Source organism: Candidatus Omnitrophota bacterium (genome assembly GCA_028715965.1).
In the GTDB taxonomy this organism is placed as follows: Bacteria; Omnitrophota; Gorgyraeia; order Tantalellales; family Tantalellaceae; genus JAQUQS01.
Window position 1 is genome coordinate 115,344 of the sequence record JAQUQS010000003.1, and the last position, 44,619, is coordinate 159,962.

Here is a 44,619-nt window from a genome sequence, read left to right on the forward strand (position 1 = left end):
ACATAGCTAATATAACTAACCACCACACATAGTGGGCTATAACCCGAAGGGTTATTGAAAGGCCGGATATACACCGGAGATACGACAACCTTACCATGTCCTGTTTTTTCGTCGTATGATGAGCGATGTGGCGTGAGCGAGTTCCGCAGACCAAGGGCTGACCGAAAGTCGAGGACTGTTTGAGCTGTAGCCACATCCCGGATCATACTTCTTATCTATAATAGATAAGATCTTTTACAGGTTTAGCTGGGGCTGAACCTGCCCTCTTAAAACAAAAAACCTTCGGCGGATCGCTAACCCGCCGAAGGTTTTACTTTTTTACCGTCCAGGTTCCCCCTTCGAACTCAGGACCTTCCAGCAATGTCTATCAAAGTTTACCCCTGAACAGCTCCTTTGTCAAATACCGTTGCCATGCCAGTGAGTTACTTTACGGAAACTATCTTTACCTCGAACAAGAGGTCTTTACCCGCCAACGGATGGTTAAAATCTATGACCACGACATCATCCCTGACCTCCGATATCCTTACGGGCACCACCCCGCCATCCTGCTGCTCGGCCTGGAGCATTATACCGGCCGCGGGTTCCATGCCCTCGGGAAGCCTCGAACGCGGTATTTCCCGGAAAGCCTCGCCCCTGATCTCCCCATACGCTTCCGCCGAAGGGACCGTAATCTTTCTCTCTTCGCCCGTCCTCATACCTTCCATCCTTTTGGTAAGCCCCGGGATAAGCCCGCTTTCCCCCTGAACATACTCAAGCGGCTCCTTGCCCCTGGAAGTATCGACCACCTCTCCATCAACAGTCAAGGTATAATCGAACGTTACCGTTCTCCCTTTTTCCACCGTCATATCTCCCCCTTCCGCGTTGGCGCATCCATAGATGCTGCTTATAGTGATAACTACCGATAGCAGGCGTATCAAGCGCCCCATACATATCCTCCACTCATCGACAAAAAAAAAGACCGCAAGTCCAGATGTCTCGAACCTGCGGTCCTGTGTATCCAAGCTTTCCTGCCGGCGCCCGCTAACACCGCGCCACGTCCTTTATTCCATGCTACACCCGGCCGTAACGATTGTCAAACGTTTTGCGGCCGCGTACCGGTATCAGAACAGGAACACCGCGGCGGCAAGCACCGTAGTAAAACTCCCGTCGCTGTTTATTACAGCCGTTTGCGTTATACTGTTCGCCCGGACTATCTTATCGCTCAGCTGGTAGATCTTCTTATTCTCGTCCCACGATTTCTCCTCGTCGAACTCAAGCCCCAGGGTGGAAGCAAGCATGGCCGTCGCGAGATCCTCCGCGTAATCACCAGCCGTCTTTTCGTTCTGTCCATACGAATGATGTTCACTCAGGTATCCATAAGCGTTGGCGTCGGCGGGGACCGCGCACCCTACACTCGCGGCTACGAGCCTGTGTGGCTCGTTCGAAGAACATCTGGCCATGACCGTGAACGTTATCATCCCTGCCTGAAGCTCTTTTATCCCTTCGTTCCTGGAAACCACCTGGCACGACGGTGGAAGTATGCTGGATACCGTTACGAGGTTACATCTTTCTATCCCCGCGTCACGGAGCGCCAGCTCAAAACTCCTGAGTTCCGCCTTATGCGTACCTACACCTTTGGTAAAGAAAACCCTTTTTGGAACAAACTCATCTTTTCTGGTTAAGATGGACATTTTCCTCCTTAAGATTTAATGATACGCTCATCGTCAGCTCACATTGTGCATATTTTACAACAAAAGACGCGTAGGGGAAGTATTTTTATCGTTTTTTTTCATTTCGCGATCTTATCGTGGGTCCGCGCGCCTCCCGTTCCGCTCATACTACCGTCAAGAACGACCATATTCGCCGATCAGGCTTCCGGCAAGAACAGCCACACACCCGGGATGAAGAGATGGCATGTCCGGCGCCTTTCCTCCTCAAGATAAATGTTCCCTCTATAGGCTATCCCTGCTATAATGATTAATGTTATCACGGCCACTATCCATGTCCACACGGACTTTTCCGCAACATGCTTGTGATAATGACCTTAAAACCCACACACAGAAAAGGCGGTGTTCGATATGAGGACCGGAGAACTTGCTGAACTTATCGGAGGGGTCGTTGACGGGGATGGCCAGATCGACATAACGGGCTTGGGCGGCATCGATAAGGCACGCGAAGGTGACCTTACTTTCGCCATGAACGAGACTCTTCTTTCTAAGGCCGAAAAGAGCGGGGCATCATGCGTCCTGACCGGGAAGGACATGCGCAGGTCTTCTAAAACCCTTATTCGCGTAAGCAATCCAAAACTTTCGTTCCTTATCATCTACAACACGTTCAACACTCCTAAGGACAGAGAATCGTTCATACACCCTCTCGCGAATGTAGCCAAATCGGCCGAGCTTGGCAAGAACGTCTGGATCGATTCCGGAGCGTCAGTGGGAGAAAAGGTCAAGATAGGCGATCATGTGATAATCGAAAGTAACGCCAGTATAAAAAAGAATTGTGAAATAGGTTCGTTCTGCCACATCCACCCGAATGTCTCTATTTATGAGAATTCCGTACTAGGCAAGAACGTAACACTGCATAGTGGCGCCACTATAGGCGCGGACGGGTTCGGCTATGTAAAAGATAACGGCAAGATATACAAATTCCCGCAACTTGGGGCCGTTATCATAGAGGATAATGTCGAGATAGGCGCGGGCACGACCGTGGACAGGGGCTCACTGGGTGACACCGTGATAGGCGCGAACTCTAAGATCGACAACCTCTGCCAGATAGCCCACAACGTCAGGATCGGCAGGAACTTCCTCATGGCCGCCCAATGCGGTATATCCGGCAGCACCGTTATAGGGGACGATGTGACCATCGGCGGACAGGTCGGGCTGTCCGACAACATAGTCATAGGGAACAATGTTACTGTCGGGGCCAAAAGCGCCGTTATAAAGGATGTCCCCGACGATTCAATAGTATGGGGCATCCCGGCAAGGCCGATAAGCCAGACAAAACGCCAAATGGCAGTCCTGTCGTGGCTATCCAAGAATTTCAAGCTTCTGAAGAAAATGTCGGACTGACCCTGTTCCTCAAAGAAAAGGATTATCCCCGAGTAACCTGGTGAGCTTCCATTCCCCTTTTTCTTTCTTAAAAACAAAAGTAGAAACGCCCTCGGTCATTACTGAATTCCCGGCATCCTTGTCCTGAACGGTCTTCTGCCACTTGAACCCTAAGGCGATCGTATCCCCTTCACGAGAAACTTTGTCCATGAAATGATCCATTCCAAGCACTATGGAATCATAATATGACTCCGCGACGCTATTGGCCAATTGCATACGGTCCGGGGCATAATCATTGGAAACGACAGCAAGGAACCCGGAAATGGTAAAATTTTCGTAGGCATCGATGACTCTGGACACAAGCTCCTCTCCGAGCTCTCTGTCGACGGCGCTTATGTCCTTCCCCTCAACGGGCGCGCCCATGCTCATGGCCGTAACGGAGAACATGATCAGCGTAACGATAGACATGGCAAGTACTTTTGTCCTGGTCATAAAGCGCCTCCTAAAAGTTGGTGGCAATCTTGATTATATATCTGTCTTCGGTATAACTCTGCGTGCCGTCCTCGTGGCGGTACATGTTATCCTCGAACCTGAACGTTAATCTTGTAGCGCGTTTTTTGTCTATAGTAAAGACGAGTTCAGCATAATTCCTTGTGTTCGTAAGATTACTGGCCGGGCCCGACCCGTCGAACTCGTGAACATTATTGGACGCCCGGAACACACATCTATCGCTTATATCGTAGTTCACGCTAAAAGCGTTATTGAAGGTGACATCCGGGTTGCTATCGGTCTTGACCGACCTGAAATCGGTGGAAATATCATCGGACACATATAACCGTCTTCCGAAAAGCTTGAACTCTACGCCAAAGTTGACAAGTATGCGGTTGAACAGTTCCGTCCCCGAACCGTTATTGGCTATATCCAGGTATTCTCTGTATTCATATCCGAACCCATAGTTCATCTTGCCGCCATCGAGCGTATCGTTCACCGCGAAACCAAAAGTGTTCGTCTGGGATTCCAATGTATTATACCTGTCATCCGAGTCCCGGTTAAGCAGGTTGACATAGGGTCTTATTGAGAATTCGGGCTTCCCCTTCAACGGCCTTATATGCGCCGACATATATTTCTCGTCGTTCGTGGTCCTTTTCGCCTGTTTGCTCCCGGGAAGATGGTCCCAGTAATAGTTCTGGACCAGTGAAATGCTCAGGCCCGGCAATATCTTCCAATCAAAACTTACCTGGTGTTGCTCTTTATCCGGCATGGCCGATCCCGCGTCCGTATAGAATTTAGGGGTTACGTAATAGTACAGGTATTTTACGCGTGCGTCCTTAATCTTGAGTTCGGGTTGCAGCCTGAACGCGGAACCGTACTGCGTATCACATAAAGGATCCCTTTCGTTGTACCTGTACGCACTCTGCGCGACCTCATAGGCCACCTTGAAGTCTTTTACCGGGGACATCTCCCCGTCGATACTCCCGACGGTATTGTTCATATCGATCGCGGACGTATCCTGGTCTATGCTGCCCTTATCGTCCTGGGAGGTGACCGCCTGTACTCCTAGGCTGAAAAAAGGGAAACCGTAATTATTGCGGAACACATACTCGGCCATGCCGCCTACAACATTCCTCTGGTACATGTTACTGGAAGGATCCGCCTGGCTCTTTCTGCCGGCCACGAACCTGTATGTTTGTCCTTTTTCATGTGCTATCTTTACATTGAGGCCCTCCAGGCTCTGTCCCAGGACGAATTGGCTGAAATCGCCATAGAAGTCGCCGAACTGCACCATGTTGTCCTTATTAAATACCCGCAGGTCCAGCTGTTTAAGCCTTACGTCTTTCCGGCTTTCTATGCGGTGGTCGTCCGTTTTTCTGAAGAATGTCTGCCCTTCGAAACTATAATCATCCCATAGCTTTTCCTGGATGTTCAGGTTAAGCTCCGTCACGGAAAACCCTCCCTCTTTGAGGAAAGACTTGTCTTTGTTCCCATAAACGTTATTGGCGTTAAACTCCTGGGATATGGTCCCGCTTATGCGCCCCGACCTGTCCGGCCCGTATTCTCCGTATGATCCAAAGTCAAAAAGGTCCTTGACCCGATCCTGTACGGTGAATGACGCGTTCTTGGCGTCACCGTTCCCTCCCTGGTTCCCTCCAAGATAATAAACCTCCGCGGCATATGACCACGGTACCGCTAACATCAAAGATAACCCAAAGGAAACCGCGCTTATCTTGCTTATACCCTTCAACTTCACACCTCTTTCTTATGTTAAATACCCGCCCCTGCCTGAATATGCCTGTATCGCGGATACATATCCTTTAATTTGTGGCTATGTTCCTGCTGCCATCCGTCTGGATGGCATAATCAAAAGTAACGGTCGAGCTCACGCCCACGTTGTCCGTATAATTCGTTATACGCACCTTGCCGTAATATCCCTCCGACGTACGTATAAGGTACACTTTCCCCGGCAAGGGATTGACCGTTCCGGCATCTACCACATCCGGGGCCGTCGTAAGCTCTCCGTAGGTATATGTGGCGGTAACGTCCTGTATCCTTGCCCCGTTCTGTGACCAGAACTGGTCCGCGTATTCGAGATCTATGTCGGCGTTGGGGTTCCCACCCTGGCCGGGCGCTACGTCGGGATTACCGGCGGTGAAGTCAAAACCCCTCGCCCCGGCCGGCCCGCCGGGAACACAAGTGACAGTACCCTGCCGCGTGCTTATAGGCGCGCCTCCAGAGGATAATCCGCCGTTTTCTTCGGTATCACCCGCGCCAGGCTGCACCGGGTTGCGTGAGTTCCTGGCTTCCGTTATCTGCTCTACCACGCTCTGGCTGAGCCCGCTGGCCTCGGCTATTTCGGGCGAAAGCGTGGCGTAAATAAGGTTCCCCCGCAAGTTATACAGTTTCATTTTCCCGTCCTCGAACACGAACACCATTACGGTATTCCCGGACGTCCTCTGCTGCTGGCCCGTTTTATATACTACTTGGGACTTGTTCCATTTCGTCTCGACCGAGAAATAATCCCTTCCTTTCTCTATGCGATTGATGAAGATGCTGAGGCGTATATCATTGAACATATCGAAATCGAACCTTAGCCCCTCCTCGAGGAAAGTCTTGTTACCGAGAAAATCTTTCGATATATACGGCGCGAAGATAGCCAGGCTTTCCCGCTCATAAGCCTCGGCAAGTTTTGTAACGGTTTCCACTATGAGCTGGGTATAATCCATGTCCTTGTAAACAAGTGTCTGCCCCGGCGCCAGGAGGTCGAGGGTTATATCGTCTGACGAATTCATTTTAAGCCTTATGACCGGAGAATACGGCCTGTTCGCGAACGGCCTGAACCTGTACTTGAAATGTCCCTCGAGCGGGAGTTCTCTCCATGCCTCACCGTCTTCCGCCGCGAGTATCACGCGTACATCATGGAGGTTATCAATATATCCCTCAACCTCTATTTCGCCGTCCATGAGGTCGTTGTTCATAAGCGTCACCTCGCCGGAAGTCCTCGGCAGAACAACCGTATTCACCCGTACACCGCCCACATTATAGCCCAGGGACTTGTAATAATCGTCTTCTTCCTTTTTGCGTCTCTCTTCTTCCTGCCTTGCCAGCTCTTCCATCTTTTTTTTGTTCTCTTGACTCTGGGCTTCCTCCAACTTCTTTTTGGCAGTCTCCATGGCCTTCTGGCCCTGGACAGAAACAACCTTGTATATACCGTGTTTCCCCGGGGCCGGGGAAGCGTAGAAAGAAAGCCACTTGTCGAATATCGGGCTATCCTTGGCAAGTTCCTCCATTATCACATTATACTCGTATACGGCTTTATTGTACTCACCCTCGCTGAACGCTTTTTCTATCCTGTCATTTGCGTCTTTTATTTTCGGCAGGAGTACAAGGAAATCGTTTATCGTGTCCGTCATCTTATAAGTCGTGTTCTCTATGAACCTGTTGATGGACTGGTTATCGGTCCCCGTCCAGTACATATAGCTCATCCATTCGGTACCGAATTTATCGACCTCATTCTTGATACCTTCATCCGGAAAGTTGTTGGCAAAATCGTACATGAACGCTATCCCCGGTTTTCCCGCGTATTCGGTCAGTACTTTTCTCCTCATTTTTTCGGCTAGTGCCTCCAATCTGGCTGATTTGGCGGCTTTGTCATACAGGCTGATCAATGCGTCCCTTTTCTCCCCCAAATAAGCCCCGACTTCATCGGCCGTCCTGCCTTCGGCGAACATCTTTTTTGTCTCGCCCTGCAGTCTCCAGACCATATCACCGGAACTATATTCGTCCCTCGATATCTTCATCCCCACGCCCTTACACTCGTCAATGACCTGCTTCCTTAACCCCTGCGCCTCACGAAGCGAATTGAGCGCCCCCTGAGAATCAGTAACAAAGGACTTGGCGGCATCAAGAGCGAGTGACTTCTTCCGATTGAACTCATTCTCAAGATTATTCACGTTCTTCTCCGCGTTCTCTATGCTCACGTTCATCATGCCGATCATCTTTGGGTTTTTGACCTCCACCGACGCGATACGTTTCATAAGCGGTGCCGCGATACCTTCTCCATTCCCGCCGAGGCTCGCGATCTGCCCCAACAGGCTTCCTATATCGTTCCTGGCGCTTTCCCCCAGGTCGGAATACTCGCTCATGGAACGGTCTAATATGCTTATCGTGAACTCGCAATATTTCGCGATCCTGCCCAGGATCTTCGCTTCGTTCCTGAGTTTGGTCACATCCATACCCATTATCTCGCTCTCGGTATAAACGCTCACCGAGGGATAGTTCGGACTGGGGGACAGCATCCTGAGCCCGCTAGTATCACTCGTCGCCATTTCCTCCATTCTGCGGTCTATCTCATTACACCGCTGCGAGTATGACTGTACGGTCGAGGAAAGCTGGGCCAAAAGCTGTCTTTTTATCCGTTCGGCCTCTTCAGCGCTGCTTACAATTATCGGGGCAACCGACTTAACCGGCACTTGTGCCATGTTCTGTATTTCCGACCTAAGCGCTTTTTCTTTCTCCTCGGCCTCTTCCTGCGAGGCCTTATTGATACGCTCCTGGAGTTCTTTTATGCGATCGCTGAGCCTCTGGACCTCGGCATTAAGTTCGGGGAAGACATTCTCGACCTCGTTGTTGGCTTGGTCGAGCTTCTTGCGCAACGCTATCATTTTATCCTGCGCCTTCTTTATCTCCTCGAGCACCATTTGGAATTTACGGTATATGGCCCCCGTATCCCCCAGCTTGTCCCCCTGTTTCAGGGCCTCGTCCTTTACCTCATCCAGATCCATTCCAAGCGTTTCGTTTATTTTTTCAAGTTCCGGCAGCGTTCTCACAGCTTCATCGCTCAGACCTTTTATGGCCACGTCATAAGGCGTGCTGTATTCTTTCTGCAAACTGTCAGAGTGCAGCTCCAACCGGCAGGAAAGCAGTATCATCATGACGGCTTTACGATAAAAACCCATCACGAGGTTTATCTTGCCGTATGTCTCGATACCCAGCGCTATGGTCGACTTGACAAGATTCTTCTGCAGGATATCCCTCATCTTCGCGTCAAGCTGTCTTAATTCCACCGCGGCCTTTGATATCTCCTCCACTGTCTTGGGATAATCTTCCAGGAACTTTTTAGCGCGCGCGTGATCTTCGCCTATTACGTCAAGATGCCTCTGGGCCTCTCTTATCTCATCCTTGAGGAAATCCATATTCTCGGCATGAACGTTCCAGACAAGAATACTGGAGATCATAATGGATAAAGTAACCACTTTTTTGAACATGTGATTCTCCTTCATGTAAGGTATGTTCTTGATACGTTGTATTCCCTGATCCACACGGTTAAATGACACCAGGATTATACAATATTGGTTTGATTTTTTGAAGCGTTTTGTTAAGAAATAATTAAGATTTAAGAATTTAGACGTTGATGGATACTTTTCGTGATACGATCAGAGCAAACCGACTACGCCCATGTTTTGCTTGTATATTTAGGGCGGGATCAACACTTACCTGTGGTGGGTTCTCTTCCTGGCCTCGCCGGTCTTCACATGCGTATCCCTGTATCTTTTCTGGCAGGTATCTATCTCTTTGCTAACATCAATATCGTACTGCATGCCAAGCTCTTTGTACTTGAATTCCGCGGTACGAAAATAATCCTCGGCGTGTTCATACATCCTCTGTGCCTTCCCGGCTCGGCCGTGGTATGCCCTATCTCCGCGTTCGGAGTCCCTCAAACCCTTCTGGTAACTTTCATAAGCATCTGAAAGCCTCGGGTCCCTGCACATATCAATATCGCCGTCCGCGCGTGAGATCACCGCGCTAAATAACGAACCTATTATGCATATGGTCACGATATATCCCGGCATCTTTTTCATGACACACCTCCCCCGCACATGTAATCGCAAGAACGGGAACAGCCGCTCACGCCGGCCGTTCCCGACCGTTACTCCACGATACGACAAAGAACTACGCTCGCTATTTCTTATTAAGCTCGGCCATGTAAGCGTTCATCCTGTCGGTCAAGGCCTTTATCGAAGAACTGAGCGCGCTTATCTCGTTCTTGATCGCGCCGGCGTCCTTGCCCATCATCTCAGCTATAGGTATAGCCTTGAGCTTAGCCTGTAACTTTTCCAGTTCAGGCTTTTTTGCTTCTATGGCCTTCTTATATTGGGTGACCATATCCTGGAGCTGTTTAGCGTCCATTTGTTTCGCTTCCTGTTTTACCTCGGCTATAGGTTTATCCTCACTGACATTCGAAGCACACCCGGCCGAGATGAGACCTGCGACCAGAAAGCTGACCATGAGTAAGCGTCCTTTTATCATTCCTCCCCCTTTTCCCCTCCCTGTTCCAATTATAATCCTCTCAGTCATAAATCGGAACTGATTTATACTGATTTTTACAACAGAGTCCATTCTTCCTCGGAAGTTAAAATACCCATTGACATCGGGTTTTTTAGATGCTACACTTTCGCGAGATACCTGAAATGCCTGTTTTTGTTCCTTTTTAATATTTTATTCCGCTCTACCGTTTACCGAAACGATGAAAAATAAGAAATTTTTCCTGATAACATTCGGTATCATTTGCGTTATTCTTTCGTGTTTTCCCGCGATGGCCGAAGACAAAAAGGGGTCCTCTGACCTTGTTTCCGACATGGCCATGCTGATGCTCCAGATCGGTATAGTCCTTTTCGCGGCATGGGGAGGCGGCACCTTATTCAAAAAATTCAAGCTGCCGGAAGTGCTCGGGGAGATAGTATCCGGTATTTTCATAGGGCCATACCTTCTTGGGGCCCTGCCGCTTCCTTCGTTCCCCAACGGGTTGTTCCCCCTCCATCCGGGACTACCGATATCTATCGAGCTGTACAGCCTTTCGGTAATAGCCTCTATCATCCTCCTTTTCCTTGTAGGGGTGGAGACCGATGTCGAAATGCTTTTCCGTTTTTCCGTCACAGGCCTTGTCGTAGGCATCGGCGGCGTTATCATAAGCTTCCTGGCCGGCGCTTTTGGGGGCGCGATCTTCATGAGTTACGTACTTGAAAGGCCTCTGGACCTTTTACAGCCTATACCACTGTTCCTGGGAGTTATCTCGACAGCCACGTCCGTTGGCATTACCGCCAGGGTACTTTCCTCCAACCGGAAGATCGACTCCCCTGAAGGCGTGACCATCCTGTCGGCCGCGGTGATCGACGACGTTCTCGGTATAATAGCCTTCGCCGTGGTCATCGGCATTATCCGTAGCGGACACGTGGTGTGGCGTGACATATCGATAATATCGCTCAAGGCTATAGGGATCTGGTTAGGCTTCACCGTGCTGGGACTGACGTTCTCACGCCAGATCAGTTCCTTCCTGAAAAAATACTTCAGTGACAGGTCCACGATGGCCGTTATGAGTTTTGCCCTCGCACTTCTTCTGGCCGGCATATTCGAAAAATCCGGCCTTGCCATGATAATCGGGGCGTATGTTATGGGCATCTCCCTTTCAAAGACCGATATTTCTTTCGTAATAAGAGAAAATCTTGATGTTTTGAACAAGTTATTCGTACCGCTCTTTTTCTGTGTTATGGGTATGTTGATAGATCTGCGAGAGCTTTTCCACCCCGCTGTCATATATTTTGGTCTTCTCTATACGCTCTTGGCGGTCATCGGCAAGATAGCGGGTTGCAGCATACCATCCCTCTTCTTGAATTTCACCCCGCGTGGGGCCCTCAGAATAGGTGTCGGAATGGTACCCAGGGGCGAGGTGGCCCTTATCATCGCAGGTATAGGACTCGCGTTGGGCTTCATCCCCCACGACGTCTTCAGCCTGGCTATCATCATGACGTTCATAACCACGCTTATAACGCCTCCCGTCCTGGATACACTCTTGCGTTCGGACAAACCCGCCCTCCGGAGATCACAACAGGTCAAAAAAGGGACTGAAACGATAAAATACACTTTGCCTAACCCCGAGACCACGGAACTTATTCTCACCAAGATAGTCGCGGCGTTCGAAAGTGAGGGCTTTTTTGTCCATCGCATCACGATAACAGATACGCTTTACCAGATACGCAAGAACGACATCTTTTTCTCGATGAGGCAATATCCGCATGAACTGGTTTTTGAGTGTTCCGGGGATGATACATATCTCGTCCATACAGTATTTTACGAGGTCATAGCCGAACTCGAGGAGCTCATCAAGAATCTTGAGTCCGTTTCCGACAAGGAAAAGATAGCCCGGGATATCTTCGGCCATACGTCCTCGGGGTCCAGGGAAAAACTGAACCTTTACCAGATCATCAAACCCTTGGCGGTAACAACCACCCTGAGCGGCGAGACAAAGGATGAAATACTGGCGGAGCTGGTGGACCTACTTGTGCGGGCAGGCGAACTTCCGATGGAAAAACGTGATGTGGTCCTCAAGGACCTCCTGGAAAGAGAGGCTACCATGTCCACCGGGATGCAGGACGGCGTGGCTCTTCCACACACAAAGACAATGGCCGTCGACCACCTTATATCCGGCGTAGGCGTAAAAAAAGACGGGGTGGAATTCGACGCCCTTGACAGGAAGCCGGCACAGATATTCGTTATAACGCTCGCGCCGAAAGCGAACCAGGAACCATACCTTCAATTCATGGCCGAAGTGACCAAGGTCTTGATAAATCCGGAAGCCCGGAAAAAGATATTATCATGTTCCACGGATAAAGAACTCTTCACCACACTTACGTCCTCGACTTGATACGTCGCCTTACCCGGATCAGATATAATCAGGCGAACCATACTTGGTAAAAAGACCCTTGTCGCTCGAGATAACCCTTCTCACGGGCATGTGGCTTGGGTGGGCCGCGTTGTGCAGCCATGACCAGGCGTTCTCCGCTTCTTCAGGCTTGAAATACAAGGTCTCGGCCATAACGAATACTGACCCTGAAAGTATCTCACTCATCACTTTTGTCCACGAATGGGCCCCTATGACAGCGATAAGCTCTATATCGCCCATATGTTCCTTTAGGAACCCGAAGACTTCCCATTCCGACTTTAGGTCCGCTCCGTCCATATTCGTGACATCCGCGAAGAGCCTTAACTTCTTTCCCGCCCGTCGAACCGCCTCTTCCATTTCAGGAAGGAACGCTTCTACCTCACTAGGTGCCAACTTACCGGTAACTTCGAACCCGAATACATTGGAGTATCCGCGTTCGACCTTCTTAATTCCCATGGCGTGCCCCTTCCCTGCGGGTTTTCCTACAAACAACCGACCTTATTCATCGCGGTCTTTATCCTGCTAAGTCCTTCTTCTATCTGGGCGCTGTCAAGAGCGTAGCTTAGCCTGATATGTCCCGGCGCGCCGAACCAATCCCCCAGATAAGCGATCACGTTATGTTCATAATAAAGTGTGGTTATGAACTCCCTGGCGTTCTTACACTTGGGTAATATATAGAACGCGCCCTCCGGCTTCCATAGTTCGAATCCCAGGTCGCAGAAACCCTTATAGATCAAGTCCCGGCGCTCACGCCATATCGCCTGTTGCTTGACAATATATTCTTTCGGCGCGGCCATCGCGCAAAGCGCCATATCCTGTCCCACAAGGTTAGTGTTCATGGAAGTGTGGGTTTTCAGCTCTATAACGGCATCAGCTACCTTCTGGTCGCTGCTCCATAGGTATCCGACACGTACACCGCACATGGCGTACGTTTTCGAGAAAGAGTTCACCGTTATCACATGTTCGCCCTGAAGATGATAGTTCTCTCTTTCGTATATAAGGTCCTTATACACTTCGTCGGATATTATATACACACCAAGCTGAGCGGTTATTCTCTCTATTTCCCTCAGGGTCTCTATAAGTTCAACACGGCCCGTGGGATTCGAGGGTGAGTTGATAAGAACAGCCTTACAATCTTTCACCTTCTTCTTGAAATCCTCGATATCTATCCTGCCATCCACGAGGTCGGTATATACCGGTTCCATTCCCGCAAGTTCGATTATCGGCGGATAAGAATAGTAATATGGTCTTGGAAGAAGCACCTTACCTTTCCCCCAAGCCCTGAAGATAAGATCAAGCGCCTCAGACGCCCCGTTGGTGATAACGAAATTCTCCGCGGTGGAATCGGCATACTCCCTGGACAGGGCTTCCCGCAATGGAAGTTCCCCCTGTATAAGTCCGTACCTGAGATCCTTCCTTATGTCAATGCCCTCTATGGCTTCTTTAGGCGGCGGCAGGTCCGGTTGGCCTGAACCGAAACTTATAACTCCATTACCCTGCTTGCCGATAAACACCGATGGGCTTTTAAGATCAAGTTTTTTATCCACGTTTTATCCTTACTTTTTGTTGTATCCTCACCGGATATAAGTTACCGTTCATTTATTGTAATATGCCCACACCCTAAATTCAACAGAAGAAAGACCGCGCTATTTCCGGTCTCATATCAAAGTTCTCTTGACCAGGTCTTTCCACTTGCCGGTCCATCCCTTCTCGTGTCCACACCCCTCCACTACATCCAGTCGCTCGAGCTGCCTGTCCCCGGTCCTGATAACGAATGTTTCCGCCACTTCCTGAGGCACCACGTTATCTTTGTCCCCGGAAAAATGCCGTTGGGGTATATCTGCTACTTTTCCGGCTACATCGATCGGGTTCAGGGATCCCCCTATCTGCCCGACCCTGTGTAGCTTATTGACCGCGACATGGTCGAGGTTCCCTGCGACCGTCACGATGCCAATGACATCCTCCCGTCTTGCCGCGATCAGAACAGCCACGGCACCGCCGCCTGAATAGCCTATTAATTTTACCTCTTTCGCCCCCGATAGGCTCTTCAACTCGTCGACGGCTTCACTCATCGAGGCTATCACCTCTTCCGAGAACCTCTTACCCGTCCAGTAACCGCTATCGTAGTTCTTTCCTCCTACATATTGGCACGGCCTGGCAAGATATGCCAGATTCGGGGAACCATCCGCGATCATCATCTTGAAGACCATAGGTGTCCGCGGGGTAGGGTCCGTTGAGACCGTCCTCCTGTTCTTCCAGGCGCGCCCGTCCCCCTCTATGTATATGACGATAGGAGCGCCTTTTTCGTGCACCCTCGCATACGACAGCAGCGTAAAATACGGCGTATCGATCCTGTGTTCGACAAATCCGTTCTTACCTGCCAGCTCTTTTACCGCGCGTGTCGCGTTCATGGCCGCTCCACAAACGTTGTTCCAGGAGAACAGGAACACGGCCAGAAAAGCGTAAAACATAAAAATGGAGGGCCTCACCAGCCCTCCATTTTCATGTTTCACTTCCGCATACGCTTTAAAAACTGTATTTGACAGTGACTGTACCATTGTGCGAAATATACTCGTCTTTGAGCGCTAGGTCATACCCCAGCTCCACGGTGGTGCTCAGGTATTCCGCCGTCAAGCTCAATCCGACATCATATGTGTTCCTGTCCGGCTTGGACCCGTTGGCCGTGAAAGATGGTCCGCCACCGGCAAATGCCGAATTGACCTCCACCTGTTCTCCCATGTAATCATGTAACCATTTAAAATACACTTCCGGCTTCATGTTGACCTTGTCCCACAGGAATGGATAAGCCGCTTTGAGCCCCAGCCCCTGCTCGAACTTATCGTATTCCTGTCCATCCACATTAAGGTTCAGCGAACCTGCCCCGTCCTCGGTATAATCATCAAGCCTGAGATGCACCCAGCTCAATGATGTGAACGGCGTGAATATAAAACCTTCGTAAGGATAATCGTACCCGATCTCGCCATATACCTGGTATTGCTGGCCATCGTATTCGGCTTCAGCGGTCCTGGATATAGCGCCAAAGTTTATATCCCTTGACCCTTTATACCAGTTCCACCCAAAAAGCCCTACAAGGTCGGCATAGACATTATCGTTGTCGACGAATACCGCGTCCGGGGTGTTATACTGCCCGTATACCAACCCTTGTACGCAGTTTATATCCGTATCGTTCACGTTCTGCTGTTTGGAATCTACCTTTGAATAGGCATACCCAAACCCTACGCCGATGTTCAGGGCTTCGGTCATAAGGCAATCATACCCGACAACAACTCCCATCATCCAGGATTTATACCCGTCTATCCCTTTGCGTTTGTCCTGGTCGGTATAGTTACCGAAACCTTTCGCCCATATGGTATTAGGTTCTTCCGCGCTTCCCGTGGATACGCCAGTCCCGCCGCCGATGCTCGACATGTGGGACACTATGGTCTGCGTCGCCCCTACACCTATATCATAAGTCGCGCTTCTCGCCCCATCGTCCACAGCCGGCATCAGATCGCTATAAGCCGAGTCAACTGCGGTCGCGCTCGTGAGCCCTTGTAGTTCGGACACGACCGTCGCCATATCACCCGTAGCACCAGCTGTATCGATCGACGCAAGCGTCTTGGCTACCGCGGCATCGTTACTTCCCGCAGCGGGGCTGACATAATCCGTAGCGGCCGTTATTACAAGGTTGTCTCCGGCGGCACTGGCCGAGGTAAAGGATAAAATAGTGCTGTTATCCGTAACGGGAATATCCGCCGCGACACCGTTCGTTCCCCCGTCGTTACCATCGACTATCGTAAGAGCCGAGCCTGTCTTCACGTACCCCGTAACGTTCACGCTAACAGTCGTGTTCGTATCTATGGTCGCGTCGCCTGTCACGTCTATATGCCCGTAGGATGTCGCGCTCGCTACGGTAGTTGACAATGTACCCGCGGCGGCCGGGGTCTGATCATATATCCCCCCTACGTCAAGCGTGTTCCCTGCCAGGGCCACATTTTCCGTAAGCGTATCCCCGGTAATGGAGCATCCTGTCCCGTCAACCGTGATGGTCCTGAGTACGGCAGATCCGCCCGTGCCGACACCGCCCGTGATGACGTTGGTCCCGTGAAGCACAAGGTCGGTAGTGGTGTTTGACGCCTGCTGGTTGGCTATATCCCCAGTTATGTCGACACCGCTGGCCAGGTCTATCGTAGTGCTGTTCCAGAGGCCTATAGGCATCCATACATCACCCTGGAAGTATATGGTATGGTTCTGCATAAGGTCTATGGTCGAGCTGTTAATAGCGTTGGTCTCCCCTATCGTTCCCGTGACGGTTATATCGCCCGTAGTATTATAGAACGCTACGGTACAGGTATTCGCCACAGCTGCATCTATACTTTTGCCCGCGTCGTTCCCTACGGTCGTGTTCCCCGCACGGAACACAAGCGCGCCGGTCGCCCCGTCAAATACGTACGCCGCATCGTTCGCGGCCGGGTCCACGGTAGCGCCCACCCCGATATGCGTCGCCGCCACGGCAAATACATCGGCCGGGCATAACACTACACCCAAAGCCAATGACAAGAACAATGATAAAGTTTTTTTACATACCCCGTACATACCCCCTCCTTTTCCCCTTTTACGCTAACGTTATTTGTAAATCATGCAACAAATATACTTAATCCGCGCGGACAAAACAAGGTTAACGTTCTCCTCAGGTCAAACACACGAAAAATAGTTAAATTATAAAAAGCATGGTTTGACGCGCGTCCCCGGACCGTAACATCCGGTCAACAGGCACTTCTGATAAAATGGAACATGAGCTCCTTTATTTCTTCCCGGCTATCTTATCAAAAGCATCGCCACACATTACACGCTGTTATCGCATATGCAAAGAACCCTTGAACGGCCGAAATAACACGCATAGAATATTACGCGCCTTCGGCGCATTTTGAGGACGGATACACCCGCCCTTATGCCCGCCTTGCCATTTCTCATACAAGCAAGATATTGGCCATGTCAAATGTGTCGTGGCCAAGTTCCGCAGCCCAAAAGGCGAGGACTGTTTGAGGCGTAGATACATTTGACATGCAGAACATGAGCTCCTTTATTTCTTCCCGACTATTTTATCAAAAGCATCTACTTTTACGGCAGGCGAGGTAGTGAACGCGATCCCGGTCATCTTTGAAAGTTCGATCGACGCCTTCATCGCCTTGGCGACATCCGCGAAATCGGCCATTATCGCGATATCATGCGCCCCCATGAGCGCGTAGATAGATTCGACCTTGCCGCCGGCTTTCTTAATGGCATTTACGCCCTTTTTGGTACGTGCCGAGCTGATGCCTTTCATGGCATCTATCGAGTATTTCCCCATCATCAAGAATTTGGCCATATCCCACCTCCTTGTTATCGGTAGTTAAAAACCCCTGATATCAACGCGCCAGACCTGGTATCCCGGCGGTTTTATTATAATACCTTTTTCCATGGCTGGGAACATGATAGTGTGATCCCAACCACCAGGTATCATTTCCCTATATCGACCTTCACCTCATGCTCGCGGTGGTCATCTATAAGATGTACACGCGCGTCCCCCGACGCGTCACCGTCCACGGTAAGGCCGCTCACAGCGCCACCCGGTCCTACCCTCTTGAAATGTATATGGTAGACGGTCTCCCTGAACCTGTAATGCACCGTATATCCCGCCCATTCATCGGGAACACACGGTTTAAACGCGAGCGTACAGTCCTCAAGCGTTATCCCCAGGATATGTTCGACCACGAGGCGGTACATCCATCCCGCGGAACCGGTGTACCATGTCCATCCGCCTCTTCCCGCATGGGGGCTCGACGCGTAGACATCCGCGGCGACTACATACGGCTCAACCTTGTAGACAGACATCTTTTTCGCGTCAGATCCGTGATTCACCGGATTTATCATCTGGAAAAGTTCCCAGGCCTTCTTTCGGTCTCCCAACAGGATGAACGCTATCACGACCCATACCGCCGCGTGCGTGTATTGGCCTCCATTCTCCCTTATCCCGGGCAAATATCCTTTTATATACCCCGGGTCCATATCTGAAGTATCGAATGGAGGGGCTAGAAGCTGTATAAGCCCGGCATCTTTGTGGACAAGTTTTCTATACACCTGGTCCATGGCTGTTTCCGCCAGTTTTTTGTCCCCGGCCGCGGATATCACCGACCAGCTCTGGGCTATCGAATCTATACTGCATTCCTCGTTCTTATGCGAACCGAGCGTTTTACCGTCATCAAAGAAAGCGCGCAGATACCATTTCCCGTCCCAGGCCTTCTCGTCTATGCTTTTCGCGATCCGATCCGATTCATGCCGGCATTTCTCCTCAAAGTGGATATCCCCGCGCATACGCGCTATAGCACCGAACTCCTTCACCACATAGAAAAGGAAGAACGCCAACCAGACACTTTCCCCTTTTCCTTCCGCGCCTACGAGATTCATTCCGTCGTTCCAGTCACCGGCGCCCATAAGCGGCAGGCCGTGTTCCCCATACCTGAAAGCCCTACTCAGCGCGCGGACACAATGCTCATATACCGTAGCCTTCTCCTCGGTCCTGGCCGGCCTGTCGTAGTACGCGTCCGTATCCGGATCAAGAGGCCTTCCCTCAAGGAAACTCGTTCTTTCCTCGAGCACGCCGGTATCCCCGGTCGCCTTTACGTACCTGGCTACCGCCAGGGGTAACCATAAAAGATCATCGGAGAAATGCGTCCTAACGCCGGCGCCATAAGGTTCGTGCCACCAGTGCTGGACGTCACCTTCCCTGAACTGTCTCCCCGACGCCCTTACGATCTGCTCCCTCAGCATATAAGGAGCGGAATGAACAAGCGCCATAGCGTCCTGCAACTGGTCCCTGAACCCGAAAGCCCCTCCCGACTGATAGTACCCCGATCTTGCCCACATGCGGCATGCTACCGTCTGGTACAATAGCCAGCTATTCGTCATAACGTTCATCGAAGCTTCGGGAGTATTTACATATACCGCTCCCAGCATATGGTTCCAATAATTCCATACATTGTTCAGGTTCTCACGGGCGGACGCCGTTCCTTTATATCTTTTCACCAGGTCACGCGCCTCGTCCGCGTTCCTGCCCGCGCCTAATATGAATGCCACTTCTTTTTCCTGTCCGTCGGCAAGTTCCAGCTTTGTCTGTATCGCGCCGCACGGATCGAACCCTGCCCCCAGCCTGTTGGAAAGCTTCGTCCTGTGCATAGCCGCGGGGGACCTGTAGTCACCGTTCCTGCCTATGAATTCAGCCCTGTCCCCGGTCGTGGTCTTTACGGATTCACTGACATCCAGGAACGTCGTGTATTGCCCGAAATCCGCGTTGTAGTAGTTCCTCATGAAAAGCGCGCCTGTTTTCGGATCTATCTCGGTCACGACATGCATCTGTGTCTTATCCCTTGCCTCTCCGAGCACTGGTTCGACATAGGAAGTCAGCGACAGTTTCTTTTCCCGCCCCGATACGTTCTTTATTTTGAGAAAGGAATATTTAACGGCGGCGTCAATGGCCACATACACCCACAGCTCCGTCTCAATACCATCTTCCCTATGGGAGAACACCGTGTATCCGCATCCATGCCGCACGGCGTATCCGGTCTGGCCGCGCGCCGGCCCCGGCGACGGGGACCAGAAATTCCCGGCCTCTTCATCCCTTATATACATAGCTTCGCCGCTAATGTCGCTTACCGGGTCGTTGTACCATGGCGTAAGCCTGTATTGGCTGGAATTATCGAACCAGGTATACGCTCCCCCTCTTTCCGACACCACGGTCCCGAAGAACGGGTTCGCTATAACGTTCGCCCACGGTGCCGGCGTGACCATGCCGGGCTTGAGGAATATGACATATTCCCGCCCGTCAGGGGTGAAACCTCCAAGACCGTTGAAGAACACCAGCTCTACGAACGGGGAGAACTCTTCCCCTTCCCGTTTTGCGGGGCGCTTCCTGGTCGGGATGAGCCTCGGCACCTTGAGGTCGGAACGGCTCCTCCTGTCGATCTGTTCCGCCAGGGTTCCCATCGTGTCGGATATTATTATGCGTGCCAGCGTCTGGAACAGTATCTTATCCACTTCTGATATCTGCTCCGACTGTCTTATGAAAACACCTCCGGGCCTGTCCAGGAAATGCGCTTCCATTCCCGCGGTCACCATGCCCATTATCTTGTTCTGCAGGTCCTGACGATAACTTGAATGGTCTTCGTTCCATATGACAAGATCGACCTCAAGTCCCTTCATACGCCAGTATATATGTGCTTTCAGCATCTGGCGGACAAGATCTATGTTCGCCGGGTCCGATATCCTTACAAGAACGATCGGCAGGTCACCGGATATACTGTATCCCCACAGCCCGGACTGTTCACGCCTGTTCTTCATTATCACACTTGCCCCGGCACGCCTCAGGTAACTTGGGTATACGACAGAATTCGCCAACCGTCCGAAAAGTTGGGCGTCGGTCTCGTCGGCGTTAGCCTGCTGCAGAACTACCTGCGCGTGTGTCCACGCCAGGTCGAACACGCGTCCCGCAAGATGCCTATCCCTGTATTTATCCACGAACTCAAGGGCTTTTTCCCTGGTATCCGCCATGCCGGTGACAAAGTCGACCACGACCGTCTCTTCGGGATCGATCACGACCCGGCAGCGTATTGATGTTATCGGGTCAAGTACCGGGCCTTCCGTGCCCGACAGGTCGTTAGAAGTCCTCATTGCCTCGGCATCATACAGGCTGCCGCCTCTTCCCACGAATTTTGCCCGGTCGGTCTCATACGAAGCGTTGCCTTTCTGCGGGCCATGCACCGCGGCAAGATGGAATAGATATGGCTCGGGATCCGGCGCGGAACGTTTCCTGCGTGAACATAGTATGGCCTGTTTTTCCCTTATTATCTCTGTACTCACGAATAGCTTGCTGAAAGCGGGATGCGCGGCGTCAGCCTCGGGATAGGCCATAACGACCTCAGAATAACTCGTCAGTTCTATGACTTTTTTCTCCTTAGAATTATTGACTATGTTCATCCTGCGTATCTCTATATCGTCTTCCGGCGATACCGCCATCTGCATATGCGTTTCTATATCCCCGTCCCTGCGCCGGAATTCAGCTTTACCTCGGGAGAATATCGCTTCGTAGTGCTCCGGCATCTTCAACGCCGGTTGATATCCTACAGACCATACTTCTCCTGTATACGAGTCCTTCATGTAGCAGAAAGACCCCGCGGCGTCCCTCGTTACGTCCGGCTGCCAACGGGTCACCGCAAGTCCGTTCCACCTGGAATATCCACTGCCAGAATTCGTTATCATGACGTTATAATTCCCGTTGGAAAGAAGATGGACCTCGGGCACAGGGGTATGCGGCGTATTGAATGTCCTGAAAACAGCCTCCTGGCTGATCTGTTCCCTTAATAACATGCCCATGGGTTCGTTAAAGTGCAGGTGGAACGGCGTAGCTTTCGGCACGCGTTCATGCAAAAGCACTTCCGCTGCCTGGAATGCCGGGTCCGAAAGGAACCTTCTCTGCATCCTCTTATCGAGGAGAACGTACGCCATTGAAAGAAAGCTCATCCCCTGATGATGCGCCATGAAGGATCTAACTATCATGGGACCTTGATACCCATGCGGCAGTCGTGACGTAGTATAATCCACCGCTTCATAAAAACCGTATTTACCCATTACACCTTCGTTCCGGAGCCGCATCAGGTTTGAGCACGCGCTGTCGGGCTTGACCATAAGAGCCAGCATGGACGCGTAAGGCGCTATTACGAGATCATCCCCGAGCCCTCTTTTGAATCCCAGGTCAGGCACACCGAAGGCCCTGTACTGGTAGCTCATGTGCGCGTCCGTAGCGTTATATCCGGATTCGGATATCCCCCACGGCACGCCCTTACGTGAAGTGTACCGGATCTGTTTATTGACCACCGTCCTGTAGGTGTGATCCAATATGGTATCCGCGTATGTGGGCATAAAAAGAAGCGGCATCAGGTATTCGAACATGGACCCGCTCCAGGAAAGCAGTACCGGTCCTATCCCGCGTATAGTGGTGAAAAGCCTTCCCAGCGTGAACCAGTGTTCCTGGGGGATACGTCCAAGCGCGATACCCACAAAACTCGCCAGACGCGCCTCGGACGCGAGAAGGTCATAACAACTCGGGTCACGGCGGCGTTCCGTAACATTGTACCCCACGGATAAGAGCTTATAGGCGCCATCATAAAGGAACTCGAACTCCATGTCGGCCAGTTCACCACATTCAAGCGAAAGCCTTTCGAGTTCCGTTATCCTTTCACTGGCACGAGTGGCACCTTCCTCCACGGCGGACAAAAATCCGTCGATCCACTCACATATGATCTCTTTTTTCTTACCGGTCCCTATATTAGCGCGTTCCACGACCTGTCTTATGCCCTTAACATCTATTCTTGCCAGGTCCGTCAGGCTCCGCATCCCATCTAATTTCTCCATCTCACTGCGAATGTTCCGCACAAGCTCGTTCTCATCATATACCCCCCCGGCATATATCTCCACAGGCACTTCCAGCTTAAGCCATGGCATCAGACCATCTATTTCCCTTATCCAGTCAAAACATTGTCTTTCAAGCGCGCCGGCCCACCATTTCACCTCGCCGCTCTTATCCGCCCACGTCGCTTCGGATATTTCGGAGGCCAACTTTCCGATATCCTCCAACGCGCTCCTTATATCCTTGAACGTATCAGCTGGCGCGGAGCAGGTTTCTTTTATGCCCCTAAGCTTGTCGCCGAGTTCCACGGGAAGGCCCTCCACGGCCTTCATCTCGGACGCGAGCACGAAAGCCGTATTTTCGACGCCCTTCAATATCCCGTCCGGGACAGCCTCCGCCGTCTGGAGCCCCAAAAGGCCCTGTTTAAGGACAAGTAACGCGCCGGCAAGGTTCCCGCTGTCGACCGATGATATATACAAAGGCTGCAATGTCCTCAGCGTCTGCGTATCATACCAGTTGTAAAAATTGCCCCTGAAACGCTCGAGTTTTTTCATTGTCTCCAGAGTGTTCTCGGTCCTCTCAAGGAAACCCGCGCAAGAAATATACCGGAAGTCATACGCGGATAGGTTTGAAAGAAGGGCCATGCCCATATTGGTCGGGGAAGTCCTGCGCGCCGTGATCTTGAGCGGCTCTTCCTGATGGTTATCCGCCGGCAGCCAATTGCTCTCGGCGTTGACGAACTGTTCAAAATACCGCCAGGTCCTGCGCGCCGCTTCCCGCAGGAAAGCGTCCTGTGACGGTCTCAGCTTTATCTTGCGCGGCGGCCTTATCTGACTTAACCACCAGGCTATCGCCGGAGATATCATCCATAACACCAATAGGGGCGCGGCCACCACAAGTATAGCGGGTCTCAGGTGGACGAGACAGGTCGCGGCCACCACCGCGAGGACCGGCCCGGTCCACATCGAAGCGTAAAACCCGGCGAACCTTGTATGCGCGAGCCGCTTCATGTCGCTAGAGGTCACCCATTCCAGTGTTTTTCGGCGAGTCACGAACATGCGTATAAGGGCGCGCGCGATAGCGTCCACGTTCAGGAACGCCTCAAAAGGCAAAGTGGTGATCATGAATACCGCCTGCACGAGCCTTTTTACGGCACTGTGTACCTGGCTTTTTAAATGAGCTCCCAGAGGGGCTTTCGGCGGTTTTTTAAAAAGTTCCACGGCCGACACTGCCAGCTGCGGCACAAGTATCATAGCGAAAACGAACATGGTCCAGAACACGGCGTTATCCTGGATGACCCATCCTATAAAAAGAAGCAGCGTCATGGCGACGGGGACCAGCGAACGCCAGAGGTTATCGAATATTTTCCATTTTGAAAGGAGTGATATGGGGTTCCTTATCCAGCTTCCGCCCATACAAGGCGCCATGGGCAAAAGCCAGTAGATTATCTGCCAGTCCCCGCGTACCCACCGGTGTTTTCTATTCGCGTCCACGATGTAACTGGAAGGATATTCTTCAAAGAACTGTATATCACTCACAAGTCCCGACCTCGCGTAACACCCCTCCAGGAGATCGTGGCTAAGTATGAGATCATCGGGGAACCGTCCATCCATCGTTCTTGTGAACATATCCACGTCATACAGGCCCTTGCCGATAAAAGACCCCTCGCCGAAAACATCCTGGTAGACGTCCGATACGGCCTGGGTATAGGGATCTATACCGGGGTCCCCGCTGAAAAGCCGGGCGAACCACGAGCGGCGGGCTCCGGCCATGCTCACTCCCACCCTGGGCTGTAATATCCCGTATCCCTCGGAAACTATACCCCGTTTCTCGTCATAGACCGGCCTGTTGAGCGGATGCGCTATTGTAGCTACAAGTTCCCGTGCCGCCTCCAGCGGCATATGTGTATCCGTGTCGAGAGTTATAACATATTTAACGTCCTGCAGGGGAGAGATATCTCCCACTACCAGCATGCCTTCGTTCGCGGGCCTCTTGCCCCTGAGAAGTAAATTAAGTTCGGAAAGCTTCCCCCTCTTCCTCTCATAGGACATCCAGACGTTCTGCCGGGGGTTCCAAGTCCTGGGCCGGTGGAACAAAAAGAACCTGTCGACGCCACCGGTGGAATGGCTGCTGTTAAGTTCCATTATTCCCATAGTGATGTACTCGAGGAGCTCTCCGTCCCCGGGCATGTCCTGGGACGGCGCGTCCGGGAAATCCGTCAGGAGACCGAAGAACAGGTTATCATCCCTGTTAGCCAGGTACCGCACCTCGAGATCCTCGATCAGGTGATCTATGCCTTGTTTACTGCGCAGCATCGTGGGAACAACAGTAAGCGTACGGGCCGAAGCGGGTATACCCCTGGTAAAATCCATACGTGCCAGGACTCTCGGCGCCACCATCAAGGTCATAAGCCAGTTCGTTATGGATATCGCGAACCGGCTCGAACAGAGCACAAGGACCGCTCCCAGTAACCACATGCTTCGCACGCCTAAACCATGTATATATCCGAAGCTCAATCCCGTTATGACCGCGGCAGCGATGAACAAGGCTATGGTACACAGGTAGAAAAAGAGCGGGAACTTCCTGCCAAGCTTTGATACAAGTTCCCCTAACCTCAAACGCAGCCTCACCGCCCTCTGCATAAAAGGCAGCCCTTTGTCTATAAGGAAATACCCTACATGCGCGGCCCTGTCATCACTCCCTGTCTCAGAGGCCTTCTCACGAGCAAGCGTTACCGCCCGCCGCGCCACTTCTTCTTCCGAAAGCCCGGTCCTCCTGGCGAGGTTCTCTACAACATGACGATAGCGGTCACGTGTGGCGAAATCCATGGAAGCATAAAACCCGTTCGGGTCAGCCGAGAGCGTACGTTCCACCACACTCAGCGCGGTCACGAAATCACGCCAGTCTATGGCCCCGAGCGTCCTGAGACTGTTTATGGTGTTCGATATGGACACCTGGTCCGCGGCCTGCTGTTGGCTATCAAGATGTACAAGGCGTTCTATACGTTTCCCCTGTTCCATGAGCCGCTGCTCAAGCCATGATATAGGCAACGCCAGCGCGGAGCTCTGTCCTTGGAGACGACGCGTGAACTCGGCCACGAAAGCGGGCGTGAACGGCGGGTCCGATCGCGCCATATCGGCCATCTCGAGAATAAGCGCGTTGGGCTCCTTTTCAGCCACCACTATCATCTTCTCTGCCCAGGAAGTAGCTATATCCCGTTCCCTACGGCGCGCTTCCACGCGAAGCGCCACACGCCTGAGGTTCTCTACAAGCGCGAGCCGTATCATGATAGGTACGGCCCACAGTTCACCAAGCTTGAGCGATATGACATTCTGGTATGACGCGACGAAAACGGAAAGGCTTTCCTCATCCACACGTCCGTCACCATGCGATATGAGGTTATACGCTATTTCATATACCCGGGGATACCCGGCGAACGGTCCCTTGATAAGACGCGGAAGTTCCCGGCTGTAGGTCTTTGGGAAATGCTGATGTATGGTCCTTATCTGTTCACGTATCAGGTAGAAATTATCTAGAAGCCATTCTCCCGCCGGCGATATGCTCCTGTCACCGTAAACGGCCTCCATCAAGAGCTTGTGTGTCCTGATAAGGACCTTTTCGTTCTCCGCGAGACGTTCGTGCAGCTTTACTTTGCCCCGCATGACCTTAACTTCTTTGCCCCTGTTCCTGGCCAACGCTTTGGCGTGGTATTGAAGTTGTTCCAGGCTGCAGAGTTCCGAACGGAGGGGTTCTTCTTCCCCGGCCCGCTTGACCAGGTTAGCGGTCAGCAGTATCCTGGCCTTACGGCGAAGGCTTATCATGGTCTTAAATATATATTTCCTTATCTTATCCAAGCCAGGCCCTCATCTGTACCTCGTTATTATTTATGTGCTAAGTATTATTCCTCTACTATACTATTACATTATATTGATTATGTAAAACAAAAATAGCAGGCGGCGGCCCGGTCCTCCCCTTTTCAGCGTTACCATCGCTCCAAAAGCTGTCCTCTTGGCCATATATACGCGTTTTGTGGTAAAATAGCATATCATGAGAATAGGTTATCCCTGCATAAACAGGCGTATAGGCTGTACCGCTAACCATACTTTTCGCCTGGCGTCATACAGCAGATCGCGCCTTATCGATACCATATCAAAGAACCTGGCATGCCTCGGGAACATACTCAGGTTCAATGTCGATAACGGACTTCTCTTTTTCAGGATAAGTTCCGACCTGGTGCCGTTCGCTTCCCACCCCCTATGCCGTTTCGACTGGGCGGGGCATTTTGAAAAGGACCTTCGCGGCATTGGGTCGTTCATCAAGGAACACGGTATACGCATCTCTATGCATCCCGACCAGTTCGTGCTTATAAATTCTACTTCTCCGGACATAGTGGAACGTAGCATAGCCGAGCTCGACTATCACGCGAAGGTGCTCGATACTATGGGGCTGGGTCCGGACGCGAAGGTACAGATACACGCGGGCGGGGTCTATGGCGACAAGGACGCGGCCATTGAAAGGTTCGTCGCGAGCTACAAAGAACTGAGCGCCGGCCTCAAAGAACGGCTCGTCGTAGAGAACGATGACAGGTTATACTCGCTTGGGGATTGCCTGCGAATAAGCAAGAGGACCGGCATCCCGGTCCTCTTCGATTCTTTCCATCATGAATGCCTTAATAACGGCGAAGAAATGCGTGAAGCCGTACTGAAAGCGCGAAATACATGGGGCAAAAAGGACGGATGCCTTATGATAGATTATTCCCAACAGGAAAAAAAGAAACGCCTCGGTTCACACGCGGAAAGTATTGATATCCGGCGATTCCGCGCCTTCCTGAACGTCATTTCCGGCATAAAAGCCGACATAATGCTCGAGATAAAAGATAAGGAAAAAAGCGCGTTAAAAGCGGTAAAAGAGCTTTCTTCCCTACCGGCATAAGGTCCATCTTTCGATGTTACGCCGCTATGGCAAAGAGTCTTCTGGCCTCATTAAGCTGGCGTATCATGTCGTCGTTCAACAGCCCGCAGGCCTTTGCCAGGGAATCTACCAGTATCTTTATGTTCTCTATGGCCATCTCCACCACTATCATACCCTGGAACGCCAGGGCATCTTCACCTTCTACCCTGTAATAGTAGCACTGCCGCGCCATACTGGCCTGTATGGCCGCGGGATCTTCGGAAATAATGATCTTGCGATCGTACCCCCTGATATCCTTATTAAGTTCTTCTATCATGCGCCGCTGGTCCGGCGTCACGGCTACGACACCTATTTTAATGCCGGCTTTCGCCAGTTTCGGAAGGAGTATACCCAGTCCGTTATCAAAGGTTATCTTCTCTGAAAAGATCAGTCCGGCCTCCTTGCCTGACCTTATGGCTTCCGGCCCGAGCAGGCCGTTCTCTCCCAGCGCGGCCATAAGGCCGGCGTGGGTAATACCGTTGGATCCGTACTCCGATGGGACCGCCTCAAACGGCACAGAAAGCCTTTCTGCCATTCCCGCGTTCCGGCCGTTATGGCCGTTGACCCTGGAAGGATTGCCGATAAGCCCCATTTTCTCAAGAGCCCACCTTGCGCATCCGGCGATATCACCATCTCCCTCGTTCCTTTGTGGCCTTTCCATTATCTTTCTCAAACCTCGCACTGCGGGATCTTCCTCAATACCGGGCACATTGGCCACATAGTCGAATATGTAGCTGAGGGACTCAGCCGCCGCGTCCCTCACCGATACTGACTCCCCCTCATCCATGAGTATGGTCAGGAGTGGAGCTATCGCTTCTCTCATGCGCAGCCTGCCCGCCGCGAATATCGCCACAAGGCGCCGGTCTTCTGAGTTCGAAAAAAGATCGCCATCGCCCCTCAACTCCTCGTTCATTATGATATCCCGCACAACATCCATATCGCGACGCGCGTATATGTTCACCAGATATCGTTTATATATCACGTTGGCGAACGCTTTTTCCGAAGCGGCTTCCAGCAAGGCTACCCTGTAACTTATCGAGTTGGCGCTTCTTGCCATCAGGTTCTTTGCCGCCTCGACCACCTCGATATCCTCCGCGATGAGCAGCCTTTCCTTTTCCTTCCTGAGGTCATCCGCTATCTTATACACGAGTTCCGAGATGTCGGCCGTGTACCCTGAATCCTCGAGCATCATCAGTACAATATGGTTAAGAACACGCGCGCTCCGGGTTATCTGTCCCTGAATATGTTTCCTGAAATGTTCATTGTTCGCCAGCACATACTCCAACCCGTCGACCTTGTCATGGAACCCTTCCTCCTTGGACGTAAGTATCCCGCCGCCGTTCTGCAACTCTCCCCGGAAATAAGCTATCCCGGCATCCCTGAGAGCGCTTTCCAGACCAAGACTTACCGAGTTATTCGCCCCCTCGACTATGATACTGCACTTCAAGGCCTTTATCTGTTCCACATCGGTAAAAACGTTCGCGACCGCTGCCGGTATGATAACATCCGTATCTTCATACAGCACCCTGTTAACGTCCATCCCTATAACGTTGGATGGTATGACGCCATTCACCCTGAGGACATTTAATACGTGCTCCTCCCGCGGCAGGTCGATACTGCGGGACCTCAGCATACCCTCGAGTTCGGTTTTGACCAATGCGACGTCTTCCGGCATCCCGGCCGTGAACGCCTTGTCGATATAGGTCAAAAGGGCCGAAGGCGCCAGCCATACCTTATCCATATTTTTTATATCAACAAGATCGAATATATTTATCCTGTCGGGGTCTTCGGCCGTCTCGACAGCGTCACGTAAAGCCCTCAGTTGTTCCTTAGAAATGCCTTTTTCGCTGTATACCGCGCAATTAACGTTGTTGATCCCCCTGTAGACCACTTTATCCTGGTAAGCCCTGGCTACCCTGTTCCTGTCAAAAGAAGCGATAATACCGCTTCCCACATCGCCCATTCCCTGTATGGTCACGGCTATTCTTTTACTGGGGTCGAATTTCCTTTTTATCAAACCGCTTTGCATCAACTTCTTGTTACGTATTACCGTCAGAAGACCGTTGACCACCCCCAAACTCGTAACATACCATTTCATATGGCTGAAACTGCCCTTTTCCTCACTGGCGCTGGTGGTAGCCCTGAACGGGTCAAGCTTGAACTCGTTTTCCGTGGTACCCTCGTTCCAGGACCTCGCGATCTCATCCGCCGTGTCCAATATCACGCCCATTTTGTGGTCCACCCTCCTCATCCTGTCCGGTCCGGACAGGAACACATACCCCATCAGCCTGGCGACCACCATGGCGCGCGTAAAATCCGCGAAAACCTTATCTTCGTCGTTATTCTCCCCTTCATAAGTAGTATCCGGACTCACCCGGCGCTTCTGATCGAGCCTGTCCCCGCCCTTGGCCATAACAAGTCCCTTGTCGAAAAGCTCAGCGTTACCGTAAACCGTACTTACGGACCTGAACGAGGTTCTTTCGGCGGCGTGGATACCTTTTCTTCCGTCGAGGTATACCTGCCATAACGGGTTCTTGGACGACATGGCCTCCGCGAGACGTACGCCTTCATAAAGCATGCCGTCGACTATCTTCTTATCGGTGATCTCCCCCTGTGCCGTAAAATACAACCTTAGCGGCTTTGTCCCGGGATAATCCATAAGTACGGCCCCGTCGAACGCTATTACCACGGGTATCTCGTGCTCATATATAAAAGGCAGGAACGCGGTAGTCCCCCTTACGTATGTCTTCAAGGTCTTAACATCCATCTTCGAGCCTTCAGGCAAAAGCTCCGTGAACTCACCTATCCATCCTTCAAAGTTCCGTGCCCGTTCTTCCAGAGTGCTCCACGCGGCCGCTTCTTCTACCCCGATGTGCCCGGCTATCCCACGACCCTCTTCCACCCTTCCTGCATCTATCATCTGCCAGTAGAGCAGTTCACCCGCGAAAGCTTTTGTCCAGTTCTCAGTGGAAAAGGCCAGTGTCGTCATCAGCATCCTTATTTCAGCCATGCTCAGGTCAAGCGTGCCTTCTCTTATCCCTTGGGTCATGCGCTGGAACTTCTCGTGCAGGACAAGAAAATCCTCGCCGGACCTTGTATCTACCTGTCCGATATGCTCGATCATACCATCCACCCCGGAAAACACCCTGACCGCCCTGTCGTTAGTCCGCATCAGTTCCACTATAGCTTCACGGTCGGAGCCCGGCCTGCCCGGCATGACATCCAGGCTTCTTATTCTTTCCCTCACCCCGTCCAATTCCGGCTGGGCACATAATATGGTTGGAAAACCCTTATTCCGGTCCCTTCTTGTCGAAAAAAGCAACCTGAAGTCTTTACGCGTACCCGCTTCTTCCACATAAACGGGTATCGAGAATATATGCGGCGCGATCTGCTCTATGCTTTCGACCTCGTTAAAACACGTCGTCACCTTGATCTCTTTGTCCTCATGCTCCCGGAACGTTATCTTGTTCCGGGCAAGGCGTTCTCTTTTTTCCACAGCTTTACGCAGGACCTCAAGATCGGTAACGTCATCTATGTCCTCTACCCGGTCCAGTTCTTCCAGATCTCGCTGGAGTCCCATCTCGGCCAAAGCCAGATATCGTCGTCCGGCATCGTCCTCGCCGATCGCATTGAACACAAGTGACGGGGCCAGGTCGATGTATGTTCTGTAATGAGCGGTCGTGTTGGCTACTTCGGAATAAGAGATATTACTTACAAGAAAACAAGATAGGGTTAGGAGCGATATGATCTTCCTCATTGACTCTCCTTATAAAAGTGGGAAAATATGTAAACTTTTTATAATATTAAAATGTTATAATATTTTATTCGAGTAAAGTCAATCGGGCTTTGCTGGCTTTTTGTTTCCTAAATAAAAGAGGGGGCAGCTTTAAGCTGCCCCCTCTTTTTCCACGGAAGATACAGTCGTAAGAACAACACTCTACACTTGCGTTATCTTCTACGCAACAAACCGCGCCTCTTCCCCTTTCTCGAGAACCCTTTACTCTGGAAAACGACCTTGGTCTCGAAGCTCTCGCTGGGGACCTCTGGGTGTTTCGAGACCGGGAGTTGCGCGTTTATAAGCCTCTCAATGCTTCGTATATCGTTACCCTGGTCAGGCGTGGCGAAAGATATGGCCCGCCCTTCGTGTCCGGCTCGACCGGTGCGCCCTATTCTATGAACGTAATTTTCCGAATCGTCCGGAAGATCATAATTTATTACCGTTTCGATACCGATCACATCTATGCCTCTTGCCGCGATATCGGTCGCCACAAGTACGCGGTATCTGCCGGATTTAAAACCTTCCAGCGCTTCTTTTCTCTGGGCAAGCGTGCGGTCCGAATGTATCTCCGCCGCTTTATGCCCCATTTCCTTTATCTGTCGCTTGATCTTGGCCGCGCCCCTTTTAGTGCGCGCGAAAAGCAGCACCGAGCCGCGATATTGATCGAGCAATTTAGCCAGGATCTTCTTCTTGTCCTCTTTCTTCACTATGAAGAGCTCCTGGATGATCTTTTCCGCCGTTGTTCCCGATGTCGCTATCTCTATGTGCACCGGGAGTTTCATGTGGGCCGTACCTATCGACACTATTTCCCCGGGTATCGTCGCCGAAAAAAGCATGGTCTGCCTTTTTTGCGGGACAAACCTGAGAATACGTTCTATATCCGGCTTGAACCCCATATCCAACATCCTATCGGCCTCGTCCAGTATTAATATGCTGACATCGTTCACCCGAAGCGTTGCCTGGTTCATATGGTCGATAAGCCTGCCGGGCGTGGCAATGATGACCCGCGGGTTCTTCTTCAACGCGCTCAACTGGGAATGCATCGACACTCCGCCTATGATCACCGCGGTCTTTATCCCGAATGGCGACGCGATCTTCCGGAACGTCTCATCCACCTGGATGGCCAGTTCCCTTGTGGGCACAAGCACCAGGCACCGGCCTTTCTCGCAGGACAACCGCTGTATGACCGGTATAGCGAAAGCCAGTGTCTTCCCCGTACCCGTCTGGGCGACACCGATTATATCCGCTCCCTCTATCGCCACGGGTATCGCCTTGTGCTGGATAGGGGTCGGTTTTGTGAACTTCAGACGGTCCAGTTCTTCCAATATTTTTGGAGCAATGCCCATACCGTCAAATGAGGCATTTGTTATCAGTTCTTTCGTCATAATATCTTTACACCTTACCTTTTTGTTCCATACCGCGGCCGGGAACACTCCCGTCCGCGGTATGTTCTTTTCTAGTATCTCCCGAAGGTCCGCCTCGGTTTTTCCTTCTGAGGCTTTGCTTCATTAACATTTATATTTCGTCCATCCATCGAACTGAGATTGAGCGCTTCCGCGGCGGCTTCCGCCTCGGCCGGGCTTGACATTTCGACGAACCCGAATCCCTTGTTCGGTATGATATTCACGGATTTTACCGTGCCGTACTGGGCGAACAGGTCCTGCAGCTGGATATTATCCACGCTGTAACTCAGGTTACCTACGAACAATTTACTTCCTTGCATCTCTCCTCCTTATTTTTGCTTCAATTTCTCGTCTATATAAGATATCAGTTCCCCTACGGTCTTTAAGTCATCCCCCTCCTTGCCCGGTATACGGATATCGAACTCTTCCTCCAATATCGACAAAGCCTCGATGATATCAAGCGAATCCGCCCCCAGGTCATCGGTTATCCTCGCGTTCTCCGTTACCTTTTCCTCCTTTATCTCCAGCTGTCGGGCAATGATACCCTTTATTTTTTTTGCCGTATCTGACATGTGTCCCCCGAATGTTCGTTCGTCATAAAACCATTTCTCTCGAGTTCTTCCACGGCCCCGGAGACCACCTCGTCTATCAGTTCTTTTACGGACACTATTTCCTTGATCCGAGAAACGTTGGTACCGGCGAGCACTACGGCGTTATCGATATCGCCTTCAACCGCGTCTATTAACGCCTTGGCTATACAGAACTGGACGGTCGCGGGATCGCACGTCCTAAGACATCTATAATTACAATTGAACGTTTTTCTCTCCCCGCGCAATACCTCATCAAGGAACCTCGTCTTGATCGCCTTCGCCGGCATACCCACCGGGCTCTGTATGAAAACGAGGTCTTCCTCTTCCGCGTTGATATAAAGTTCCTTGAACTCATCCGCGGCCGTGCATTCATGCGTAGCCACGAACCTTGTCCCCATTTGTACGCCCTTGGCCCCCATCTTCAGGACCCTGGCGATATCCTTTCCGTCAAAGATGCCGCCCGCGGCTATTACGGGTATGTTCTTCCCGTATTTTTTCTCGTACTTGTCGGTCACGGCCAGGATATCTTCCAGCGCGTCCTCCAGCAAAGGTTTCTCCTTTAGCTCCCCCTTAAGGTTTTCCAGTTCCTCAAGGCTGTATCCGGCTATATGCCCGCCCGACATCGGGCCTTCAACCACGAAAGCGTCTGGCAAACGATCGTAACGCCGTTTCCACGTCTTGATCAGGAGCTCCGCGCCTCTTGCCGAAGCGATAAGGGGTATTAATTTCGCGGAAGACTCCCCCGCGAATTCAGGCATACTTATCGGGAGTCCCGCCCCCGAAATGATATAATCAACCCCTTCTTGCGCCGCCGTCCTTACCATATCCTCATAGTTGCTGAGGGCCACCATGATATTCACGCCTATTACGCCATCAGACAGGTCCCGGGCTTTCCTTATTTCCATTTTCAGGTGTTCACGCGATGACTTGGGCACATCGGCCCTGTTCTCTTCGGTGTCCGGCGGTAACCCCACGCTCGCGATGGTACCACCCGCGCCACAATTCGCGACCGCGGCCGCTAAATATGAAGCGGATACCCTTACACCCATGCCTCCCTGTATAATAGGCACATCAATACAAAGATCTCCGATAACGAGCGGAGCAAGCCTGTTTTTCATTATTTCCCTCTTGTAGCGCCTCCGCGCTACTGTAAATTGCGATTAATCTGCTGAGTGGCTTCTAATCGAATAAGAAAGGTGTGAAAACATGAGCATCCTCGGGAGCGTCTATGAGGATATATCCAAAAGATTCAAACGCGAAAAGAGGCCGATCGCCTCCAATTAAGGTCGATTATACCACAAAGGCCACCCCGTCACAACATAAACCGGCAAATATCTTTGTAAGGGCCGTGGGGCTGGGATCAAGTCGTTTTTTATGCATGGTGCGCCGCAAAACCTGTCTGGGGGAGTCAGGACACACGAATTGGAAAGGGATCACCTCATTCTTTCATCTGTCCGTCCAAAAAGTCCAAAAGTAACCGCAACGATCTTTTCATGTCTTCAACTTTATCTTTTCCCAGGCTCTCGGACAATTTCTCCGAGAACTCTTTATGTCCGGTAAAAAGCTTGTCCAACGTTCCCTTTCCCCGTTCGGTAATGGTGACCATGACCTTGCGCCTGTCCTCCGGGGAATAGCCCCTTTCGACCATCTCTTTTTTTACCAGCTTGTTCATCAAGCTTGTCACGCCCGCGTGTGTTATCAGGAGTTCATCCCTTATCTCTGACATCGACAGCGTATCACAGTGCTGCAGGAGCATCAAGACCTGGTATTGGGAAAAAGTCAGCCCATAACTTTTAAGGTGTCTGCTCGCGTTCACGTACACTTTCTTGGCGATCTCCCTCAAAAAGTATGTTATGCTTTGTTTTTTCATGGTAAAACCCCTCAAACACGGGCTAAAGACTCGATCGCCTCCATCTCATTCGGAAAAATACTTATGACCGGCCTGAGCCCCAGGATATCCCGGTAGACCAGGAACTCTTTTGTCGCGTTTATGATGATCAGTTTTTTATTATTCGACTTTAATTCCGCGAAAAGGTTGACCAGCACCGCCAGGGTAGCGCAATCGACGCGACCGACATCCATGAAATCAATTATGATATGCTTATCGAACCTCTCGCCCTGGCTCTTTTTCTGTTCCCTTGCCCCGGGAATGGTCGACGCGTCCAGCGCCCCCTTAAGCCTGACAATGATGTACTCATCCATTTCTTTTATCTCTTTTATGCAGATAAGGTCACTTTCCCTTATGTGCCCTCCCCTTATGGCCACGTTAAGCCGGATCAGGCCTACTTCCAGTATTTCTTCCACCTTGCCCCTGATCATATCCGCCAGCTTATCCTTATCCGACATTCGTCTTCTTTCTCCTCTTCGAGATGAATTTAACGGCCTTTTCCGTAGAATAAAAGATCACCGGCGTGTACAGGAACGTGAATATTATCGACGCCGTCATGCCGCCGATAATGACCCCGGCCATGGAATATTTGAGCGGTGATATCATATAAAGCTGGGGAACAACACCCAGGATGATCGCGATGGACGTCATGAGTATCGCCTTGAACTTCTCGCTGGCCCCGAACCACAACGCTTCCTTAAGCTCCACGCCTTCTTCTATCTTAAGGATAGTAAAATCCAGGAGCAATATGGAATTGTTGACGACCAGACCGACCAGCATTATTATCGCGAGCATCGACGCGATATTGATCGATATACCGAAAAAGAAGAACATCAGGAAAACCCCGATGAACGACGTCGCTATGGACACGATTATCGATATGGGCCTCGTCATCGAATCCAATATCGCGCACAAAAGCATGAACGTCAATATTACCGCCAGGAGAAAGGCTTTTCCGATCTCCTGACCGCTCTCGTCCTGGTGTTCCGCCATCTCGACGAACTTATATCCATACCCCTCAGGCAGGCCCAGCTTGGCGAACTCCACGTCGGCTACTTCCCTTACCAGCCCCAGGGCGCCCTTGCCAAGAGTACCGTCCAGCCTTATTACCCGTTCCCTGTCCCGGTGTTTTATCTGAGGTACCGCTTTATCATAAACGATATCGCCGAGTTCCGTGATCGGTATCATGCCTTTTTTGGTTATCACGTCTATCTGGCTGATATCCTGGAGCGTCTCGGCGTAGTCTTCGTCAAGTTCGACGTTTATCTTATACTCCTCGCCTTTTTCCTTATATGTGTTAGAGTCGTCACCATAAATAGCCGCCCTCAACATATATCCTACCTGGGAGTTCGATACTCCATAAGTGGTCAGTTTTTTCTGGTCAGGAATGAACTTTATTTCTTTTTTCGGATTTTTATATGACGAAACGATCGCCCTGAAATACCCCGTTCCCAACAGAATATCCTTCATCCTTTCCGAATAAGTTATCAATTTGTCATAATCATCACCGAACACGTTTATAGACACATCGGCATCCCACCTGGCGCTGCGGGTAACGTCTATTTCGGCATCTGGTATATCCGCCATGAAAGGCAACAACTCGTTTATTATGTCATTGTCGCTTCTTTTCCTTTCAGACAAAGGTACCAGGGATATCTTGACGTTACAGTTCTCGACCCCGTTCTCGCCTATATTGGTAAGATAACTTTCCATTTCAGGTATCTGTTCGACCCTTCTCTCTATGATCTCAGCCACTCCAAGGGTCTTGTCCACGGTGGAGCCCTGCGGCATTACAACGGAGATATTCACCTCGTCCTGGTCGTATGTCGGCATGAACTCATTATCTATGAACGGCATTATGAACCTGAGCGCCCAGAAAAGTATGAACATGCTCAGGATCGTCCTCCCCGGATATTTCATCGTAGCGTCGAAGATCTCTTTATAAGCCCTTTTCATGGCCTCGACAACCGCATCGACCCCTTTCACCACCCACATAACAGGCCGGAAGAAACCCTTACCGGTCGAGGCGCCCAGCCCGGGTTCTTTCCTCATAAGAAGTCCGCACAGCATAGGCGTCAAAGTAAAGGAGTTTATCAGCGAGAATATGGTGGCATAAACTACCGTGAGCCCGAATGAGCGCATGAACTCCCCGACTATCCCGCCCATCATCGCGATAGGCGTGAAAACGACAAGATTCGTACCGGTAGCGGCAAGGACCGCTACGGCCACTTCTTTCGTCCCCGATACGGCAGCCTGCCTGGGATCGTCGCCTTTTTCTAGGTGCTTAAGCACGTTCTCCACGATAACTATAGCGTTAGCGATCAACGTCCCCAGACAAGTCGCTATCGCCAGGAGCGTCATGGAATTAATGGTGAACCCGGAGCCGGACACCAGCATCATGGTGGATATAAGTGATGTCGGGATAACAACAGCCGCTATGAACGTTATTTTGGCCCTGCCCGTAAAGATAAAGAGGATTATAACGGTCAGCAGGATACCTATGAAGATATTGTTGATCGTGTCATTCGTCTCCTCGATTATAACGTCCGTCGTATCATTGGCGATCTCAAGGGACATTCCATCCGGCAGCGACTTGTTGAATTCCGGAAACTTCTTCCTGATATCCCTGGATATCTGCACCGCGTTCCCGTCCGATACCTTTTTCACGGACAGGCCGACGACATCCTTGCCGTTGAACCTCGCGTAAGTATCGACCTTCTTGAACCCGTCCTCAACATCGGCTACGTTCCCGATCTTCAGACTTACTCCGTCCCGGGATGTTATCATCATATCCCGTATGGCATCGACATCCTCGAACTCGCCCACAAAACGCACACTGGTAGATGTGTTCTTCTCTTCCAGAAGCCCGCTCGGGACGTTGCTATTGGTGGCTTTTACCTTTTCTACGATGTCATATATAGTGATATAATTCTGCCTCATCAGGGCCGGGTCAGCCACGATATTTATCTGTCTTTCCTTACCTCCATAAATATCAACTTTTGCCACACCTTCCATGGAAGATATCTTTGCCTTCAGGACTTTGTCGGCGTATTCATACAGGTCACGGCTGTTATACTTATCACTTATGAGCACAAGGTCCATTACCGGCTCCATAAGCGGGTCGTATTTCTCTATTATGGGCTTTTCAATGGAATCAGGAAGATCGTTGAGGATACCCTCGACCTTATCCTTGACCTCTATGGATTTGATGTTCACGTCCGTCCCGAGGAAGAACTGCACATACACATATCCGAAGTTCTCATAAGAATCGCTCTGGATCTTCTCTATCGATGATATCTCGGATACAGCGTCCTCTATCTCATTGATGACCTGGGTTTCCACCTCCAAGGGCGTCGCCCCGGGATACTCGACCTTTATCGTAATGATCGGAAAGTCTATCTTGGGGTCCGCCTCTATCGGTATCTCCAGATAAGAAACGAGGCCAAGAATGACAAAGAACAGGACGAACATTATCGTCGTGACCGGACGTTTAACAAAAAATTCTATCATTTTCCCCTCACTGTTCGTCTATATCCCTGACCTTGTCGAACTGGGCCAGTTGTTTATGTCCCTCCACTATGACCAGGTCACCTTCGTTTATACCTTTAGCGACCACCGCCATGTTCCCGTATCTTTCCCCTACCTCCACCTCTTCGCGAACCGCCTTACCATCGACCATTTTCCACAGGTACTCCCCGCCCTCGTCTATATCGATAACGTTGTTAGAGACGGCAAAGCATTCATCATCAGACCTGTTCTCGATATACGCGACTATCTTGTCCTCTCCGCCAAGCGCCTTGCTCATGTCTACCCGGATCTTGTATAATCCGGCGTTCATGTCCCTGTCTTCACCAACCTCGTTGACCGTTCCATACTTCTCATGGCCGTTATTGAACATGTACACATCCTGTCCCACCTTGACCTTCTCCCTGACCTCGGATGTTACATATCCGTAAAAAAGACCGTCATCTTCCCTCACCAAAGTTAATTTCTGGTCCTTGACGATCGGGCATCTCACCGCTTTCCGGGTCCTTACCGGCTTCCCTTCCTTCTCCCACAAAGACGTTATGGTCACTATGTCCTTTGTCCTTTCATAGGTCACCATGCCCCTCTGCCTTATTACCAGGGCGATAAGCACGCAAAAAACGGCCAAATATACGAACATTCTTTTTTTGTTCTTCATCTTATATCCTTACACTGGTTAATCTGTCTATCTCGGCTTTCGTGGCCTTTATACCATATATCGTGGCTTCCCGTTTCAATTTCTCGTTCGTAAGCATAAGTTCGGCGTCGTTAAGCTCCAGGAGTGACACCTGCCCGGACGAGAACAGCTCCTGGAAAAGACTGAACGTTCTTTCCGCCAGATCGACCGCCTTGTTATTGGCTTCCAGCGTCTTTATATATTCATTGTACTCACTGATAGCGTTACCTAGCGCCAGCACCAGGTCCTTCCTGGCCTTTTTGAGATCCAGGTCGGCGTTCTCCTTGTCCAGCCTCGCCTGGTTGAGCCTGGCCTGCCTGGCCCCGCCTTCCCATATCGGGACATCTACTTTCACCCCCATGATACCGAACTGGTCCATCTGGTCCTTATTCCCTATATACGCCTTTTTAGCACTGTCACTCTGCCCCGCGTAAGTCCAGCTCCCGAAAGCCGCTATCGTCGGATAGTACTCCGCCTTGGACGCCCGGACAAGGTCCTCGAACGACCGCGCCTTGCTATCCAGCGCTTTTATCGACGGTTCCACCCGCAACAGCTTATCGACCATTTCTTCTTTGTTTATCTCGGAAAAACCCATCCCCGGGTCTATTTTCAGCTCTACACTCCCGGCGTCCTCTATGCCTAATACCCTTTTCAAAGTGTTCTCCGCCACTTTCTTGTCACTTTTCGCGTCATTAACAAGCGTGGACCTCGAAGCGATATCGGCTTCTATGTCTATGTTGTCCTTCCTGGACACCCTGCCGGCTGAGGACCTTTCTTCCAATATCCTCTTATTCTCCACCGCGTTAGCGTACGATCCGCATATGATCCTGTAGATATTGTCGGCTAACAGCAGGTTATAGAACGCCATCTTCCCGCTGTATTCCGCGTCCAGCCTGTTGGCTTCCTCCAGATATTTATTCACGTCCACGCCTTCTTTAGCCGCGGCTATCGCGTTACTTATTTTCCCGAAGGTCCACAATACCTGGCTGGCTTCAAGCCCCGTATCCACTTTGTAATCGCCTACGGCCCCTCTTTCATACCTGGCATTCACAGGGTACCTGGCATTATTTGTCCAAGTGAACGCCCCGTCAACATGGGGCTTCCAGGCCGCATTAGTTTCTTTCAGGATCTCACCGGCCTTTTTCACGTTGTTCCCCGATTGTTCTACCAGTTCACTTGTCTTGATAGCCATATCTACGGCCATGGCTATATCGATAACAATGGCCCCGCTATCCGTGGTATCCAGCCCGTCCTGCCCATAGGCTGTCGCGCATATCCGACAGATGAGTATTGTCATGAAAAGAACTTTTATGGCCCTCATTTCCGCACCCCGTTCCAGAATATTAACAACTGTTTGCTGACAATGTTCGCTATCTCTTCGTCCTTATATACTATCCGCATAAAAGGCAATCCCCCCAGTATCGACTTCAGGTATGTCACCATGTCCCTTTTCGTGAAAGTATCCTTGATCAACCCTTTCAAGATAGCCTCATTGGCTATCTCCTCCAGGCAATCCTCATGTGAGATATCCCGCATTGCCCCCTTCCCCTCCATTTCGGGGAACATATACAGGAACTCCAGGTGCGGAATGCTGATCTTCTGGGGCTTGAATCGTTCCTTTAAGATAACAGCAAAGATCTCGTTGGTCATGTTCCCGAGACTGAGCATTATACCCACGATGTTACCGAAGAACTTCTCTATCCATTTGATCGGATCTTTTCTTGAGACCACTTCATCCGCTTCCATGATGCTCTTCGCGTCGTATAAGGTAAGTATATAGTTGAATATATCCGCCTTTTGGGGGAAATAGTTGTAGAACGTTCCCTCGGAAACTTCCGCCCTTTCGCAAATACTCCTTATGGGAACATCCTCATACTTAGTATCCTTAAGGCTGTTCAGGAACTCCTGCGCCAGGAGCACTTTTGTTTTTGCCTGTTTCCTTTCCCTTAAGGATAGGCCTTCTTCGAATGCCAACATTACGCTTCCTCCTTGAAAAATAAAGCTTAGAGTAATTTTAGTGTACACTATATTTTTATAGTTGTCAATATTTTTTCACGACAATGGGGCACTTAGCTGTAAGTTGTTTATTGATAAGATATTAGCTGGATTGTTGGCCCGGTGGGCGCACTGCCAACATCATACGCCGCTGAAACACACTACCTGCTGGGCGACTATATCCGACATGATCCTGAGCCCGGAGGATCTGACATCGTAAACTTTTATAACATCCCCATACCTGTTGAATTCCGGGTCGGTCATGAGCTTCTTGAACAGGTTTTTCCTGCGCGCGAACCACGCGGTATTGAACACTGTATTTTTCTTTTCGGGGAAAAGCGCCACATAAAAAATATCCGTTTCCACGAGATCCTGGAAAAAATGTGTCCCGAAAGACAGCTCCGGCATAAGGTTCCCTTCGGAAAAAGCTATTTCACCTATGACCGCAATGTTGTTTATTTCCGCGAACTTTACCGGCACCCCAAGGGAAGGAGTAGAAGTCCCCCATCTCCCGGGCCCCAACAAAAGAGTTGGCATCTTATCCCGATCCTCTATCCCATGGTTAAGTTCGCCCAAGGCCCGCGCGATGTTGTATTTGTCCGCCAGGTTCAATCCGATGTATCTATGGGGATCCACATATATCACACGGCTTATGTCCCGGCTTACATTACCTCCGAGAAAACATCGTTCCGACCTGAAAAGCATGTTCTTCTTCATTATCCTCACAGGCATCTTCACCTTCTCGCCCACACCCCTGGCCTGGAGAGGCCTGCATTGCAGGAGATTTATCTTGAGATCGTTCTTACCCATGAAGTTGACCGTGAACTCTATCTCTATAGGATAATCGTAATTCTGCCTTAAGGTTTTCATGACGCCTTTTATCAAACGAAGGAATTTCCCCCGCGACAACAGCCTGTCAAACGTGATCACCTGCATACTCTTCGGGTTCCCGCCGTTCTCGTCGGCAGGATAAACGGCTTCTTCATCATTTATGGCTATGTGGTCCAATGCCGGACCGAGTTCTTCCGTCGGCAAAGACCTGAACGGCACTGTTTCGCAGATGTTATTTCTTATGTTTATAACGTCCACGTTATGCTGGGAGAACCTCCTCACATCCGACATATCCGCGTGCGGCTTTAAAAGAGGCTCGTCCAGTGCCACTATCCTGGGATAATCGCCCTCGACACGGTTAACCGCCCTCGTACCAAGACCGAGGACCAGGCGGAGCATGCCCGCTTCGGGCCGCATCTTCTCATTCCACACATAGGCATTATATGATATACCTACACCTCCGATATCCGGGAAGAAATAACCACCATGATGTGAACCCGATACCCTTTGCACAAGAAGCGCCATCTGTTCGTCCATCCCCGCCAATCCACGCTGACGCCTGTATGCCAGGGCGTCTTCACTCATAGTACTGGCGTAAACCGTCCTTATGGCTTCAACGAACCGGGCATACCGTTCCTCCGGCGAGCCCTGGTTCGGGCAGAATACACTCTCATACTTCCCGGCAAAAGCGTTACCGAACCCGTCTTCAAGTAAACTACTTGAACGGACAATTATGGGTGATGTCCCGAAATATTCGATTATTTGCTGGAATTGTTCGTTAACCTCTTCGTAAAATTTCCCATGTAGCATTTTCTCCCGCAGGACCTGTGCCGCGGAAAAATACCCTTCCCCGGTCTTCTGCTCCATACGCAACTTCCACCAGCCGTTCTGCACTATATACGAATAAAACACATCCGACCCAATATAGAACGAGTCATGCGGTTCCGCGAAGTCGTCCCAGCCAAGCGACCTGTTACCCTCCAGCATCTTCCTGGCCAGGAGCATCCCGGTCGTCTTACCGCCTATATAACCGGTACCTATTAACCTGGATTTGATCTCTATTAGCTCCCGAAGGCTGAATTTGCGGACAGACAACGAGAATATCTTGTCGTCCCTTCCTATCATTATCCGGCACAGCTTCCGGACCATTTTTTCAGCTTCCTCCCCATGGGGATCCGTCGCGGCCAGCTCCTCAGCCCGGAGGAATAACCTATCCCAGTGGTCAAGGTATCTTTTGGCGCTTTCTGTACCCTTGAGTTTTATGTACGATAATACCGCCGCCGCGTGCGCGCTATCGGTAATGGGCTCGAAGGTCTCGCCTTCCTTGAGATGTGGCAGGAACATCGTCGGGAAATACCTGTCCCATACCTTTAACGGATGCACATAATAATTACCTTCACACCGATATACATCCAAAAGAAGCTGGGTAGTCTCCCTTATCCGGGCTATGGTCTTGAAAGAATGGTTGTTACGGAGGATGGAAAAATACGCTATGGTATCCAGTTCATAAAGATACGGGCAAGTGACCATGAAAAAATTCCCTATCATGATATCTGTCGCCCATGCCGGCAAAAGATCAGACAGGCAATCGAACACGTAATAGGCACCTTTTCCTTCCCTGCTGATTATACTGTTGACCTGTGTAGAGAACGACTCAAAACCTTCTCCCGCGTTCAATTCACAGATCTTGACGTTAGCCCCGCGCTCCACCAGTGGGGCATGCGAGGAGAACCTCATATATATGACGTTCTTGCCGTCGGCCATGGCCTGCCTGACGAAAGGTCCGACAAAATCCATGTACTCCCGTATGTCATCTATCTGCCATACGACGTTGTCACCAAGCCGCAGATCGGATACTATTTTATCCAGTCCTTTTAATCCCGTACTTATGCTGATACTACACCTTCCTTATGTCCGGATAAACATCACAAGCTAAGCTGCCTTACCATTTTCCCATGAAACCTGGTGCGCATATGGCGTGGAAATATCCCGTGCGCAAGTTCTGTCCCGTAAGGGACAGCATGTCCGAAGCGTCAGGGATATTTTCATGCCAACTGATCATTTCACCCCGCCATACGACCCGGGACATCTCTTCCCGTCTATCGGTCAACCAGCACTACGCTTCTATAACACCCAGCATAGTGGGCTACGCCCGAAAGGGCATTGTATGTCCGGATAAACATCACAAGCTAAGCTGCCTTACCATTTTCCCATGAAACCTGGTGCGCATATGGCGTGGAAATATCCCGTGCGCAAGTTCTGTCCCGTAAGGGACAGCATGTCCGAAGCGTCAGGGATA

The 44,619-nt window shown here is 50.9% G+C and carries 28 protein-coding genes; 3 read left to right on the plus strand and 25 right to left on the minus strand.

Annotation, left to right across the window (positions count from 1 at the left end):
* Positions 1-422 precede the first annotated feature (422 nt).
* Positions 423-926 (minus strand): peptidylprolyl isomerase, encoded by a 504-nt coding sequence (locus PHH49_02820; protein MDD5487882.1) that lies wholly within the window; start codon positions 924-926, stop codon positions 423-425.
* Positions 927-1,100: 174 nt separating this feature from the next.
* Entirely contained in the window at positions 1,101-1,670 is a 570-nt protein-coding gene (locus tag PHH49_02825; protein MDD5487883.1) for an arginine decarboxylase, pyruvoyl-dependent, read from the minus strand.
* Between the two features lie 387 nt (positions 1,671-2,057).
* Here PHH49_02825 and lpxD point away from each other — a divergent pair, with 387 nt between their 5' ends.
* The gene (gene lpxD, locus PHH49_02830) at positions 2,058-3,050 is read left to right on the plus strand and encodes a UDP-3-O-(3-hydroxymyristoyl)glucosamine N-acyltransferase (protein MDD5487884.1); all 993 of its coding nucleotides are present in this window, start codon (positions 2,058-2,060) and stop codon (positions 3,048-3,050) included.
* A 9-nt stretch (positions 3,051-3,059) separates the two neighbouring features.
* On the opposite strand, the gene PHH49_02835 is transcribed toward lpxD, so the two are convergent.
* The 5 genes from PHH49_02835 to PHH49_02855 all read right to left on the minus strand — a co-directional run bounded on the left by PHH49_02835 (position 3,060) and on the right by PHH49_02855 (position 9,833).
* The gene (locus PHH49_02835) at positions 3,060-3,521 is read right to left on the minus strand and encodes a hypothetical protein (protein MDD5487885.1); all 462 of its coding nucleotides are present in this window, start codon (positions 3,519-3,521) and stop codon (positions 3,060-3,062) included.
* Between the two features lie 10 nt (positions 3,522-3,531).
* Positions 3,532-5,277 carry a hypothetical protein gene (locus PHH49_02840; GenBank protein MDD5487886.1) on the minus strand — a complete coding sequence of 582 codons (1,746 nt, stop codon included), beginning with the start codon at positions 5,275-5,277 and terminating at the stop codon, positions 3,532-3,534.
* Positions 5,278-5,341: 64 nt separating this feature from the next.
* The gene (locus PHH49_02845; protein ID MDD5487887.1) at positions 5,342-8,791 is read right to left on the minus strand and encodes a hypothetical protein; all 3,450 of its coding nucleotides are present in this window, start codon (positions 8,789-8,791) and stop codon (positions 5,342-5,344) included.
* A 225-nt stretch (positions 8,792-9,016) separates the two neighbouring features.
* Complete coding sequence (locus tag PHH49_02850; GenBank protein ID MDD5487888.1) at positions 9,017-9,385, minus strand: hypothetical protein; 369 nt, start codon at positions 9,383-9,385, stop codon at positions 9,017-9,019.
* Between the two features lie 100 nt (positions 9,386-9,485).
* Entirely contained in the window at positions 9,486-9,833 is a 348-nt protein-coding gene (locus PHH49_02855) for a hypothetical protein (protein ID MDD5487889.1), read from the minus strand.
* A 217-nt stretch (positions 9,834-10,050) separates the two neighbouring features.
* Between PHH49_02855 and PHH49_02860 the strand changes: the two genes are divergently transcribed.
* On the plus strand, positions 10,051-12,225 hold the full coding sequence (locus PHH49_02860) for a cation:proton antiporter (GenBank protein MDD5487890.1): 2,175 nt from the start codon (positions 10,051-10,053) through the stop codon (positions 12,223-12,225).
* Positions 12,226-12,243: 18 nt separating this feature from the next.
* Here PHH49_02860 and PHH49_02865 read toward each other — a convergent pair whose 3' ends face one another.
* From PHH49_02865 to PHH49_02890, 6 genes are all read right to left on the minus strand, one after another.
* Positions 12,244-12,699 carry an STAS/SEC14 domain-containing protein gene (locus PHH49_02865; GenBank protein ID MDD5487891.1) on the minus strand — a complete coding sequence of 152 codons (456 nt, stop codon included), beginning with the start codon at positions 12,697-12,699 and terminating at the stop codon, positions 12,244-12,246.
* 26 nt (positions 12,700-12,725) lie between these two features.
* The gene (locus PHH49_02870; protein ID MDD5487892.1) at positions 12,726-13,790 is read right to left on the minus strand and encodes a pyridoxal phosphate-dependent aminotransferase; all 1,065 of its coding nucleotides are present in this window, start codon (positions 13,788-13,790) and stop codon (positions 12,726-12,728) included.
* Positions 13,791-13,901: 111 nt separating this feature from the next.
* Positions 13,902-14,714, minus strand: coding sequence for an alpha/beta hydrolase (locus tag PHH49_02875; GenBank protein MDD5487893.1), 813 nt, complete (start codon positions 14,712-14,714; stop codon positions 13,902-13,904).
* A 55-nt stretch (positions 14,715-14,769) separates the two neighbouring features.
* Positions 14,770-16,839, minus strand: coding sequence for an autotransporter domain-containing protein (locus tag PHH49_02880; GenBank protein ID MDD5487894.1), 2,070 nt, complete (start codon positions 16,837-16,839; stop codon positions 14,770-14,772).
* A 487-nt stretch (positions 16,840-17,326) separates the two neighbouring features.
* On the minus strand, positions 17,327-17,611 hold the full coding sequence (locus PHH49_02885; GenBank protein MDD5487895.1) for a GYD domain-containing protein: 285 nt from the start codon (positions 17,609-17,611) through the stop codon (positions 17,327-17,329).
* 131 nt (positions 17,612-17,742) lie between these two features.
* Positions 17,743-26,505, minus strand: coding sequence for a glucoamylase family protein (locus tag PHH49_02890; GenBank protein ID MDD5487896.1), 8,763 nt, complete (start codon positions 26,503-26,505; stop codon positions 17,743-17,745).
* 226 nt (positions 26,506-26,731) lie between these two features.
* On the opposite strand from PHH49_02890, the gene uvsE reads away from it, so the two are divergent.
* Entirely contained in the window at positions 26,732-27,616 is an 885-nt protein-coding gene (uvsE, locus tag PHH49_02895; GenBank protein ID MDD5487897.1) for a UV DNA damage repair endonuclease UvsE, read from the plus strand.
* A gap of 16 nt (positions 27,617-27,632) precedes the next feature.
* Here uvsE and PHH49_02900 read toward each other — a convergent pair whose 3' ends face one another.
* The 12 genes from PHH49_02900 to PHH49_02955 all read right to left on the minus strand — a co-directional run bounded on the left by PHH49_02900 (position 27,633) and on the right by PHH49_02955 (position 44,117).
* Positions 27,633-31,391: a hypothetical protein gene (locus PHH49_02900; protein ID MDD5487898.1), complete on the minus strand. Its 3,759-nt coding sequence runs from the start codon at positions 31,389-31,391 to the stop codon at positions 27,633-27,635.
* A 191-nt stretch (positions 31,392-31,582) separates the two neighbouring features.
* Positions 31,583-32,797, minus strand: a complete 1,215-nt coding sequence (locus PHH49_02905; protein MDD5487899.1) for a DEAD/DEAH box helicase — start codon at positions 32,795-32,797, stop codon at positions 31,583-31,585.
* Between the two features lie 71 nt (positions 32,798-32,868).
* Entirely contained in the window at positions 32,869-33,135 is a 267-nt protein-coding gene (locus PHH49_02910; protein MDD5487900.1) for an RNA-binding protein, read from the minus strand.
* A gap of 9 nt (positions 33,136-33,144) precedes the next feature.
* Positions 33,145-33,387: an acyl carrier protein gene (acpP, locus tag PHH49_02915; GenBank protein ID MDD5487901.1), complete on the minus strand. Its 243-nt coding sequence runs from the start codon at positions 33,385-33,387 to the stop codon at positions 33,145-33,147.
* Positions 33,363-34,523, minus strand: coding sequence for a nitronate monooxygenase family protein (locus PHH49_02920; protein MDD5487902.1), 1,161 nt, complete (start codon positions 34,521-34,523; stop codon positions 33,363-33,365). Before PHH49_02920 ends, acpP begins: the two co-directional genes overlap by 25 nt.
* A 320-nt stretch (positions 34,524-34,843) precedes the next feature.
* Positions 34,844-35,275, minus strand: coding sequence for a MarR family transcriptional regulator (locus tag PHH49_02925; protein MDD5487903.1), 432 nt, complete (start codon positions 35,273-35,275; stop codon positions 34,844-34,846).
* 11 nt (positions 35,276-35,286) lie between these two features.
* Positions 35,287-35,751: an STAS domain-containing protein gene (locus PHH49_02930; protein ID MDD5487904.1), complete on the minus strand. Its 465-nt coding sequence runs from the start codon at positions 35,749-35,751 to the stop codon at positions 35,287-35,289.
* The gene (locus PHH49_02935) at positions 35,741-38,803 is read right to left on the minus strand and encodes an efflux RND transporter permease subunit (protein ID MDD5487905.1); all 3,063 of its coding nucleotides are present in this window, start codon (positions 38,801-38,803) and stop codon (positions 35,741-35,743) included. Before PHH49_02935 ends, PHH49_02930 begins: the two co-directional genes overlap by 11 nt.
* A 7-nt stretch (positions 38,804-38,810) precedes the next feature.
* Complete coding sequence (locus PHH49_02940; protein MDD5487906.1) at positions 38,811-39,476, minus strand: hypothetical protein; 666 nt, start codon at positions 39,474-39,476, stop codon at positions 38,811-38,813.
* Position 39,477: 1 nt separating this feature from the next.
* Complete coding sequence (locus tag PHH49_02945) at positions 39,478-40,815, minus strand: TolC family protein (GenBank protein MDD5487907.1); 1,338 nt, start codon at positions 40,813-40,815, stop codon at positions 39,478-39,480.
* Positions 40,812-41,471: a TetR/AcrR family transcriptional regulator gene (locus PHH49_02950; GenBank protein MDD5487908.1), complete on the minus strand. Its 660-nt coding sequence runs from the start codon at positions 41,469-41,471 to the stop codon at positions 40,812-40,814. Before PHH49_02950 ends, PHH49_02945 begins: the two co-directional genes overlap by 4 nt.
* Positions 41,472-41,630: 159 nt before the next feature.
* Positions 41,631-44,117, minus strand: a complete 2,487-nt coding sequence (locus PHH49_02955) for a PEP/pyruvate-binding domain-containing protein (protein ID MDD5487909.1) — start codon at positions 44,115-44,117, stop codon at positions 41,631-41,633.
* Positions 44,118-44,619: the final 502 nt, after the last annotated feature.

Bases quoted from the DNA above. Each gene is read 5' to 3' on its own strand.
- PHH49_02820 (MDD5487882.1), bottom strand. From the start codon at position 926: ATGGGGCGCTTGATACGCCTGCTATCGGTAGTTATCACTATAAGCAGC.
- PHH49_02825 (MDD5487883.1), bottom strand. From the start codon at position 1,670: ATGTCCATCTTAACCAGAAAAGATGAGTTTGTTCCAAAAAGGGTTTTC.
- lpxD (MDD5487884.1), top strand. From the start codon at position 2,058: ATGAGGACCGGAGAACTTGCTGAACTTATCGGAGGGGTCGTTGACGGG.
- PHH49_02835 (MDD5487885.1), bottom strand. From the start codon at position 3,521: ATGACCAGGACAAAAGTACTTGCCATGTCTATCGTTACGCTGATCATG.
- PHH49_02845 (MDD5487887.1), bottom strand. From the start codon at position 8,791: ATGTTCAAAAAAGTGGTTACTTTATCCATTATGATCTCCAGTATTCTT.
- PHH49_02850 (MDD5487888.1), bottom strand. From the start codon at position 9,385: ATGAAAAAGATGCCGGGATATATCGTGACCATATGCATAATAGGTTCG.
- PHH49_02855 (MDD5487889.1), bottom strand. From the start codon at position 9,833: ATGATAAAAGGACGCTTACTCATGGTCAGCTTTCTGGTCGCAGGTCTC.
- PHH49_02860 (MDD5487890.1), top strand. From the start codon at position 10,051: ATGAAAAATAAGAAATTTTTCCTGATAACATTCGGTATCATTTGCGTT.
- PHH49_02865 (MDD5487891.1), bottom strand. From the start codon at position 12,699: ATGGGAATTAAGAAGGTCGAACGCGGATACTCCAATGTATTCGGGTTC.
- PHH49_02875 (MDD5487893.1), bottom strand. From the start codon at position 14,714: ATGTTTTACGCTTTTCTGGCCGTGTTCCTGTTCTCCTGGAACAACGTT.
- PHH49_02880 (MDD5487894.1), bottom strand. From the start codon at position 16,839: ATGTACGGGGTATGTAAAAAAACTTTATCATTGTTCTTGTCATTGGCT.
- PHH49_02885 (MDD5487895.1), bottom strand. From the start codon at position 17,611: ATGGCCAAATTCTTGATGATGGGGAAATACTCGATAGATGCCATGAAA.
- PHH49_02890 (MDD5487896.1), bottom strand. From the start codon at position 26,505: ATGATAAGCCTTCGCCGTAAGGCCAGGATACTGCTGACCGCTAACCTG.
- uvsE (MDD5487897.1), top strand. From the start codon at position 26,732: ATGAGAATAGGTTATCCCTGCATAAACAGGCGTATAGGCTGTACCGCT.
- PHH49_02900 (MDD5487898.1), bottom strand. From the start codon at position 31,391: ATGAGGAAGATCATATCGCTCCTAACCCTATCTTGTTTTCTTGTAAGT.
- PHH49_02905 (MDD5487899.1), bottom strand. From the start codon at position 32,797: ATGACGAAAGAACTGATAACAAATGCCTCATTTGACGGTATGGGCATT.
- PHH49_02910 (MDD5487900.1), bottom strand. From the start codon at position 33,135: ATGCAAGGAAGTAAATTGTTCGTAGGTAACCTGAGTTACAGCGTGGAT.
- acpP (MDD5487901.1), bottom strand. From the start codon at position 33,387: ATGTCAGATACGGCAAAAAAAATAAAGGGTATCATTGCCCGACAGCTG.
- PHH49_02920 (MDD5487902.1), bottom strand. From the start codon at position 34,523: ATGAAAAACAGGCTTGCTCCGCTCGTTATCGGAGATCTTTGTATTGAT.
- PHH49_02925 (MDD5487903.1), bottom strand. From the start codon at position 35,275: ATGAAAAAACAAAGCATAACATACTTTTTGAGGGAGATCGCCAAGAAA.
- PHH49_02930 (MDD5487904.1), bottom strand. From the start codon at position 35,751: ATGTCGGATAAGGATAAGCTGGCGGATATGATCAGGGGCAAGGTGGAA.
- PHH49_02935 (MDD5487905.1), bottom strand. From the start codon at position 38,803: ATGATAGAATTTTTTGTTAAACGTCCGGTCACGACGATAATGTTCGTC.
- PHH49_02940 (MDD5487906.1), bottom strand. From the start codon at position 39,476: ATGAAGAACAAAAAAAGAATGTTCGTATATTTGGCCGTTTTTTGCGTG.
- PHH49_02945 (MDD5487907.1), bottom strand. From the start codon at position 40,815: ATGAGGGCCATAAAAGTTCTTTTCATGACAATACTCATCTGTCGGATA.
- PHH49_02950 (MDD5487908.1), bottom strand. From the start codon at position 41,471: ATGTTGGCATTCGAAGAAGGCCTATCCTTAAGGGAAAGGAAACAGGCA.
- PHH49_02955 (MDD5487909.1), bottom strand. From the start codon at position 44,117: ATGGATTTTGTCGGACCTTTCGTCAGGCAGGCCATGGCCGACGGCAAG.